The 56516-nt window shown below is 40.6% G+C and carries 65 protein-coding genes and 1 pseudogene (1 of these 66 cut by a window edge); 11 read left to right on the forward strand and 55 right to left on the reverse strand.

Going from position 1 to position 56516, the window contains the following annotated elements:
- Window positions 1–132 precede the first annotated feature (132 nt).
- Window positions 133–324: a cysteine-rich KTR domain-containing protein gene (locus tag DW738_RS03275; RefSeq protein ID WP_001860868.1), complete on the forward strand. Its 192-nt coding sequence runs from the start codon at window positions 133–135 to the stop codon at window positions 322–324.
- 59 nt (window positions 325–383) lie between these two features.
- Here the strand turns inward: DW738_RS03275 and DW738_RS03280 are convergent, their stop codons facing one another.
- On the reverse strand, window positions 384–737 hold the full coding sequence (locus DW738_RS03280; RefSeq protein WP_001227347.1) for a helix-turn-helix transcriptional regulator: 354 nt from the start codon (window positions 735–737) through the stop codon (window positions 384–386).
- 504 nt (window positions 738–1241) lie between these two features.
- Between DW738_RS03280 and DW738_RS03290 the strand changes: the two genes are divergently transcribed.
- Window positions 1242–1664, forward strand: a complete 423-nt coding sequence (locus DW738_RS03290; protein ID WP_000804885.1) for a sigma-70 family RNA polymerase sigma factor — start codon at window positions 1242–1244, stop codon at window positions 1662–1664.
- Window positions 1661–1891 carry a helix-turn-helix domain-containing protein gene (locus DW738_RS03295; protein WP_000857133.1) on the forward strand — a complete coding sequence of 77 codons (231 nt, stop codon included), beginning with the start codon at window positions 1661–1663 and terminating at the stop codon, window positions 1889–1891. The genes DW738_RS03290 and DW738_RS03295 overlap by 4 nt, the downstream gene beginning before the upstream one ends.
- A gap of 225 nt (window positions 1892–2116) precedes the next feature.
- Here DW738_RS03295 and DW738_RS10380 read toward each other — a convergent pair whose 3' ends face one another.
- Window positions 2117–2368 (reverse strand): hypothetical protein, encoded by a 252-nt coding sequence (locus tag DW738_RS10380; protein WP_001845478.1) that lies wholly within the window; start codon window positions 2366–2368, stop codon window positions 2117–2119.
- Here DW738_RS10380 and DW738_RS03305 point away from each other — a divergent pair.
- Together DW738_RS03305 and DW738_RS03310 are read left to right on the forward strand one after the other, a co-directional pair.
- The gene (locus DW738_RS03305; RefSeq protein ID WP_000814511.1) at window positions 2352–2555 is read left to right on the forward strand and encodes an excisionase; all 204 of its coding nucleotides are present in this window, start codon (window positions 2352–2354) and stop codon (window positions 2553–2555) included. The two genes, DW738_RS10380 and DW738_RS03305, sit on opposite strands and share 17 nt — an antisense overlap.
- Before the next feature lie 81 nt (window positions 2556–2636).
- Complete coding sequence (locus DW738_RS03310) at window positions 2637–3854, forward strand: tyrosine-type recombinase/integrase (RefSeq protein ID WP_001291561.1); 1218 nt, start codon at window positions 2637–2639, stop codon at window positions 3852–3854.
- A gap of 540 nt (window positions 3855–4394) precedes the next feature.
- Here the strand turns inward: DW738_RS03310 and DW738_RS03315 are convergent.
- Complete coding sequence (locus DW738_RS03315) at window positions 4395–5594, reverse strand: MFS transporter (RefSeq protein ID WP_123160310.1); 1200 nt, start codon at window positions 5592–5594, stop codon at window positions 4395–4397.
- 118 nt (window positions 5595–5712) lie between these two features.
- A complete protein-coding gene (gene asnS, locus DW738_RS03320; RefSeq protein WP_003014677.1) occupies window positions 5713–7059 on the reverse strand; it encodes an asparagine--tRNA ligase in 1347 nt (448 codons plus the stop codon).
- Window positions 7060–7351: 292 nt separating this feature from the next.
- Between asnS and DW738_RS03325 the strand changes: the two genes are divergently transcribed.
- Window positions 7352–8404, forward strand: a complete 1053-nt coding sequence (locus DW738_RS03325; RefSeq protein WP_123160311.1) for a cell surface protein — start codon at window positions 7352–7354, stop codon at window positions 8402–8404.
- A gap of 193 nt (window positions 8405–8597) precedes the next feature.
- Here DW738_RS03325 and DW738_RS03330 read toward each other — a convergent pair whose 3' ends face one another.
- Window positions 8598–9776 (reverse strand): pyridoxal phosphate-dependent aminotransferase, encoded by a 1179-nt coding sequence (locus DW738_RS03330; protein WP_123160312.1) that lies wholly within the window; start codon window positions 9774–9776, stop codon window positions 8598–8600.
- A gap of 297 nt (window positions 9777–10073) precedes the next feature.
- Here DW738_RS03330 and DW738_RS03335 point away from each other — a divergent pair, with 297 nt between their 5' ends.
- A complete protein-coding gene (locus tag DW738_RS03335) occupies window positions 10074–10520 on the forward strand; it encodes a MarR family transcriptional regulator (RefSeq protein WP_023023420.1) in 447 nt (148 codons plus the stop codon).
- Between the two features lie 556 nt (window positions 10521–11076).
- Here DW738_RS03335 and yaaA read toward each other — a convergent pair.
- Window positions 11077–11805: a peroxide stress protein YaaA gene (yaaA, locus tag DW738_RS03340; RefSeq protein WP_123160313.1), complete on the reverse strand. Its 729-nt coding sequence runs from the start codon at window positions 11803–11805 to the stop codon at window positions 11077–11079.
- 95 nt (window positions 11806–11900) lie between these two features.
- Here yaaA and DW738_RS03345 point away from each other — a divergent pair, with 95 nt between their 5' ends.
- The 4 genes from DW738_RS03345 (at window position 11901) to DW738_RS03360 (ending at window position 15296) form a co-directional block, all read left to right on the forward strand.
- Complete coding sequence (locus tag DW738_RS03345) at window positions 11901–12359, forward strand: DUF1836 domain-containing protein (protein ID WP_181971088.1); 459 nt, start codon at window positions 11901–11903, stop codon at window positions 12357–12359.
- Window positions 12346–12993, forward strand: a complete 648-nt coding sequence (locus DW738_RS03350; RefSeq protein ID WP_117744880.1) for a hemolysin III family protein — start codon at window positions 12346–12348, stop codon at window positions 12991–12993. The genes DW738_RS03345 and DW738_RS03350 overlap by 14 nt, the downstream gene beginning before the upstream one ends.
- A gap of 233 nt (window positions 12994–13226) precedes the next feature.
- Window positions 13227–14495 (forward strand): PLP-dependent aminotransferase family protein, encoded by a 1269-nt coding sequence (locus DW738_RS03355; RefSeq protein ID WP_123160314.1) that lies wholly within the window; start codon window positions 13227–13229, stop codon window positions 14493–14495.
- Between the two features lie 138 nt (window positions 14496–14633).
- Window positions 14634–15296 carry a hypothetical protein gene (locus tag DW738_RS03360; protein ID WP_123160315.1) on the forward strand — a complete coding sequence of 221 codons (663 nt, stop codon included), beginning with the start codon at window positions 14634–14636 and terminating at the stop codon, window positions 15294–15296.
- A gap of 94 nt (window positions 15297–15390) precedes the next feature.
- Here the strand turns inward: DW738_RS03360 and DW738_RS03365 are convergent, their stop codons facing one another.
- From DW738_RS03365 to eutD, 49 genes and pseudogenes are all read right to left on the reverse strand, one after another.
- Complete coding sequence (locus DW738_RS03365) at window positions 15391–16050, reverse strand: MmcQ/YjbR family DNA-binding protein (protein WP_123160316.1); 660 nt, start codon at window positions 16048–16050, stop codon at window positions 15391–15393.
- Window positions 16051–16126: 76 nt separating this feature from the next.
- Window positions 16127–16762, reverse strand: a complete 636-nt coding sequence (locus tag DW738_RS03370; RefSeq protein WP_123160317.1) for a copper homeostasis protein CutC — start codon at window positions 16760–16762, stop codon at window positions 16127–16129.
- Between the two features lie 109 nt (window positions 16763–16871).
- Entirely contained in the window at window positions 16872–17474 is a 603-nt protein-coding gene (locus DW738_RS03375) for a hypothetical protein (RefSeq protein ID WP_123160318.1), read from the reverse strand.
- A 173-nt stretch (window positions 17475–17647) separates the two neighbouring features.
- A pseudogene (locus DW738_RS03380) lies at window positions 17648–17852 on the reverse strand (SDR family oxidoreductase); the annotation flags it as partial.
- A gap of 337 nt (window positions 17853–18189) precedes the next feature.
- Window positions 18190–18771: a flavin reductase family protein gene (locus DW738_RS03385; protein WP_023023437.1), complete on the reverse strand. Its 582-nt coding sequence runs from the start codon at window positions 18769–18771 to the stop codon at window positions 18190–18192.
- A gap of 39 nt (window positions 18772–18810) precedes the next feature.
- On the reverse strand, window positions 18811–19467 hold the full coding sequence (locus DW738_RS03390) for a dipeptide/oligopeptide/nickel ABC transporter ATP-binding protein (RefSeq protein WP_123160319.1): 657 nt from the start codon (window positions 19465–19467) through the stop codon (window positions 18811–18813).
- The gene (locus DW738_RS03395) at window positions 19454–20245 is read right to left on the reverse strand and encodes an ABC transporter ATP-binding protein (RefSeq protein ID WP_123160320.1); all 792 of its coding nucleotides are present in this window, start codon (window positions 20243–20245) and stop codon (window positions 19454–19456) included. Before DW738_RS03395 ends, DW738_RS03390 begins: the two co-directional genes overlap by 14 nt.
- Complete coding sequence (locus DW738_RS03400; protein ID WP_123160321.1) at window positions 20226–21035, reverse strand: ABC transporter permease subunit; 810 nt, start codon at window positions 21033–21035, stop codon at window positions 20226–20228. Before DW738_RS03400 ends, DW738_RS03395 begins: the two co-directional genes overlap by 20 nt.
- Window positions 21032–21970 (reverse strand): ABC transporter permease, encoded by a 939-nt coding sequence (locus tag DW738_RS03405; RefSeq protein ID WP_123160322.1) that lies wholly within the window; start codon window positions 21968–21970, stop codon window positions 21032–21034. The genes DW738_RS03400 and DW738_RS03405 overlap by 4 nt, the downstream gene beginning before the upstream one ends.
- 145 nt (window positions 21971–22115) lie before the next feature.
- Window positions 22116–23729, reverse strand: a complete 1614-nt coding sequence (nikA, locus tag DW738_RS03410; RefSeq protein ID WP_165852121.1) for a nickel ABC transporter substrate-binding protein — start codon at window positions 23727–23729, stop codon at window positions 22116–22118.
- A 10-nt stretch (window positions 23730–23739) separates the two neighbouring features.
- Entirely contained in the window at window positions 23740–24555 is an 816-nt protein-coding gene (locus tag DW738_RS03415) for an ABC transporter permease (protein ID WP_123160323.1), read from the reverse strand.
- Between the two features lie 3 nt (window positions 24556–24558).
- Complete coding sequence (locus DW738_RS03420) at window positions 24559–25545, reverse strand: ABC transporter permease (protein WP_123160324.1); 987 nt, start codon at window positions 25543–25545, stop codon at window positions 24559–24561.
- Entirely contained in the window at window positions 25542–26312 is a 771-nt protein-coding gene (locus tag DW738_RS03425) for a dipeptide/oligopeptide/nickel ABC transporter ATP-binding protein (RefSeq protein WP_123160325.1), read from the reverse strand. Before DW738_RS03425 ends, DW738_RS03420 begins: the two co-directional genes overlap by 4 nt.
- Window positions 26313–26325: 13 nt before the next feature.
- Window positions 26326–27087, reverse strand: a complete 762-nt coding sequence (locus DW738_RS03430; protein WP_123160326.1) for an ABC transporter ATP-binding protein — start codon at window positions 27085–27087, stop codon at window positions 26326–26328.
- A gap of 4 nt (window positions 27088–27091) precedes the next feature.
- Window positions 27092–28627 (reverse strand): ABC transporter substrate-binding protein, encoded by a 1536-nt coding sequence (locus tag DW738_RS03435; RefSeq protein ID WP_123160327.1) that lies wholly within the window; start codon window positions 28625–28627, stop codon window positions 27092–27094.
- Between the two features lie 104 nt (window positions 28628–28731).
- Window positions 28732–29343 carry a histidine phosphatase family protein gene (locus DW738_RS03440; RefSeq protein ID WP_123160328.1) on the reverse strand — a complete coding sequence of 204 codons (612 nt, stop codon included), beginning with the start codon at window positions 29341–29343 and terminating at the stop codon, window positions 28732–28734.
- Window positions 29340–30062, reverse strand: a complete 723-nt coding sequence (gene cobS, locus DW738_RS03445) for an adenosylcobinamide-GDP ribazoletransferase (RefSeq protein WP_123160512.1) — start codon at window positions 30060–30062, stop codon at window positions 29340–29342. Before cobS ends, DW738_RS03440 begins: the two co-directional genes overlap by 4 nt.
- Window positions 30059–30643: a bifunctional adenosylcobinamide kinase/adenosylcobinamide-phosphate guanylyltransferase gene (gene cobU / locus DW738_RS03450; RefSeq protein WP_123160329.1), complete on the reverse strand. Its 585-nt coding sequence runs from the start codon at window positions 30641–30643 to the stop codon at window positions 30059–30061. Before cobU ends, cobS begins: the two co-directional genes overlap by 4 nt.
- A gap of 10 nt (window positions 30644–30653) precedes the next feature.
- Window positions 30654–31937, reverse strand: coding sequence for a glutamate-1-semialdehyde 2,1-aminomutase (gene hemL / locus DW738_RS03455; protein WP_123160330.1), 1284 nt, complete (start codon window positions 31935–31937; stop codon window positions 30654–30656).
- A gap of 8 nt (window positions 31938–31945) precedes the next feature.
- Entirely contained in the window at window positions 31946–32914 is a 969-nt protein-coding gene (hemB, locus tag DW738_RS03460; protein WP_123160331.1) for a porphobilinogen synthase, read from the reverse strand.
- A complete protein-coding gene (locus DW738_RS03465) occupies window positions 32904–33629 on the reverse strand; it encodes a uroporphyrinogen-III synthase (protein WP_123160332.1) in 726 nt (241 codons plus the stop codon). The genes hemB and DW738_RS03465 overlap by 11 nt, the downstream gene beginning before the upstream one ends.
- Window positions 33614–34537, reverse strand: coding sequence for a hydroxymethylbilane synthase (gene hemC, locus DW738_RS03470; protein WP_123160333.1), 924 nt, complete (start codon window positions 34535–34537; stop codon window positions 33614–33616). The genes DW738_RS03465 and hemC overlap by 16 nt, the downstream gene beginning before the upstream one ends.
- A complete protein-coding gene (gene hemA / locus DW738_RS03475; RefSeq protein WP_023023464.1) occupies window positions 34524–35780 on the reverse strand; it encodes a glutamyl-tRNA reductase in 1257 nt (418 codons plus the stop codon). Before hemA ends, hemC begins: the two co-directional genes overlap by 14 nt.
- 16 nt (window positions 35781–35796) lie before the next feature.
- The gene (locus DW738_RS03480; RefSeq protein WP_023023466.1) at window positions 35797–36228 is read right to left on the reverse strand and encodes a bifunctional precorrin-2 dehydrogenase/sirohydrochlorin ferrochelatase; all 432 of its coding nucleotides are present in this window, start codon (window positions 36226–36228) and stop codon (window positions 35797–35799) included.
- A gap of 2 nt (window positions 36229–36230) precedes the next feature.
- Window positions 36231–36815 carry a cob(I)yrinic acid a,c-diamide adenosyltransferase gene (locus DW738_RS03485; protein ID WP_023023468.1) on the reverse strand — a complete coding sequence of 195 codons (585 nt, stop codon included), beginning with the start codon at window positions 36813–36815 and terminating at the stop codon, window positions 36231–36233.
- Window positions 36815–38314, reverse strand: coding sequence for a cobyric acid synthase (locus DW738_RS03490; RefSeq protein WP_123160334.1), 1500 nt, complete (start codon window positions 38312–38314; stop codon window positions 36815–36817). The genes DW738_RS03485 and DW738_RS03490 overlap by 1 nt, the downstream gene beginning before the upstream one ends.
- Window positions 38299–39114 carry an ATP-binding cassette domain-containing protein gene (locus tag DW738_RS03495; RefSeq protein ID WP_123160335.1) on the reverse strand — a complete coding sequence of 272 codons (816 nt, stop codon included), beginning with the start codon at window positions 39112–39114 and terminating at the stop codon, window positions 38299–38301. Before DW738_RS03495 ends, DW738_RS03490 begins: the two co-directional genes overlap by 16 nt.
- 4 nt (window positions 39115–39118) lie before the next feature.
- Window positions 39119–39808 (reverse strand): CbiQ family ECF transporter T component, encoded by a 690-nt coding sequence (locus DW738_RS03500; RefSeq protein ID WP_123160336.1) that lies wholly within the window; start codon window positions 39806–39808, stop codon window positions 39119–39121.
- 34 nt (window positions 39809–39842) lie between these two features.
- A complete protein-coding gene (locus DW738_RS03505; RefSeq protein ID WP_123160337.1) occupies window positions 39843–40127 on the reverse strand; it encodes an energy-coupling factor ABC transporter substrate-binding protein in 285 nt (94 codons plus the stop codon).
- Complete coding sequence (locus DW738_RS03510) at window positions 40124–40852, reverse strand: energy-coupling factor ABC transporter permease (protein WP_023023478.1); 729 nt, start codon at window positions 40850–40852, stop codon at window positions 40124–40126. Before DW738_RS03510 ends, DW738_RS03505 begins: the two co-directional genes overlap by 4 nt.
- 29 nt (window positions 40853–40881) lie before the next feature.
- Complete coding sequence (locus tag DW738_RS03515; RefSeq protein ID WP_123160338.1) at window positions 40882–41586, reverse strand: cobalt-factor II C(20)-methyltransferase; 705 nt, start codon at window positions 41584–41586, stop codon at window positions 40882–40884.
- Window positions 41587–41596: 10 nt separating this feature from the next.
- Window positions 41597–42364: a sirohydrochlorin cobaltochelatase gene (locus tag DW738_RS03520; RefSeq protein WP_123160339.1), complete on the reverse strand. Its 768-nt coding sequence runs from the start codon at window positions 42362–42364 to the stop codon at window positions 41597–41599.
- Entirely contained in the window at window positions 42357–43817 is a 1461-nt protein-coding gene (gene cobA / locus DW738_RS03525) for a uroporphyrinogen-III C-methyltransferase (protein ID WP_123160340.1), read from the reverse strand. Before cobA ends, DW738_RS03520 begins: the two co-directional genes overlap by 8 nt.
- Complete coding sequence (gene cobK, locus DW738_RS03530; protein ID WP_023023486.1) at window positions 43814–44575, reverse strand: precorrin-6A reductase; 762 nt, start codon at window positions 44573–44575, stop codon at window positions 43814–43816. The genes cobA and cobK overlap by 4 nt, the downstream gene beginning before the upstream one ends.
- Window positions 44572–45297: a precorrin-3B C(17)-methyltransferase gene (gene cobJ, locus DW738_RS03535; RefSeq protein WP_123160341.1), complete on the reverse strand. Its 726-nt coding sequence runs from the start codon at window positions 45295–45297 to the stop codon at window positions 44572–44574. Before cobJ ends, cobK begins: the two co-directional genes overlap by 4 nt.
- A gap of 25 nt (window positions 45298–45322) precedes the next feature.
- Entirely contained in the window at window positions 45323–46381 is a 1059-nt protein-coding gene (locus tag DW738_RS03540) for a cobalt-precorrin 5A hydrolase (RefSeq protein WP_003006927.1), read from the reverse strand.
- Window positions 46371–47144 (reverse strand): cobalt-precorrin-4 methyltransferase, encoded by a 774-nt coding sequence (locus DW738_RS03545; protein WP_023023490.1) that lies wholly within the window; start codon window positions 47142–47144, stop codon window positions 46371–46373. Before DW738_RS03545 ends, DW738_RS03540 begins: the two co-directional genes overlap by 11 nt.
- Before the next feature lie 4 nt (window positions 47145–47148).
- Window positions 47149–47712 carry a decarboxylating cobalt-precorrin-6B (C(15))-methyltransferase gene (locus tag DW738_RS03550; protein WP_042507465.1) on the reverse strand — a complete coding sequence of 188 codons (564 nt, stop codon included), beginning with the start codon at window positions 47710–47712 and terminating at the stop codon, window positions 47149–47151.
- A complete protein-coding gene (locus DW738_RS03555; RefSeq protein WP_023023494.1) occupies window positions 47690–48316 on the reverse strand; it encodes a cobalt-precorrin-7 (C(5))-methyltransferase in 627 nt (208 codons plus the stop codon). Before DW738_RS03555 ends, DW738_RS03550 begins: the two co-directional genes overlap by 23 nt.
- Window positions 48307–49431 (reverse strand): cobalt-precorrin-5B (C(1))-methyltransferase CbiD, encoded by a 1125-nt coding sequence (gene cbiD, locus DW738_RS03560; protein WP_123160342.1) that lies wholly within the window; start codon window positions 49429–49431, stop codon window positions 48307–48309. The genes DW738_RS03555 and cbiD overlap by 10 nt, the downstream gene beginning before the upstream one ends.
- A gap of 22 nt (window positions 49432–49453) precedes the next feature.
- Window positions 49454–50131 carry a cobalt-precorrin-8 methylmutase gene (locus DW738_RS03565; RefSeq protein WP_023023498.1) on the reverse strand — a complete coding sequence of 226 codons (678 nt, stop codon included), beginning with the start codon at window positions 50129–50131 and terminating at the stop codon, window positions 49454–49456.
- A gap of 7 nt (window positions 50132–50138) precedes the next feature.
- Window positions 50139–50831, reverse strand: a complete 693-nt coding sequence (locus tag DW738_RS03570; RefSeq protein WP_023023500.1) for a cobalt-precorrin-8 methylmutase — start codon at window positions 50829–50831, stop codon at window positions 50139–50141.
- A 13-nt stretch (window positions 50832–50844) separates the two neighbouring features.
- Window positions 50845–51792 (reverse strand): adenosylcobinamide-phosphate synthase CbiB, encoded by a 948-nt coding sequence (gene cbiB, locus DW738_RS03575; protein WP_123160343.1) that lies wholly within the window; start codon window positions 51790–51792, stop codon window positions 50845–50847.
- Window positions 51789–53150, reverse strand: a complete 1362-nt coding sequence (locus DW738_RS03580) for a cobyrinate a,c-diamide synthase (RefSeq protein WP_123160344.1) — start codon at window positions 53148–53150, stop codon at window positions 51789–51791. The genes cbiB and DW738_RS03580 overlap by 4 nt, the downstream gene beginning before the upstream one ends.
- 233 nt (window positions 53151–53383) lie before the next feature.
- On the reverse strand, window positions 53384–53830 hold the full coding sequence (locus DW738_RS03585) for a cupin domain-containing protein (RefSeq protein ID WP_123160345.1): 447 nt from the start codon (window positions 53828–53830) through the stop codon (window positions 53384–53386).
- 16 nt (window positions 53831–53846) lie between these two features.
- Window positions 53847–54941 (reverse strand): ethanolamine utilization protein EutH, encoded by a 1095-nt coding sequence (locus DW738_RS03590; RefSeq protein WP_009730863.1) that lies wholly within the window; start codon window positions 54939–54941, stop codon window positions 53847–53849.
- Window positions 54942–54957: 16 nt separating this feature from the next.
- Window positions 54958–55236, reverse strand: a complete 279-nt coding sequence (locus DW738_RS03595) for a EutN/CcmL family microcompartment protein (RefSeq protein WP_006596194.1) — start codon at window positions 55234–55236, stop codon at window positions 54958–54960.
- An 11-nt stretch (window positions 55237–55247) separates the two neighbouring features.
- Window positions 55248–55889 carry an ethanolamine utilization protein gene (locus tag DW738_RS03600; protein WP_123160346.1) on the reverse strand — a complete coding sequence of 214 codons (642 nt, stop codon included), beginning with the start codon at window positions 55887–55889 and terminating at the stop codon, window positions 55248–55250.
- A 26-nt stretch (window positions 55890–55915) separates the two neighbouring features.
- On the reverse strand, window positions 55916–56516 hold the 3' portion of the coding sequence (gene eutD / locus DW738_RS03605) for an ethanolamine utilization phosphate acetyltransferase EutD (RefSeq protein WP_023023508.1). It continues 26 nt past the right edge of the window; the window shows 601 of its 627 coding nt (coding positions 27–627); its start codon lies beyond the right edge, outside the window; the stop codon is at window positions 55916–55918.

Here is a 56516-nt window from a genome sequence, read left to right on the forward strand (position 1 = left end):
TCTAAGCTTTTACGAGCAGAGCGACACACTCAGCGGTTCGCTATCTCCGTTCTGTCTGCGTGCTAGCACTTGTCAATCACGGACAGCTATCGCATGGGCGGAAGTAAATGCTAATCTTCGTCGTTTTACTCCTTGACTAGCAAACTTACCGCCTCAACATGTCCTGTATGTGGAAATAAAACACGATTAAAGATAAGGGAAGATACTGAATTAAAAAAATTCCCCCTCTATTGTCCGAAATGCAGACAAGAAAATTTAATTGAAATAAAGCAGTTCAAAGTAACTGTGATTACAGAGCCAGACGCAAAGACGCAGAGCCGATAAAATGAGATTAATACAATCTCATTTTATCGGCTCTTTCCGTTATGTATGGATTCTTTTAATTAGTCTTCGATGTTTCTTGCTTCGTTGATACCGCTGGCTAAAGATTCCATTAAGGATAGTTCTTTGTCTGTAAAGCTATCCATGTATTTCTCTATCTGTAATCGTCGGGTGCTTTTTACCAAGTTATTAGCAGGTAAGAAAAATTCATCAACGGAAACATGAAGTAACGATACAAGGTCATAAAGAACTTGTATGCTGGGGTGTTGCCCTTTATTTTCAATATTAGTTAAGTACCGTGGGTCAATTTCAATCAATGCTCCCACTTGTTCACGAGTTAAACCTCGTTTCAATCGAGCTTCTTTAATGGCTAAACCAAAGGCTCTAAAATCATATTTATCTTCTTTTTTACGCATAGTAGACCACCTCTATACATTTTATTGTTCCTACTGAATTAAAAACAGGTATAGAAAAACGTGTTATATGGTTTATAGGTTTATATTTAATAAAAAGCACTACTAAACGCCAATAAAAAAAACCGTTATATGGTAGTGCTATTTACGCTGTTAAAATATTGTATATTACTTCCAAATGGCGGTTTGTTGGAGGTCAACGTCGCCATGAAGTACATCATATACAATAAATTTCCTTACATTGGGTTCTTGTCAAAAAAAGTCGTCTATCTGCAATAGATAAGTACGTCCACCAATGTGGTTTTATAAATCATATAGATAGAATAACAGAAGCATGTAAACAGAGAAATAAATCTGTTTATATGCTTTTTTGGCTATTCAGAACTTTTTTACAAAGTTTATTTATCAGTAATGCAACAAATCCCCCTTTCACATTGGGACTAAGAGTGAAAGGAGATAAACGAGCAAGGCTCACTTCCTTTCCTAGACAGAAAGGGGGTGAGAAACATGAAACCATCTTCTTTTCAGACCACAATAGAAAATCAGTTTGACTATATCTGTAAACGTGCTATGGAAGACGAGCGAAAGAATTATATGCTTTATCTTTCAAGGATTGCAAAGCGTGAGGTGTCCTTTTCGGATGTTGGCGATTATCTTGTTAGCCAGTTTGCGACAACAGATAACTATTCAACTGACTTTCAGATTTTTACACTCAATGGGTTATCAGTAGGCGTTGAAAATGATTTGTTGAGTGAAGCATTACGTGAGTTGCCAGACAAGAAACGTGAAATTCTACTGCTGTTTTACTTTATGGACATGAGCGATTCAGAAATTGCAGACCTGTTGAAATTGAACCGTTCTACTGTCTATCGGCATAGAACCAGTGGACTAGCCTTAATTAAAAAGTTTATGGAGGAATTTGAAGAATGAAAACACAATATCCTATGATTCCCTTTCCTCTCATTGTAAAGGCAACAGATGGCGATACCGAAGCGATTAACCAGATTCTACATCATTACAGAGGGTACATAACGAAGCGTTCCCTACGACTTATGAAAGATGAATATGGCAATCAAAGTATGGTCGTTGATGAAGTCTTACGTGGAAGAATGGAAACCAGACTGATTACAAAGATTTTGTCATTTGAAATTAAGTAATATCCTCTCTCCTTTCGTGGAAGCGTGCTAAACCATTCCACGCTTCCCGAACAGGGAGGTTTGTTATTCCACCAAAGCATATTGAGCTTTCAATGTGTTTTGATAGGCTAACGAGCCATTGTTCTTTGAAAACTGAATAAAAGTAATCGAATACGTTTCGATAAGAAAAGAGCCAACGGAACTAACCGCCATGACCTATCTTATAAAGATAGCGAGCGATTCATGTTAGTGATCCGAGAAGCAATCTTTAGCAGGATTGCCTGCAACGACATTCTTATCGTGATAATGATACTCCCATACAGTCAATAGTCCGAGCGTGATAAAACCGTCGCAGGCAATGAGTATGGCTACATGAGAACCATGCAGGGGTGGAACTCCCGTGAGCTTTGCTAAAGCTGTTCGATTGCTGGTAAAACAACTTTTATGAAATCCAAATAAGTGATTTGGAAAGGAGGATTTTATGAAGCAGACTGACATTCCTATTTGGGAACGTTATACCCTAACCATTGAAGAAGCGTCAAAATATTTTCGTATTGGCGAAAACAAGCTACGACGCTTGGCAGAGGAAAATAAAAATGCAAATTGGCTGATTATGAATGGCAATCGTATTCAGATTAAACGAAAACAATTTGAAAAAATTATAGATACATTGGACGCAATCTAGCGTCGCCAAAGGGTCTTGTATATGATAAAATAGTATTAAGTCGTATCAAGGCTCTTTCCATAAAGGAAAGGAGCAAATGCCATGTCAGAAAAAAGACGTGACAATAAAGGTCGAATCTTAAAGACTGGAGAGAGCCAACGAAAAGACGGAAGATACTTATACAAATATATAGATTCATTTGGAGAACCGCAATTTGTTTACTCGTGGAAACTTGTGGCTACAGACCGAGTACCAGCAGGAAAGCGTGATTGTATCTCACTTAGAGAGAAAATCGCAGAGTTACAGAAAGACATTCATGATGGTATTGATGTTGTAGGAAAGAAAATGACACTCTGCCAGCTTTACGCAAAACAGAACGCTCAAAGACCAAAGGTTAGAAAAAACACTGAAACTGGACGCAAATATCTTATGGATATTTTGAAGAAAGACAAGTTAGGTGTAAGAAGTATTGACAGTATTAAGCCATCAGACGCTAAAGAATGGGCTATTAGAATGAGTGAAAATGGTTATGCTTATCAAACCATCAATAACTACAAACGTTCTTTAAAGGCTTCATTCTATATTGCTATACAAGATGATTGTGTTCGGAAGAATCCATTTGACTTTCAACTGAAAGCAGTTCTTGATGATGATACTGTCCCTAAGACCGTACTAACAGAAGAACAGGAAGAAAAACTGTTAGCCTTTGCAAAAGCTGATAAAACCTACAGCAAAAATTATGATGAAATTCTGATACTCTTAAAAACAGGTCTTCGTATTTCAGAGTTTGGTGGTTTGACACTTCCAGATTTAGATTTTGAGAATCGTCTTGTCAATATAGACCATCAGCTATTGAGAGATACTGAAATTGGGTACTACATTGAAACACCAAAGACCAAAAGTGGCGAACGTCAAGTTCCTATGGTTGAAGAAGCCTATCAAGCATTTAAGCGAGTGTTAGCGAATCGAAAGAATGATAAGCGTGTTGAGATTGATGGATATAGTGATTTCCTCTTTCTTAATAGAAAGAACTATCCAAAAGTGGCAAGTGATTACAACGGCATGATGAAAGGTCTTGTTAAGAAATACAATAAGTATAACGAGGATAAATTGCCACACATCACTCCACATAGTTTGCGACATACATTCTGTACCAACTATGCAAATGCAGGAATGAATCCAAAGGCATTACAGTACATTATGGGACATGCTAATATAGCCATGACGCTGAACTATTACGCACATGCAACATTCGATTCTGCAATGGCAGAAATGAAACGCTTGAATAAAGAGAAGCAACAGGAGCGTCTTGTTGCTTAGTAGTACAAATGAATTTACTACTTATTTACCACTTCTGACAGCTAAGACATGAGGAAATATGCAAAGAAACGTGAAGTATCTTCCTACAGTAAAAATACTCGAAAGCACATAGAATAAGGCTTTACGAGCATTTAAGAAAATATAAAAAGATAATTAGAAATTTATACTTTGTTTAAAGATAAAAAAAATCTCCCTGCAAAGCAGAGAGAGTGTAAACGTAGACAAGTGCTCATTTATAAAAATCTATTAACTTCAATAAAGATAAATAACTTTATTGGTTAGAGTTATTCAGTCATCTACTGAAACTTTCCGCCGTGAGAAAAGTGCTAGAAACAATATTGTTTCTAGCACTCGGAATTATTGAGACCTCAGGCTCAATAATTAGTCATGGAACTTCATAGAAGTTCGCTGACGTCCGTTCTCGCCTAAGGAAAGTTTCTAAGATGACTTTGTCTTCAATCTTATTCTTCTAAACACATAGAAAATTCGTTTAGTTCTTGTCCCATTTAATCTTGTTTAGACAAATGAAGGTTAGGAATATTATTCCATCTTTGTCCCCTTATTTAAAATATTGCCCATTTTTCCTAGTCCCATCAGTAAGAGAGGGAAAGTGATAAGTGTTATAAGTCCTAGCCCAAGAAAAACAGCTACAAATCCACAAGTATCGATAAACCAACCAGTCAGTGGGAAGATAACGATCATGGATAGACTAAACATCATCGAATTGATACTAAGCATGGTTGCTCGAACACTAGATGGTAAATAGCCTTGTAAATCATTGTAGTAAATGGGTTGATAAACCGCGTATAGGGCATTGGTTAGAAGATAAACACTCAGATAGGCCAATGGAGTCTTCAAACCTACCAAAAACAAGGCCAGACCTGTCAGTGCAACTAAAATTGGAAAGACTTGATTGCTATTCCATTTTTTTCCGATTTGACTAGCCAGATAAACCGCTAGAAGATTTAAGAGACTACCAACAAGCATGATGAGCGATACTTGCCAACTGGCTAGGTCACTTATTTTCTGTTGGTAGTAAAAATAAAACATACACATGATGGTTCCTACCAGCTGAAAGGTGAACATCCAGTAAAACAAGACTGGTTTCTCCTGCCATTCTTGTTTCACTACCACCAATATCCGTTTTAAGGCTAAGTGATTTCTTTCACCACTCTTGCTCTCTGGCTCTTTCATTAGAAAAATCAAGAGAATGGATAGCGATGAAAGGCCAATAGCAATCAAGTAAGTCCAAGCCAATGCTCCGTGAATAAAGAAGCCTGCCACCACTGTCCCTAAAGTTCGGGTGACTTCAGCCACACCAGACAAGAAGCTAGAAATCTGAAGATAATGGTCCTTTTTACCCGCTTCTACAGCTGAATCATATAAGAAAGCCGTACTGGTCCCCGAATCAAAATTGTAGGACCAAGCATTGACCATCATCGCAATCGCATATATCCAAAAATTCCCTTGACCAAACAAAATCAAGATAGAAGACACAATACTAGCCAAGCGTGCCAAATAAAGATTGTTCTTGTAGCTAAACCGATCGGCCAACATACCAGATGGGATCTCACCCAATAGACTTGTCCCATGGAAGATACTTTCTAATAGACCGATTTGAAGTAAGGAAAGACCATTCTGAATGAAAAATAAAATCCAAAAACTAGTGATTCCAAAATAAGATGTGAATTCCAGTCCTGCTAGGAGTGGAATATTGCCTTTGTAAGTTCTTTTAAACATTGTTTTCTCTCTTTCAATATGTAGGATGATTGTTTCTAAAAGACTTACCTAGATTTGCCTACATTTCCTCCACCTCTTTCATTTAAAGTAAAAACGCCAACTGGCGTTTTTATAGTTATTATGGTTTGATACGGTGCAACATACGTGGGAATGGAATAGCTTCACGGATGTGTTTAGTTCCAGCTGCGAAGGTGACCATCCGCTCAATACCAATACCAAATCCACCGTGTGGTACGGTACCGTATTTACGAAGGTCAAGGTAGAATTCGTATTCTGTACGATCCATACCAAGTGATTCCATCTTAGCGACAAGGGCATCGTAGTCTTCCTCACGCATTGAACCACCGATGATTTCTCCGTAACCTTCTGGTGCAAGCAAATCTGCACAAAGCACGCGATCTGGGTTCCCAGGAACTGGTTTCATGTAGAAGGCCTTGATGTCTGCTGGGTAGTTAATCACAAAGGTTGGTACACCAAAGTGGTTTGAAATCCAAGTTTCGTGTGGTGAACCGAAATCATCTCCATGCTCAAGATGTTCGTAGTCAGCATCTTCGTCATTCTCATGCTCTTGCAAGAGATCAATGGCTTCATCGTAAGTAATACGTTTGAACGGCTCAGCAATGTAGCGTTTCAAGAGCTCTGTATCACGCTCCAAGGTTTCCAAGGCTTGAGGAGCACGATCTAGAACACCTTGAAGCAACGCTTTAACATAAGCTTCTTGCAAGTCAAGTGACTCGTCGTGTGTCAAGTATGAATACTCCGCATCCATCATCCAGAACTCTGTCAAGTGACGGCGAGTCTTAGATTTCTCTGCACGGAATACTGGACCAAAGTCAAAGACGCGACCAAGGGCCATAGCTCCAGCTTCAAGGTAAAGCTGACCAGATTGGCTCAAGTATGCTGGTGTACCAAAGTAGTCTGTTTCGAAAAGTTCTGTAGAATCTTCAGCTGCATTTCCTGAAAGGATTGGGCTATCAAATTTCATGAAGCCGTTCTTGTCAAAGAACTCATAAGTTGCATAGATAATAGCGTTACGGATTTGCATAACAGCGACTTGTTTGCGTGAACGCAACCACAAGTGGCGGTTATCCATCAAGAAGTCTGTTCCGTGCTCTTTTGGAGTGATTGGGTAATCTTGAGATTCACCGATGACTTCAATGTCTGTAATATCGAGCTCATAACCAAATTTAGAACGCTCGTCTTCTTTGACAATCCCAGTCACAAAGACAGACGTTTCCTGGCTCAAGCGTTTGATGGTATCAAATTTTTCAAGCCCCACTTCTTCCCCGAATTTTTCGATAAAGTTTGGTTTGAAAGCTACACCTTGGAAGAAGGCAGTCCCGTCACGCAATTGCAAGAAAGCAATTTTCCCTTTTCCTGATTTGTTAGCAACCCAAGCACCGATAGTCACTTCTTGACCGACGTAGTCTTTAACTTCAATGATGGTAATCCGTTTTGTCATAATACATCTTCCTTTTCTCGTTAAACTTGTCCGAAGACATGATCACCTTTCATTTTACCACAAATAAGAGCCGATAGCTATCTCTCACAATCTAAAAATCCGGCTTTTTTTACGAAAACTGACTTTTAATAAAAAAATAAATCAACTTTTTCAAATTCTTGAACCGATTTAAATATTTTATCCTATATTTTGATTTTTCAAAGGAAAATCCTGTCATTTTAAGTCTCAATAGCAGTCATTTTTGACAAGTAAAAAGCTTGCAAGTTATACTATCAGTATGTATAAGGAGGAAAATATGAAAAAGAAAATTCAACTCACCACGGGATTGTGTGCAGCTGTTTTAGCCCTCAGTCTCGCAACAACCACTTTTGCGGATGAGCAGACAGCCCCTGTCACTGCTCCTATCTCTGAACGACAAGATACGGTTGCTCCTGTTTCAGTCATTTCAGAGAGTTCAGCTACTGCAATTACCAATGAAACAATATCCCCACTTCCGAGCGAAGAAACAGCTAGCCTGACGGCTGAGGAATCAACCCCAGCTCCTGCTGAGACTCCAGTGGATCCACGAATCTCTGAAATTCGTGTCATCCATCGTCGTCGGACTCTTAAACCAGACTATTATCCAGTCGCTACTTCAACAGATGTCGTCTACAAAACAGTTGAAGCCCATGCTTTTACTGAATATGACGTCTCTGGGAATGGTCCAGCAACAGTTACAGACGAAAATGGAAAAACATGGTACCGCATAAGATACTTAGATCTAGGTGCTAAAGATGGCTTCCATTACAATAGCGCTCCTGAAAAAGGGACTGCTACAGCACCAGTCATTGAAGTCATTCATCTCTATGACGATATTGATTTGAATCCAGACGTTGTGAAACGAGCTCGTTTTATGGATGAAAATGGACAAGAAATTGCGCCTTCACAAGAAAACAGCGTCGAGCGCAGCCTTGATTTGGCTTATGAAGCTGGTCTTCCAACAGCACCAGCACAAATCCAAGCCAATGGAAAAACATATGTCTACCAATCAGCTGATAAAGGGGAATTGACCTCCCACAAACTTCATGTTTCTAACTTGGTGACAGTGACCTATTTCTATAAAGAAGTCACTACATCTGTTGTTGAAAAACCTGTGACTCCTTCTGTTCCAGAAAAACCTAGTCAAAAACTTCGTCTTCCAAAAGGAAATAAGGGAGTGAAAACACGTGTACCGGTTAGCAAGAATACTCAATCAAAACCTTCTAGTCCAGAAGTGAAAAAGTTCCGCCTTCCAAAAGGGAACAATGGGGCTAAGACCCGTGTACCTGTGAAAAAAGGAAGCACAATTCTTTCTGTTGATTACTTATAAGTCAATAAAGAAGAGAGTGGGACAGAAATCGGTAATTCGTTAGAATTCGATTTCGTCGTCCCACCTCCGCACAGTTGAGTAGGGCTGTAAAAGCTGTGAAATCAGCGTAATAGAGCCCACTCAACCACTGCGTCTTGCTCGACAATCCAAAGACAATTGAGAGGCTAGGACTTTTGTCCCAGCCTCTTTTCTTTTAATTTTCCATAAATTGATGCAAGCGGCGAACAGCTTCCTTTAGAGTCTCCAGGTCAGTAGCATAGCTAAGTCGGACATTCTCTGGTGCTCCAAATCCAGCTCCTGTAATAAGGGCAACCCCTACTTCTTCCAGAATAGCAGTTGCAAACTCTGTCACATCTGAATAGCCCTTCATCTCCATGGCTTTTGTGACATTAGGGAAGAGATAGAAGGCTCCCTGGGGCTTGATCACATCAAAGCCAGGAACTTCACACAGGAGAGGATATATAGTATTCAAGCGCTCCTCAAAGGCTTGACGCATGACTTCTACTGAGTCTTGCGGACCAGTTAGAGCTTCAATTGTTGCGTACTGTGAAACAGCTGTCAGGTTCGAAGTTGTCTGACCAGTCAATTTACTCATGGCTGCGATAATCTCTGGGTCTCCAATCGCATAGCCAACCCGCCAACCAGTCATGGCATAGGCTTTAGAAACTCCATTAATCACAATCGTTTGTTTGCGGATAGCTTCGGATAAGCTTGAGATTGGAACGAACTCATTCCCGTTATAAACCAGGCGACCATAGATATCATCTGCAAGGATAAGAATATCATGCTCTACAGCCCAATTTCCAATCGCTAAGAGTTCTTCTTTGCTATAAATCATTCCAGTCGGATTAGATGGTGAGTTCAAAACCAAGACCTTAGTCTTTTCTGTTCTAGCCTCTTCTAATTGCTCCACTGTGACTTTAAAGTTATTGGCTTGAGTTCCTTTAACATAAACAGGAACACCTTCTGCCATCAGAACTTGGTCCCCGTAACTAACCCAGTAGGGGGTCGGAATGAGCACTTCATCGCCAGGATCGACCACAGCCATAAAGAAGGTATAAAGTGAGAACTTAGCACCTGTCGCGAAGGTAACTTGGTTTGGAGCTACTGAATATCCATAGTAGCGTTCGAAATAGGTATTGACAGCAGCCTTTAATGCAGGTAAACCAGAAGCAACCGTATAAAAGGAAGCACGCCCATCTCGAATGGCTTCGACTGCAGCATTTTGAATATTCTCAGGAGTGTGAAAATCAGGCTGGCCCAAGGTTAGAAAGAGGATATCTTTTCCTTCTGCCTTTAATTTTTTCGCTTTGGCATCACTTGCTAGGGTGACACTTTCTTCCATCTTTAATACACGATCAGAAATTTTCATACCTTACCTACTTTCTATCTGGGACCAGCTACAGACGAACCAATTTAGACTAAGATTCTACCAAAACTGGCAACAACACCTATATTATACACCATCTATCTGACTTGGAGCAAGATTTTACTAAGGATTGCCCAGAAACTTTACCCCTTCTTACTATTCGATAAGTAAATAATTTGAGATTAAAGTTAACAGACCGATTTCTTCTGTTCATAATTCCCTTACCTTGTCACCCACCTGTAATCTATTTGATATTAAGGCTTAATAGCGTCTAATACTATTTATTGCTAAAATGATACTATGAAGAATTTAGAGAAACTATTTGAAGAAGCCCAAACAGAATTAAAAACCATGATTGTCTTTCACAAGGCAGAACGGACTTTTCGTGCAGCAGAGTCCCATGTCTTTAAGGATCATCAGTTGACCCCTACTCAGTTTTCCGTTTTGGAAACCTTGTACAGTAAGGGGGATCTCCGTATCCAAAACCTGATTGACAGTATTTTAGCTACCTCTGGAAATATGACCGTCGTGATTCGAAATATGGTGCGTGATGGATGGATCAAGCGCGAAACCGATCCAGACGACCGTCGTGCCTGTATTGTTTCTTTGACAGAAAAGGGCCGTAAAAAAATTATCGAAGTTCTTCCTGATCATATCCGAAATGTTCAAAAAGTCATGAGTGTCTTTAGCGAAGAAGAGCACAAACAACTACAAACTCTTCTGAAGAAGTTAAAGGGCTCCCACTAAATTCTATCCATTCCTTCAGCTGTGTTCATCGCCAACTTCCTTTAGTAGCGAGCTAGGAACACAGCTTTTTGATTCTCAAAAACAAAATGTACTAGTTACTGTTGACTAGTACATGAGATTAGAGGTAAGGTCCTCTTAAAAACTTTCCTTAGGTGAGTTCGGACACCAGCGAACTTCTTCAAAGTTCCATGACTAAAACAAGATACAAAGGGCGTCTGCGGGAAAGTCAAAATAGGAAGTTTGACGCAGAATCTTTAGATTCTAGGAAGACTTATCTTTTTGACACAATCCGCAGCCCGTGTTCAATTTGTATTGAGCCTCTTCGCTCTTTAATTTCTTGGCTCAGGCTATAACAGTTACCCAAACTGTTTTACTCTCAATAATTCCGGGTGCCTGAAACATAATTGTTTCAGGCACTTTTCTCACGGCGGAAAGTTTTAGCTATGACTAAACAACTTAAATAAGTTCGTTTATTTAAATCATATAGCTATATTATGTAAAAAATAGTTTGAACACATTTTTAGGTACTAGCCAACAATGACTAGTACCTTCTATTTTACTCATATTTCACAAAGACTAATTGTTTTTCAGTCGATAACTCAGACTGGTATGCAAAGCCATTAAAGGTTAGCTGCTTCAAGTCTTCAACTGTCGTGACCTGCTTCTCGAGTAAAGCTGTCACAAAAGCCCCACGCGCTTTCTTAGATATGGTCGAATGAACCTTTAACTGACCGTTCTTTTCTTCAAGGAATTTAAAGGTCACCATCCGATCTTGAATCTCTTTAGAAAAGACTGTCTCAAACTCACTAGAAAGTAAAGAAATAATGAGGTCTTCATCCTGAAGGGCTTGATCATAGCTGGCCTTCCAAAAAGCCTTTAAGGATTTCCCCTGAACCTTGAGCTTCATTAGAAAGTCCAAACGATGGGGAGCAATCGTAGCAAGGGCTGGAATCACCCCATAAAGAGCTGAGGTGATCAAGAGGTGTTCTTTTACGTAAGCTTCTTCTGCTTCTGTCCAGTCTGTCCGGCGGATATTCCGATACATGAGGCCGTCGAAGAGCCTCAAAGCAGGGTAGGTCGAAGCCGATCCAGACAGGAGCGCCTGAATCCGTTGCTCCTCTTCGCTTGCTCGCTCTTCTGAAATCTTATAGAGAGAGGCTAACTCTTCTAGAGATAATGCAGCTAAGGCATGAATAACCTCTTGAGTTTCACTCGATACAGGATTCCCAGATCTTTGAGGGGTATCCAGATTCATTTCTTTTGCGGTTGGAATTAATAGTTTCATAGGGTTATTGTACCATATTTCATTTTCACTTGACATAAAATCGCCTTCATGCTATCATCTAGTTATCGAAACTAGATATTAAAGAGGTAATAACTATTTTGTTTAACTACAACTATCCTAAGTGGGAGGAAATTCCTGAGATTGACCTCTATCTGGACCAAGTCCTCCTCTATGTAAATAAAGTCTGTTCGCCTTTTATTACCGAAACAGACAAGGGCTTGACAGCCTCCATGGTTAATAACTATGTCAAACACGGCTACTTGCCAAAACCAGATAAGAAGAAATACAAAAGACAACAGGTCGCACGCCTCATTGCTATTACGACCTTAAAAACGGTCTTTTCCATCCAGGAGATTGCAGCAACTTTGAATCTCTTGCAGAAGCAAGCCGATTCCGCAGAGCTCTATAATTGTTTTGTAGACTTCCTACATGAGGAAAAAGAACCTTTAGCGCCTATTATCGAATCTGCCTGTCGTACTGTTCTGCTCTACCAAGAAACCCTATCCTATATCCATGTTCGTTCAGAGGAGGAAAATGAAAGTGAATTATGCTAGTAAATTAAGTAAGCGCCTGTCTTTTGGAGAGGAAGTCGCAAATAGTGTCACCCATGCAGTCGGTGCCGTTTTGATGCTCTTTCTTCTACCAACTTCTGCCATCTATAGTTATGAAACACACGGAACCCTATCAGCTGTCGGGACTTCTATTTTTGTGATCAGTCTCTTTCTCATGTTTCTCTCATCGACCATCTACCATGCTATGGCCTATGACTCACCTCAGAAGTATGTCCTTCGAATCATCGATCATTCCATGATTTATATTGCCATTGCGGGAAGCTACACACCCGTCGTCCTTTCTCTCATGAACAACTGGTTGGGATATGCCATTATACTGATTCAATGGGGGACGACTATTTTTGGGATACTCTACAAGATTTTTGCTAAGAAGGTGAATGAAAAATTCAGCCTGGCCCTCTATTTGATTATGGGTTGGTTGGTGATTTTCATCATCCCTCAGATCATCAGCCAAACAAGCCCAACTTTCTGGGGCTTAATGCTGATGGGGGGCCTATGCTACACAGTTGGAGCTGGATTTTACGCCAAAAAGAAACCTTATTTCCACATGATTTGGCACCTCTTCATCTTAGCAGCTTCTGCTCTCCAATATATCGCGATTGTGTATGTTATGTAAAAGACTGGGACTCCAAAAAATGGGAATCTAAGAATATTGACCTACATTTTTATTTAATACAATTCAAGTGATGCTGAAAAAGTTAAAATGAATGACTAGTAGCTTGATTTAAATAGATGGTGAAACTTTATCATCGATCAGGGACTCTCAAAATGGGAGTCTCTTTTATTATTCTTTACTTGCAATTTTAACCCCAATTGACTACAATAAAGAAAAATTGTACGGGGACAGTTATGACAACCAAATACCAAAAGATTTTTACAACATTGAAAAACCAGATTGACCAAGGAATCCTAAAAACTGGAGACCGCCTACCTTCCGTTCGCCAACTGGCCAGTCAGTATGCCTGCAGTAAGGACACTGTCCAGCGTGCCTTGCTCGAGCTCAGCTATAAAAACTACATCTATGCCAAACCCCAAAGTGGCTATTATGTCTTGGAGGAAGAGTCTGGAAAGCATACCGACTTGCCTCTACGCCTCAAGGAAGATCGCTTCCAGGCCTTTGAAGACTTTCGGACTTGTATCAATGAAACCTTGGTAGGTCGTGACAATTACCTCTTCAATTATTATGAAAAGCAAGAAGGCTTAGTCGACCTCCGTCAGTCTATTGCCTCCCTTCTTCAAGAAGAGTCTATTTACATCCAAGAGCAACAAATCATTATTACCTCAGGAACCCAGCAGGCCCTCTACCTATTAAGCCAAGTTGCCTTTCCCAACCAAAAAGAAGAAATTTTAGTAGAGCAACCAACCTATTACCGCATCAACAAGTTAATTCAGGACCAAGACTTACCTTATCAGACCATTAACCGCTTGCCTCAAGGAATTGACTTTGACCAACTGGAAGCCATCTTCAAAACTGGCAAGATCAAGTTTTTCTATACCATTCCTCGTCACCATTACCCGCTAGGACATAGTTATAGCAAGCAAGAGAAGGAACAGATATTAGCCTTAGCAGACCTCTATGATGTCTACATTGTCGAGGACGATTACCTGGGGGATTATGATCCATATTTCTCTCCTAGCTTTCATTACCTGGATGCATCTGACCGAGTCATCTACATCAAGTCTTTTTCTACCAGCCTCTTTTCTGCCCTTCGGATCACTTCTATGGTCCTGCCACAAGCTCTCCTTGCTCCTGTCTTAAAACTAAAAGGAACACTTGACTACGAAAGTAACTTGGTCATGCAGAAGGCCTTAAGCCTCTATATTGATAATGGCATGTTTGCCAAAAACAAAAAACTCCTTCACCAACAGCAAGCCATCCAAAAAGAGCAGGCTACTTCACTACTCCATCAGCAATCACTCCCCATCCCATCTTGGACTGTCATTGGAGGAGTCTTGCTAGATTTGAGACAAGTTCCTTCAGTCGCACGACTAAAGCATAGCGGTCTCCCTCTTCACTTCTTTGAATCAGCCTATATCCAAACTTGTCCCTATGCCTTTGCCCGTATTGATCAGGACAAACTGGAAGATGTATTGGTAAAGATCCAAGCTTATCTGTGATGCATTCTCAGCCGATTATCTCATGATTTATTTTTATATATAAAACTATGTTACAAAAATATTTCATTTATTACAAAAAACTTGACATCTGTAACAATAGGAGTATAATCTAAGTCAGAAAGATATAGAGGTGATCTTATGAAACGATCTATTATTCGTTGGACTGCAGCCTCTCTTGCGGCTGCATCACTTGGACTTGCTTTGGGAGGATGTGGCACAAAAACAAAAACTACTGCTTCATCCGAAAAAGCTTCTAGCTCAAAAGTTGAGAAAAAACCAAAAGCTAGTTTAAACAAGAAAACGACAGTTTCTTCTTCTCAGACAAAAGAAGGGGTCGATTCTTCAAATCAGGCAAGTAGTACACCCGCTTCATCTGAAGCAAGTAAGGCGGGAGATACCGCTTCAACTAATCAAACTGTCGTTCCTGCAGATCTTGTCGGTACTTGGGTAGGCTCTAGTCCTCAAGCAGATAGCATCAAAATGACTGTTGAAGCCAATGGTGATATCACAACTGTTGTGAGCTTTAAAAATGATAGTGAACCAACCCGCACAGCTACCTATACTTCAAAAGCTATTCAAGCATCTGGGAATGTTTATTACTGGGATTCAGAAGGACTAAATGGTGCAGATGCACTACTTCCCGGTATTACCGGTTTAGGAGTTGCAAATTTCCGTTTCAAACCAGGATTTATCCTAGAGGAAGGACATTATACTCCAATAGCCTTCACTACTGATATCAACACAGATTTTGACTACAATAATTATAGAGATTTCCATTTCTCATTGACCAAAGAACAATAGGATAGGAAATTCTTAACGATAAAAGAGGCTAGGACTTCTGTCCTAGCCTCTTTATATTTTTCATTCACTTTTACTTATGAGTTGGGTTAACCCCTTACTTCTTGGTCAAGGCCCAACTCTTCCCTACAAGCTCAAAGAGTAGTTCGTCCTCTACTCGTCCATCCAAGGGGATGCTGATCCAGTACTTCTTGTTCATATGATAGGCTGGATAGAAATGAGGCTCTTCTAAGAGTTGGCTGACATGATCCAACTTAAGATTTAAGACCTCAATCTTGCCTTCTTGCCTAGCATCTAGCTTGGACCAGTCTATCTTCATTAAGACACCAAACCATTTGAGATCTTTTTGATGACGAAAGACACCCGAGTCTGGTGAGCGGTCCCAGAGGTATTCAATGGGCCGGTCATATTTCTGGCTGATCCAATCCACCAAGCGCTTGGTCTGAGGGTATAGAAAGTCTTTGACAGCAAAACAGGAGCTTCTGATGTCTTCTAAGACTTGCTGGCAAGCTTCTCTAACTTGACCCACATATTGACCTACCATCTGGTCCATATGCAATTGCACATAGTCATCACCTGTCTCTTGATCCACCAACCAAAAATGCACTTGCTTACCTTGGACAGTCACATAGAGCTTGAAATCTCCATCTAGGATTAGTTGTTGATAGTGAAACTTCTCTCCCTGCTTTGAAAATCCATAAGCCAGGGCTTTTTCTTTATCTATACTATATTTCTCAAAATAATCTGGTAAAAACACTGGTCTACTCCTTTTCCTCCAGTATACCAAAAAGAAGCAAAAAATGAGCTGAGAATGGTTCTCAACTCATATGGATTTAAAAGACAACGCGAGTTCCATGAACCTGATCCACCCCCGGAACATCAAGGAAAAGCTGTCGATTCTCCAAAGAGATACCACCACCTGCCAAGATTTCCAACTGGCCATCCGCTAGGTCTGCATACTCTTCATACCGTTTCAAACGTTGGTCTAAGTCGGTATCTGGACTTCCCGCTCTCGTTAATAGTCGCGTCACGCCCTCTTTCTTCATCCATTCAATCGTCGACGCTTGATCTTCTAAAGGGATCTGGTCAAATGCCATATGCATGGTCAACTCGAAGCCTTGACTGGCTTCGATGAAACCCAGCATGGCGGCTTTATCCAGCTGATTGTCTGCCGTTAAGACTCCAACAGCCAAGCCATCAACACCCAAGTCACGAGCAACTTTCCAATCTTCTAACATGATGTCTAGCTCTTGCTTAGAATAAACGAAGTCTCCTCCTCGTGGACGGATCATGACGATAACCTTGGCCTGATACTCTTTAGCAATTCGAACAGCTTCTTTAATCACAGCATAGCTTGGAGTCGTACCTCCAACCGCTAAGTTATCACATAATTCTACACGACCCGCTCCTGCTTGAAAAGCCTTCTCTAACAGAGTTATGTTCTCTGCACAAAATTCATATAGTGGCATCCTAAATCTCCCTGTATTTGAAATCGGTTTCTTGTTCTACCTTACTCTTTTTTCGAGGCTTTGTCAATTAGAAAAACCATCGGCCTCATCAGAAACCAATGGTTGATTCTTAATAAGAAATTGGAACAATAATTTGTAGAAGCATGTTCCCTTTTTCGACCTTGGCAGAATGGATTTGGTAGCCACTTGTTGGCAAGGTCAGTTGAATGTGATTCCCTGTCATAGTAGCTCCTGTTCCCTCTTGGTTAACTTTTTCTGCAATCTTTGAAGCAACCAAGCTACGTGGAATCGGCAGATGACCTAGTCGAGTCCGTTCGAGGTTCAAGGTTAATTGCTGATCGGTTATACTCACTGAAAAATCCATACTCACCATGGTTTCAACCGGTCCTAATTCAATTGGAACTTGAACATTGACATATTCTCCATTCATAGAGACCGCTGTACTGAGGAGGGTTTCATCCGTCATTTCCCCTGCCATGGATTTAATTACTTGGCGCAATTGAGGAGAATTGAGCTGAAGCTCTGTTTGTAGGCCAGAAGCAGTCACATCTGCTGTAGAGAGGCCCTCTTGAGCCAGATCTACCAGCGAGGTATTCACTGTCACATTTTTAAATTGCTCTTGAGTCGAAACCTTTGCCGGTATCAAGAAAACTGCTAAGACTATCACTGAGAGGAAAATCAGTCCAATGAGTCGTTTAATCCATTTCCACATATGGTCACCTCTTTTCAATTTTATAAATAAGAGAAATCTTCTCTTCAATATCGGTCCATTCTTTTTCAAAATATGACTTCTATTCTACCCTAATTTCTAAAAAAAAGCGACTCGAAGGAGCATGATCTAAATAAGAAAAGAGGCTGGACAAGGTCCCAACCTCTTGCTTTATCTTAATGGAATTGCATTCCACCATCCACGATGATGGTTTGTCCTGTAATGTAGTTTGAATCAGGACCAGCAAGGAAGCTAACCGCTGCAGCGACATCTTCTGGTTCAGAAAGACGTTTCAAAGTGATATCTTTCGCGAAGGTTTGCATACCCCATTCATCGTCTTTGCCTGCATTCTTACCAACTTCGTGAGCAACATTGAATTAAATAAGATAACTGCTGAATAACTGGTAGTTTTTTTGACAAAATTCCTCGTGTATATATACTTTGAGGATTATTTCGTGCTACACTAATCATAAGAAAATCAAACAATAAGCTGATCAGAATAATGAAAGAATTCACGGATCAATTGAATAACTTACCTAAGCCAGTTCAATATGTAATTGCTATCATTATTTTCTTTTTAGCTTTCTACCTAACCTATAGCTTGTTCTAAGAAATGGAAAGTAACAATACTCATTAAAACAGCACCCTGGATTTATCCAGAGTGCTATTTTATGTTCCAATTGCAATCAGAATAATTACATACTATAGTCATTAATAACTAACTATCTCTTTCTTCATTTTCTCTGATTTTCTTGATGATGCTTCCCATCTGAACACCACCATCTTTATAGTTTCTATAATAACGGCCAGCGCCATCTCCAATATAGCTGATCGGTGAGAAAGTATCGCTCTTGAAGCTACCATCTTCGTCAATCAAGTCTTCTTCTACTTCACGACGGGTTACTCGAGCGATAATATTGGTCAATGCTCCGCATTCTACAAATTCAACAACTTGGCATTCAATGGAAACTGGACAAGCCGTCACCATTGGGGCGTCTACTGTCTCCCCAATTGTATAATCTAGACCTGTAAGAGCAAACTTGTCCTTTCGGCTATTAAAACCAGCAATTTCAACCTCTGTTAAGAGCTCTTCGGTAGGGATATTCACGGTGAAGGAACCGTGTTTTTTAATTTCTGTGACGGCATTCCCTTTCGTTCTCATAGCGACCACCATCATACTTCCCAGAGTATAGGCTGAGCTAGAGGTCGAAATATTATAGCCATGTACCTCATCCTTGTATCCTAAGAAAAATACAGGAAATCCAAAATATAATTTACGTGTTTCGAATGTTTGTTTCACACATTTCTCCTTTTTATTGCTTCTTGTTTCCTTGGAAGATCAGGTCGCTTCTGCTACATCCTGAAGTTCGCGGGTAAATTGACCATTTTCTAAGATCAGGGTGCGATCACAAATGGCCCGGCACAATTGCTCATCATGTGCGATGAAGATAAAGGTATTCTGATACTTACCATGAATCTTATAAAGCAATTGTAAAATCTGAACCTGGGTTTTGGGATCTAAACCACTGAGGGATTCATCAAAAATAATGATATCTGGGTTTAGGAGCAAGGTTCTGGCAATACAAACTCTCTGTTGCTGGCCACCACTTAATTCTCTTGCTCTTTTTTCTAGTACTTCTGATGGTAGACCGACCTCTTTTAAAACAGTGTGGACCTGATCCATCGGAAAATCCTTGGGAAGAGCTTCTAACAAGATTTCTTGAACACTAAATCGTGGATTCACTGCGTGAAAAGAATCTTGGAAAACAACTAAGATGCGAACGCCATCCTCTTTGATGGAATAGGTTTTACCATCTAAGAGAACCTGGCCTTGAGTTGGCTTTTCAATTCCTAAGATGACTCTTGCCAGGGTGGACTTGCCACTCCCACTTTCTCCCATAATTCCGACAATTTCACCTTTTTTTATGGATAGATTACAATGGTCTAATACAGTTTTTCCTTGATAGTTGACCGTAATATCTTTACATTCCAGCATTATTTCTGATCACCTGCTTCAAATCTTGTTCTAAGAATAATTCCTTGGTATAGCTTTCTTTTGGAGCTGTCAAAAGATCCTCAGTTTTGCCAAATTCAACTACCTTCCCCTTCTCCATGACCAACATATTGCCTCCGAGTTCCTTCGCCAAATAATAGTCATGGGTAACAGTAATAACCGTCTTGTGCTGAGCCAGTAAGTCTTTGATCAAACTAAGAATCATCTCACGGTTCACACGATCGACTGCTGAGGTTGGTTCGTCGAGTATAATCGTTTCTGGATCTAGACATAAGATAATGCCTAACATAATCCGTTGGAGCATACCTCCACTCAGTTCAAAGGAATATTGATGGAGAACCGCTTCCGGATTTGCGATCCGAACCTTTTCTAAAATGTCAAGAGCTTTCTTGTGGCATTCACTTTTGGAAAGAGTTGAATGACTTTTTATGGTTTCATAGAAATGCGTCCAAATCGTTTGAAAGGGATTAAACATAGACATGGGATTTTGAACCAAGTAGGCGATCTTCTGCCCTCTAAAGGCGTTCCAGTCTTTGTCTGAAAAAGAATCGAGATGGAGATCTCCATAATGAATCGATCCGGTCTGTTTCATGTTCCGAGGAATAATCCCTATTAAAGCCTTGGTTAAGAGCGTTTTTCCTGATCCACTTTCTCCCACCACTAATAGGGATTCTCCTAAGGGATGGGTGAAAGAAACCCGATCTAGACGAGACTCCTCCTGATCTACAAGAGAAAGATCTTTAATGATGAATGATGCCATTCTTCTCTCCTTTCTCTTCGATATATTCACCAAATAGGTTAAAAGAAATAACGGTTAAAAAGATAGCTAAGCCAGGTGCGATCATCATCCAAGGTGCAACTCGGAAATATGCACGCGCATCATGGAGCATTAAACCCCACTCCGAAACATTTGGTTGGACACCAATTCCTAAGAAAGAAAATCCAGAAATCATCAGAATGATATTCCCGATGTTCATGAGAAGAATCACCAGTACTGGCTTGTAGATAAAAGGCAAAATATGCTTTTTGAGGATATGAAATGAGCCCATTCCCATGATCTGAGCACTAATCACATAGGGCTCTTGCTTGGTAGAAATAACCAGATTTGTCACAATCCTTGCATAGTAGATCCATTCGATTATGACAATGGCAATAATCATATTGCTCATCCCTTGTCCTAGGATTCCAACGGTAGCTAGGGAGAGAAGAAAACTTGGGAAGGCCATCAAGACATTGGTAAACCAAAGAAAAGCTCCTTCCATTTTTCCCTGATACCACCCTACAACCAAGCCTACGATAAAGCCGATAACGACTTCCAAGATGCTAATCGCAACAGCTAAGAATAAGGAATAGCGTGCCCCGTACAAGAGTCTAGAGAAAACATCCCTTCCCAATTGGTCTGTTCCTAAAAGATGTTGAGAACTCGGACTTAGGAGCTTATTGGAAACATCCACATACTGAGGATCATAAGGCGCTATAAAGGAGGCAAACAAAGCAAGAAAAAGCAAGAGACCTAATATGAAAATAGAAAACATCACACTTTTTTTCACGAACTATCTCCTCTCTTCCTTACTCGTGGGTCTATCCAGTGGTTGACAGCTTGCATCACACCGTTGTTCAATAAGAATAGCAAGCCAAATAACATCATACATCCCTGAATTAAGGGAGTATCGATCGATCGAATCGCCTCTACAAACAAACTCCCTAATCCATTCCAAGCGAAGACTTCTTCAACAATCAAGGAACCGGTCATTAAATAAACAAAGGTTAGACTTAAGCCAGTCGCAATGGAGGGCAAAGCATTTCGAAGAATATGATTGGGTAAAAGATAGCGTAGTTTAACCCCTCTCATGCGCGCATTCTCAACATGAGGACTTTCAAGCTGGGTCGATACGGCTTTTCGCACCAAGGCAATATATTGGCCAATCAGTGAAAAGCTTAAAGTGATGCTTGGTAAGACGATGCTTAAAGGTTCATTTTTACCCGATACAGGCAATAAGCCTAATTTCACAGAAAAAATAAAAATCAACATGTACCCTAACCAAAAGGCAGGCATGGATACTGAGCTAAAAGCAAGGAACCGAATACATTTGTCAAAGAAGGAATTGGTCTTCAAACCACTGATAACCCCAATGGGAATAGAAACGACAATAATCAGAATAAAGGATGTCACTCCTAAATAAAAAGTAGACAGGAAGCGACTAGCAATTAAACTGACAACTGATTCCTTCAGTAAATAAGAGGTCCCAAAATCCAAGTGAAGGACCTTAACAAACCAAGAAAAATACTGTTCAATCCAGGATTTATCCAAGCCCAAATAGCTTCTAGCATTTTCAAGAGCTGCAGGGGTGATCGGCAAATGCCGGATTCGAAGATAATTTTCTGCTGGATCCTGCGATGTAAATTTGGTCAGGATAAAGGTGATAATGGAGATAACAAGTAAACCACTTATAAAACTAATAATTTTTTTAAAAATAGCTTTCATATCATATAAACTTAGATCCTAAAAACAATGTGACCCGGTTTAAAAGATCCACAAAAGATCCTTTAAACCGGAAGTCCCCTAACAAAGTGAAAGGAGGATCACTTTAAATGAGGCCACATTGTTTCCTTCAGTCAAGATCTTTTACTTATTTGTTCACTTTTTCAATGTAGCGAACTGGAAGGGCATTTTCTTCTGGAGCGAAACGAACATTTTTCAACTCACCTGTACGATAAACAGAGACAACTGATTGGTAAGTCAATGGGATATACACCGCTTCTTCATGGAGCAAGGTCAAAGCTTTCTTATAGCCAGCATCTACTTTTTCTTCATTAGCTTCTGTTAAGGTTTGTTTGATGGTTTCATCCAATTCTTTCTTGATTGGAAGTGCTTCAAGGGAAACATTTTCTGGGTGACCATGAGCAGACTCAGCTGTCAAAGCTGTCATCCAAGCGTGAGGATCCCATGGTGCTCCCCAAGAGAAGGTGAGCATCATATCAAAGTTTCCTGTTTTCGCATTTTCCCAATAATCATCTTCTTCCATAGCTGTCAATTTGACTTCGACACCAATTTTCTTCAATTCGCCTTGGAAATATTCAGCTAGGTCTTTATCAGTTGCTTTGGTAGAAATGTAAGGGAAATTCAATTCCATCTTCTTGCCATCTTTTTCACGGATGCCATCAGAACCCATCTTCCAACCAGCAGCATCCAACATTTTTTCTGCTTCTTTCTTATCAAATTTATATGGTGTTAAGCCAGCATCTGAGTGAGGAGTTGATTTAGAGAAGATGGTGTCAGCAGGAGTTTCTGTCCCCATGAACAATTTCTCTGCAATTTCTTTTTTGTTAATCGCGTGGTTAATAGCCTTCCGAACATTCTTATCTTTGAAGATATCTTGTTTGGCATTCAAAAGTAACAAACGAGAAGACATTGGTTGCGAAACATCCGTTGTATATTTCTTATCTTTCTTGTATTGAGCGAAGGTATTTAAACCAATCACACCATTTCCATACAGCAAATCTACTTTACCAGATTCAAATTCTAGTGCGCGTGTTTGAGCATCAGGAATAATCTTGATGGTCACTTCTTTCAGTTTTGGTTTTTCACCCCAGTAGTTTTCGTTACGTGCGAAGGTAATGTATTCGTTCGATTTCTTTTCTTTGACCACCCATTGACCAGTACCGATTGAAGATTTCAACTTGTTTTTGGTCGTATCATCACCATCTGGGAAGCTGGCATCTGCGATGAAACGAATTGGACGAATCATAGAAAGATCGTAAAGTGTGGCACTGTAAGGTTCTTTCAGGGTAATTTCAAAAGTGTGATCATCGACAACTTTGTAGCTATCCAAGACATTGGTAAAGTTAAACCATTCATGATTTCCTTTGTTTTCTTTTGAGAAGATCGTATCGAAATTCCGCTTTACATTGGCTGCGTTGAAATCAGAGCCATCTGAGAATTTCGCTTTTCTCAAATTGAAGGTATAGGTTTTCCCATCTTCACTTACTTTCCAGCTCTCTGCTAAGGCTGGCTCAATTTTCCCATTGTCTCCGTAACGAACAAGCCCTTCATAAACCAAATCTTGAATAACAAATTGATCTGGATTATACACGTGAGGATTGACATCTCCGAAGTCTTCTCCCCATGCAAGGGTGATCTTATCTTTTTCAGCACTACTATCTGCAGACTTGCCATTCTGCTGGCAGGCAGCTAAACACAAAACTGCTAAACTAGTAACAGCTAATTTCCAAAATTTCTTCATTATAAAAACCTCATGATTGATTATTTTTATTGACACTAGTATGTAAGGCATCTCCAAATTTTGTAACCAATAAAATGATCCCGATTAAGAAGATGCACGGGAAAGCGACGATCCAGGGAGCTTCCTGGATATAGGTTCGACCATCATTCATCATGGCTCCCCATTCTGGAGACGGAGGCTGCGCGCCTAGTCCAACAAAACTCAGGCCAGCAATCTCCATGATGATGGTTGAGACATTAAAGGTCATGGTGGTGACAATTTGTGGAAAGAGACTAGGAACATAGTAATTTTTGACGGTCTTCCAAAAGCTATTTCCATACATTTTTGCTGACTGAACATAGAATTCATTTTTTAAACGCAGGGTCAGCGACCGCATGATATAGGCATACCTGGTCCAAGCCGTTAGGCCAATGGCTATGACCGTTTGTTGCAAGCCCACTCCTAACAGGCTCACAATAGCAATCACTAAGACGATGGATGGCAAGGACTGAAAAGCCGTAATGAACAAGAAAATAGCACGATCCAACTTCCCACCGATCAAGGCACTGGTCACACCAATAAAAGAACCAACTAGGGTGACAAAGAGAAGAATCCCAACTGCAGGTACAATGGTTTGTACCCCACCACTCAGAGTTCGAGCAAATACAGAGCGGCCCACGGCATCTGTACCAAACCATTCTTGACTATTGGGTGCTTGGAGGGCATTTCCTAAATGGACCTTGGTGATGCTGTCTCCTAAAAAGAAGGGAGACAGACAAGAAATCAAGAGGAGCAAGAGAAGGCATCCAGCCAAGAGATAGAGGTTGCGGTTTCTAGATTTTCCCATAGCTTAACCTCCATATCTTTTAGGACTGGCCTGTTTCTTAAAAACAAGGGATTGACTTTGTTGCGAATGACGGGCCTTCGGGTTTAGCAACGTGATCAAGGCCTGCGTGGTGAAATTGACGATCAATACCCCAAGTGTAATCACTAACACAGCACCTTGGACCAGAGGATAATCCCGATTGACGACTACCGCAATCAGCATTTTTCCAATTCCTGGCCAAGAGAATAAATACTCTATAATAGCAACACCTCCTAACAGCGAACCAAGTGACAAACTCACCAAGGTCAATATAAACGGAAGCGTATTATACAAGACATCCTTCAAAAGAATGCGACCTTCTGGTATGCCACGTCCTCTGGCGCCTTCGACTGCTGGCGACTGCAATTCTTCTATGATAGCTGTTCTCAATTGAGGAATATAGCGTGAAGACAGACCCAGCGCCATGGTAGAAATCGGTAAAATTAAGCCCCATTCATTTGCGGTTGACTGAATAGGAAACCAGCCAAGCTTGACTGAAAAAACAATCATCAAAAGAATTCCAATGACAAAATTTGGAATGGCATTTAAAAATGCGCAAACTGTCACTAGGAAACGATCAAATCGACTTCCCATATGGTAGGCACCATAAAAGGAGAGGGGAAGGGAAAGACCAAGCGTCACTACCAGAATATAAAGCGCCAGATAGAGTGTATTTGGAAAATAAAAGACCAATTGATCCCACACTGGAGCTCCTGAGCGAAAGGTGATTCCAAAATTACCATGAAGGATGTTTCCTAACCATCTCAGATATTGAACAATAAAACTATCGTTTAAGCCCATCTCAGCTCGTTTTACTTCTAGTAGTTCTTTGGTATAAGGAATTCCTTGCGCATTTAAGATACTTTCTGCAGGGTCCCCTTTGGCTAGATACACTAACAAGAAAGAAAGAAAGCTAACACAGAGCAGGATCAAAACCATTTGAAACAGTAATTTGATGAAATATCTTGTCATGGCTCCCTCCCTTCTTCCTGATAAGGTTTCAGCAACAGTTTGGTGTAGTCCGACTGAGGATTTCGCAAAACGTTTGACATTACCCCTTTCTCTTGAATTTTTCCATCTTTTAGTACCATGATTTCATTACAAAATTGGCTGACCAGCGCAATATCATGTGAAATAAAGAGAAAAGATGTTTGGGAGCTTTTCTGTATCTCTTGTAGGAGGTCCATCACTCCCTCTTGGACAGTCACGTCTAAGGCACTGGTGATCTCATCACAAATTAATAAGTCAGGTTGGACCAAGAGAGCCCTGGCAATGGCCATCCGTTGACATTCTCCACCACTTAATTGGTGGGGAAATTGCTGGGCCAGTACCGGATCCAAGCCAACCCTTTCCAGGAGTTGGTGAATCTTCTCTTCCATCTCCTTCTTATTCATACAAATTTTAAAATTCTGGCAAACCTCTTCTAAACTTGCTTGCAAGGTCCTTTTAGGATGAAAAGCTTCTTGAGGCTGTTGAGAGATGTACTGGACCTTTTTGTAAAACTCAAGGTCTGTAAAACTTGTCAGCGATTGCCCCAGAAACTGAATACTCCCCTCTTGCACATCCAAGAGTCGACTCAGAATCTTGGCAATGGTGCTTTTACCAGAACCAGATTCTCCGACCAAACCAAGCCGATGACCCTTATTTAGAGTAAAGGACACATCAAAAACACCAGCCTGATGATGAAGTGGATCTTGATAATGATGAGTAAGATTTTTACATTCGAGTAAATAGGTCATTTGATGACTCCTGCTACAATTTTAGTTTGGGAATAGCCCTTAGTAATTTCTGGGTGTAGGGATCTTGCGGATCGTGGAAAATTTGGTCGCGACTTCCTTCTTCCACAATCTTCCCCTCCTTCATCACCAAGATCCTATCTGCCAAATTTTTGGCGACACTCATATCATGAGTGACAAATAAGAGGCTGGATTCTTCGGTCCTTAGCAATTCGATCAAGGTTTGAATAAACGATTCCTTAGAGAGAACATCAAGGGCACTAGTCGGCTCATCTGCCAAGAGCAATTTAGGATGAGTGGCTAAGGCTAAAGCAATGGCCACTCGTTGCATCATACCTCCACTAAGTTCAAAAGGATACTTTGATGGAACCTGTGCTGGATCTAAGCCAACCATCTGGAGGCATTCCTCTAAAGATCTCATCTTTTCTACTTGAGAGCGATGACTCTTGACGAGATCCTTGTAATGATCTTTGATTTTACGGTTGTTGTTAAAACCGAGACTGGACTGCTGGGTCACCCAGGCCAGTTCTGTTCCTACAAAGGGATACGAGACCCGTTTTTTCTGTGGGCGAATGGCCTGATCCGCATAAGAGATACTTCCATCATTAAAGACTAAATTATTCAAGGGAAGACCCAAAAGTAGTTTTAAAATCGTTGTTTTGCCACTGCCACTTTCTCCGACGATTCCGACTGCTTCACCTGCTGAAACAGTTAGAGAAAGGTGATCTAAAATAACCTTGGTCGGGGAAGAAACCGTGACATTCGTCAGTTGCAACATAGGTTTAATCCTTCGAGAGTTTATTGGTGACATGATAATAATCAGTTGGATGAGACTCTAAATGAGAAATGGATTTGTCCATGACGATGGCAACTTTATAGAATCCAATGATCGTATATCCATGATCCTTATCCACAATGGCTTGAATATCTTTACTTAATTGGATCCGTTTTTTCTGATCTGTTTCGGTCGCAAGGGCTTCAATTTTCTTATCTGCTTCCGCATTGCTATAATGACCGATATTTCCCACTCCACCGGTTTTAACAGCTGAGTTAAAGTAAGCGTATGGATCGCCAATCGGAGCAGCGACTACAGCATAAGGGGTGAAGGCATAATTTTTCTCCGTTGCAACGGCACTCACTTCCACCTTACGAATCTTCGCTTCAATGCCAACTTCTTTTAATTGTTGTTGAGAAGCTTCAATGGCTAACGGCATTTCTGGTAAACGAGTAAAGGAGAGCAATTCAATCGTGACTTTCTTTCCATCTTTTTCACGGTAGCCATCTCCATCGGTATCCTTATAGCCGGCCTCATCCAACAATTTCTTAGCTTTTTCTACATTGAACTCATGAACACTTTTATCCAAAGCAAAGTCGGAGCTGGAAGGGAGCGGTCCTGTAGCTGGAACTGCAGCTCCTTTAAAGAGAGATTCTGTATAAGTTTTCTTATCGACCAAGGTATCCAAAGCTTGACGGAATGAATCATCAGCTACATATGGGTCTTCAAAGTTGTAGACATAACCTAAGTAACGGCCACCTTCTTTTTCAGAAATTTTATACTGACTGTCCTTTTTAAAGGTTACTAAATTTGCATATGGAAGTCCATAAACAGCATCGACTTCTTTGGATTGAAGGGCAGCTGAAATTGCCGTTGGATCAGAGAAATATTTAATCTGAACCTGTGCCACCTTGGCTTTACCCCCCCAATAGTTTGAATAAGCCTCTAATGTAGCGCCTGCTTCTGGCGTATATGTCTTAATGAGAAATGGTCCTGTCCCTACTGGAGCTTTATCTGAGGCGGCCTTTCCATCCACATCTACAATAACAGAATAAGGTTCTGCTAATAGATTCTTCATAATTGGCTGTTCTAATTTTGTTTTGATTGTGACGGTTTGACCGTCAGATTGGATACTCTCTATTCCGAGGTCATCCGCCGCGCGCTTACTCTTCTCAATCAGTCGTTTTAAAGAAGCCTCCACCTTCGCACCGGTCATCTTTTCCCCATTTTGGAAAGTGACATCATTTCGAAGGGTGATTTTCCACTCTAATTGAGAAGTTTGTTCGATTTTTTCAGCTAGCCAGGGTTGAGGGACTAACTGATCATCCATTTTAAATAAGGTTTCTCCAACTCCGTAACGAACAGTAAACCAACCATTATATTCATCTGCCGGATCAATATTGGCTGGGAATTGGGTATAACCAATTGTCACCGTTTGAGCATTTTTAGCTGCTTCTGGTGATGAGGGTTGATTCGTTTTTGCACAACCAAGAAGAGCGACGCTCACTAAAGCTGTTCCTAAAAGTAATTTCCATTTTTTCATTTGTATCTTCATCCTTTTAATATAGTTTAATTGGCAAGAAAATAAAACGAAGAGATGACCTATCCCAATAACTGTCTTACTTTCTATATCATTTTGTGTTCTGATCACTTGTCCTGTGATTGATTCAAGTCATCTTCTTGTTTGATGAGTCTTTCTTCCCAAGGATCATTGTCCTCTAATAGCAAGGCCGTTCCTTGTGGAATATCGATCGACCAGAAATCAGCTTCCATATTAACTAAAAACTGGTAAATCAGGCGTAAGACTCCTAAGTGCCCTACAATTACGATTTCAGGGTCCGCTCTTTCGCGAATCTCCTTGACAATCGACCAGACCCGTTCTTTAAATTTTTCAAAGGGTTCAGCCTTAGACGGCGTCACCTCAAAGGGGCTTTCCAGCCATTCTTCCCAAACCAAGGGAAAGGCCGCTTGAATTTCGTTGGCTGTCCTTCCCTCCCATAAGCCGAAATCTCTTTCGTTCAAGGCTTTGTAAGCCGTGGGATTCTGATCTGGGAAAATGATGGCCGCTGTTTCTTGCGTTCTTTTGAGCTGACTAGTATAAACCCGCGAAATGCTTTTTCCTTTCATCAATTGATGAAGGAGGGCAGCTTGTTCTTTTCCCGTCTCATTGATTGAGACATCCGCTTTTCCATAGAAAAACCGTTTTTTATTAAAGTCTGTTTCTCCATGGCGAATCAGGTACCACTTTTTTACTGTCATATGATCATTCCTATCAAAAATAATATCTGAGCTACTTCTACTGATGCTCCTAAGGTATCCCCTGTCTCCCCGTCAATTTTTTGATAAACGAACCAGCGAAAGGCAAGAGTACCAAGAATGACCAAGCTATAAGCAAGGAGCCCTTTTAGCCAAAAACCAGCAATAAGAACGGCCAGGGGGACAATCTGAGCTAAGAGGATCGAACTGGTCTTGGTACCAGAAAAGAAATTTCCAGAGCCACCAGATTCTCTTGCATAGCGCATCTTGTAAAGCTGAATGGTCAACCCAACCTTCCCAATCATCGATAAAGAAGCGACAATCAGCCACTTGGGCTGAGGAAGATAAGGCCCCATCGCGATCATCAATCCGTAATAGAAAATTAAGGCCAAGACACCGTTGCTACCGATACGGCTGTCTTTCATGATTTCCAACATCCGTTCCTTGGAACGAGAAGAGAATAAGCCATCTGCTGTATCAGCAAGGCCATCTAAATGGAAGCCACCCGTTAAAAGTACATCAAAGAACAAGGTCAAAATCCAAGCAATGGTGTCAGGAAGTACCAAAGAGGTCAAAACAAAAAATAAGGAGGAAATGAGCCCTAATAAGAGACCAAAGAGAGTTAAAATCGGAACTCCTTTTCGAACATAGGAGAGATCAACTGCTTTTGGAATCACAATCCGACTAAAAAATTGTGTATAGATAATCAGTGCTGAAATCATTTTAACTGCTGTGCCAGTCCACAAATGACTAAGTAGACTTCACTTGCCTCCTTTGCAATCAATTGATTGACCCGCCCTTGAAGATCTCTAAAGTAACGTCCTAGACGAGTATCTGGAACGATACCGAGACCAACTTCATTGGTGACAATCCAAAAAGTAGCTTGGCGTTTCTTCATGGCCGAAAGTATCTGAGACCACTCGGCTTCCATGGCTTCCAAAATACGGGCCTGTTCGGCTTTACTTAAAAACTGCTCGTCCGATAGGTAGCCTTTATCGGGATACCACTCATTGACCAAATCAAAGAGCCGATTGGTGGTTAACATGGTCGCACAGTCCAATAAATAATCCCCATGATGGTCTTGTTCAATCCAGGTAGCTAAGTCCCGGTATTGCTCGAGCGTATCCCAGCTTTGTGGTCGTCTTTCTTGATGGAGCTTGACCCGCTCCTGCCATTCTGGATCCTCTTTCATCACGAGACCAGTGGCTATGTAACAAACCCCATCCTTCTGCAAGAGTTTGGATTCAGCAAAAGAGGATTTGCCACTACGAGCACCGCCCGTGACTAAAACAATCTTCCCCATAATCTTCCTTTCATGACAACTGACTAAAGGCTTTGTCAAAAGCAGCTAAAGTACGATCCAAATCTTCAAAGGAATGGGCACTTGATAAGAAGTTGCTTTCATACTGAGATGGAGCAATATAGACACCTTCTTCTAAAAGCAAGCTATGAAGCTTGGCAAAAAGTTGGTGATCTGCTTGTTTGGAATCCTCAAAATTCAAAACTGGTTTTTCTGAGAAGAAAAATCCAAACATGGTTCCAACAGAGACCACTTGGAGGGCTAGTCCATGTTTTTCTGCCAATTGACGGATCCCCTGACAGAGATAGTCTGTTTTTTCAACCGTTTGATCAAAGACTTCCTTGGTTAATAGTCGCAAGTTTTCATAGCCTGCTGCCATGGCGATTGGATTCCCTGATAGAGTTCCAGCTTGATAAATATCGCCCAGTGGAGCAATTTGATTCATGTATTGCGCTTTCCCACCAAAAGCAGCAACTGGGAAACCACCACCGATGACTTTTCCTAGACAGATCAAATCTGGATCGACTTGGTACAAGCCCACTGCCCCTTGGTAATGAGCCCGAAAACCAGTCATGACTTCATCCATGATGAAGAGAGAACCACTTTCTGTCGTAAGACGGCGAATCTCCTCAATAAATTCTTTGTGACCTGGAATTAAGCCCATATTTCCGGCAACAGCTTCTACGATGACACAGGCAATTTCTGCACCGTGTTCTTCAAAGCAGGTCTGCAGAGCTTTCACATCATTATAAGGGAGGGCAATGGTTTCACGCGCCACCTCAGGTATCACACCTGCTGAATCTGCAATGCCAAAGCTTGCTACACCAGATCCAGCTTGAACCAAGAAAGAATCACTATGACCATGGTAGCAACCAATAAATTTCACTACCTTTGGTCGTTTGGTAATCCCACGCGCTAAACGAATGGCACTCATAGTTGCCTCTGTTCCTGAATTGACCATGCGGATTCTCTCTAAGAAAGGCAAGCGTTCTTTAATCAGTTTGCCTAATTTGATTTCACGTGGACTTGGAGCACCGTAACTGGTTCCTTCCCATAAAGCTTCTTGCACTTCCTCAAGCACTTCTTTCCGAGCATGTCCTAAAATCAAAGGTCCCCAGGAGAGCACGTAATCCACAAATTGATTGCCATCCACATCATAGAGGAAAGCTCCGTGAGAATGGTCAATGAAAAGAGGATTGCCACCTACTGCCTTAAACGCTCGTACAGGGCTATTTACTCCACCTGGAAAAATGGATTCTGCTTCCTTGAAGTAATCATTTGATTGTGTTCTTTTCATCTTTCATCCTAGCCTTTCAAATATCCTGCTACATCTTTAGCAAAATAGGTAATAATCAAATCCGCTCCTGCCCGCTTCATGCCGATGAGACTTTCCATCACAATGGCGCGCTCATCAATCCAACCTTGGGCAGCAGCAGCCTTCACCATACTGTATTCCCCACTGACATTATAGGCTACTAGAGGAAGATCGCTTTGATTTCTTAAATCTCTCAAAACGTCTAAGAAGGCCAGAGCTGGTTTCACCATGAGGAAATCCGCTCCTTCTTCTTCATCGCTTTGAGCTTCCCGGAGAGCTTCTAAACGGTTTGCTGGATCCATCTGGTAAGTCTTTCTATCGCCGAAAGCAGGAGCACTTTCACCGGCATCCCGAAATGGTCCATAAAAACTAGAGGCAAATTTCACCGAATAAGACATAATCGGTACCATGTCAAAGCCAGACTTGTCCAAGCCTTCACGAATCGACGCGACGTAGCCATCCATAGCGTTGGAAGGAGCGATAATGTCTGCTCCGGCTTCTGCTTGGCTAATAGCTACTTGGACTAAGCGGTCCAAAGAAAGGTCATTCACAACCGTTTCACCATCTAGGATGCCACAATGTCCATGACTAGTAAATTCACAGAGACAGGTATCTGCAATTAGAATGAGGTCCGGGTAATGTTGCTTAATCAAGCGAAGGGCTTTTTGAACGATCCCGTCTGGGCTAGAGGCCTGTGAACCAACTTCGTCTTTTTCTGCTGGGATTCCAAATAGAATAACGGCTTTAATCCCAAGTTGCACACAAGATTCCACCTCTTCTAAAAGATCCGTTAAAGCAAATTGAAAGACACCTGGCATGGAAGCCACTTCTTCTTTTTTCTCTAGATTTTCTTTTACAAAAAGCGGTTGAATAAAGTCATTGACGCTTAAAGTCGTTTCTCTAACCAAATCTCTCATAAGAGAATTTTTTCTAAGTCTACGATGTCTTTTAAAATTCATGATCTTGTATCTCCTTTATGATTACCTCTACCAATTGTAGCATGGAGGGACTAGAAGGCATATAGTTGACAGAGACGCCACAATCTAAAACAGCTTTTGCTGTGGTCTCTCCAATGACCCCAATTTGGTGATGCTTTGGCAAAGAAAGCCCCTCTTGATAAAAAACATCCCAGGCCGACGGACTGGCAAAAGTCCATACACATTTTTCCTCTAAGGACAAGATGTCTCTTATTTTAGCGACTCCCTCTTGATTGGCAACCGTTTGATAAAGAGGCCAAGCATATACGTCGTGTCCCAACTCCTCTAACATCTTTGGATAGGTCGGATTGGCCAAATCACTATGAGGGAAGAGAATGTTCTGCTGGTCCTCATAGTGACTAGCCCACTCCTTGATAAAATCCACTCCATACTGACTACTGGACTCAAAGGTGACATCTAGTTGATGCTCTCTTAATAACTTACTGGTCTGACTTCCGATCGAGGCAATCTTTAAATCGGGCCTCAAATAGGGAAGAAATAATTGAACGGTATTGGCACTTGTAAAAAAGACCCAATCAGCTTTGACCAGTTTTTCTTCAAAAATGAGTGGAAGGGGATTACCTTGTGTGCAAATGAGTGGCGCATGCAACCATCTGACTTGGTTCTGATCCAGTAACGTTTGTAATTCGACAGAGGGTTCTTGTTCTCTTGTAAAAATAATTAAGCTTCCCACCATTTGTCTGTTAAGGCTCCTTTTTCCATTAATTGCTCCAAAGCCAGTTTGGGAAGATCGCTCCCATCCTCAGAAGTGAGAGATACATACAGGCAACGATCCTTACCATCTGCCAACATGGTCTTCAACTGGTATTGCCCCTCGATATATTGAGCATGAGCTCCTACCGGGAAGGTACAATCCGCATTCATCAAACTTAGGAAGCTTCTTTCCAATTGGATGCAGTTTTCTACTTCCTGATCATGAATCGCAGCCAATAGATTTAGGACTTCCTCATCATCTTCCCGGCATTCGACTGCTAGAGCCCCTTGTGAAACAGCAGGAATAAATGTATGAGGATCTAAAAATTCTATATTGAGAGAAGGTGACTGATCCAAATACCCAATCCGTTTTAAGCCCGCAGCAGCTAGCACGATGGCATCGCATTCGCCTTCTTGTAACTTGCGGATTCTCGAATCAATATTTCCACGTAAAGGTTTGAATTGGAGATCACTTCTTAAACTCTGAAGTTGAACCTGACGTCGAATACTACTGGTTCCTACAACTGCCCCTTGGGGAAGAGTTTCAAGCGTCATGCCTTCCTCTCTATAAATCAGACAGTCTCTAACATCTTCTCGCTCGGGAATGGCCCCAATGGTACATCCGTTCACAAGGATAGAAGGAACATCTTTTAAACTATGGATAGCAATATCAATGTCTTTATTTAAGAGCGCCTGCTCAATTTCTTTGACGAAGACCCCTTTCCCACCAATGGTTTGCAGAGATACATGAACCAACCGATCTCCTTGAGTTTTATAAGGAACCAACTCAAACTCAACATCAGGATGGCATTCTTTTAAGCGCTGGACCACCATTTTGGTCTGGGTCATGGCCAACTGACTTTTTCTCGTTCCGACTTTAATCCTTCTCATGGTTTACTCCCTTTCCACTATGAAGATCGAAAATTTTAGCAATTAAGGCAATATCATATTCAGAATTTTCACCCACAGACATTTCTTTTAATTGCAACAAAGGCTCCTTCAAGATCTGATTGATAATACTCTTCATATGCTTGGAAATCTGCTTCTTTTCTCGTTCTGTCAAATCTGGAAGTTTACGTAATAAACTTTCCATGGCCGATTCCTGAGCCTGAATCGCTTTTTCTCGAATCTCTTGAATCAGGGGAATAATGCCTAACTGCTGTTTCCACTCTTCAAAACTCACCAGTTCACTAGAGATCTCTGCTTCGATATTCTTAGCAATCTCATTTCTTTCCTCAAAAAAGGCTTGCAATTCACTGGTAATATTTTCGATATTGTAAATGGTGATGGCCGAATTTGGGTGACAGGTCCGTGGTAAACACAAGTCGAAAACAATCGCTCCTGCTTTTACCATATGTGGATAGAGAATATATCCTTCAGACTTGATAGCAGTGAAAATAATATCCGCATCCTTCACGGCTTCTTCTAACTGATCCCAAGAATAAGCCTGAATACGTTCTTCTGTTAAATAAGGGTTGGCCTTGGAAAGGGTACGGTTAACCAAGCGGATAGACTGAAAGGGACGTTGTAAAACATACTTGGTCACTAATTGGCCGATTTCCCCTAATCCGATGACTACGATTTTTGTATTCTCATAATCAAGGTCTTCCTTATCCAACATTTGTAAAGAGGTCAAACCGATGGACATGGGCCGGGCATTGATCCGGTAGACATCGTGCATTCTTTTCGCAAAGGTCACTGCTTGTCTAAAAGCTTGGTTGAGGACGATTCCTGTCGTTCCAGTTTCTTGCGCGCTCAAAAAGGCCTGCTTTAATTGACCGAGAACTTGCGTTTCACCCACAATCTTGGAATCCAAGCCAATGGATACTCTAAATAAATGTTCTAATGCCTCATTGCCTTCTTTAAACGTAAGATAAGGCTCTAGTTCTTCGATGTCAATCTGAAACCAATCTGCTAAAAAATGCTTGGAATAATAGCGACCAGTATGCAGTTGGTCAACAACCAGATACAACTCTGTCCGGTTACAGGTTGAAAGGATGACATCTTCCAGAATACTTTTTTCCGCTTTTAATTTGAGTAGAGCTTCTTTTTTCTCTTCATCAGAAAAATGAACCCGCTCTAAAATGGATAATGGTGCTACACGATGAGTAACACCAACATACAATAAATACATTCTGTCCGCTCCGTTCTTACAATTGATCTAAAAGTTGTTCTATCTTTTTTCTGACTTCTTTTGAGCGCGATGGAGATAAGCCGTTTGTAGAGATCATGACGGAAAGTTCCTTATTTGAAGCAATAGCCACATTATAAAAATCTGAATTTTTCTTATCACCAGTATTATTGACGAACTGACTAGGATGTGCCTCTTCCATCACTTTTTTATTGACTTCCTGGTTATCTGTGCAGGCAAATACCAGTTTTGCTCCTTGCAAATCCCCTGTTTGGTAGCTTCTTTGAATCCATTTAACCTGCGCCTTGGGAATTGCACCATTGATTTCAGGACTAATCACAGTAACCTTCGCCCCTTCTGACAATAAAGTCTTAATCTTGCGGGCTGCTACTTTTCCCCCACCAATAATGACGACTGGTTTATTTTGGATATTCATCATGACGGGATACATGACTATTCTCCCTCTTTTCTTTCTCTAAAAATCTTAGCACTTCGTTTATAGACTGTATCTTTGACTTCTAAGCGATGGTTGACCAAGCGAGCAATGACAAAGAAGTAATCTGACAGGCGATTGATATAGATCAAGCCGACTTCATTGACCATTTCATCCGCTTCAATGACAGCAACCATTTTTCGCTCCAATCGACGGGTCATGGTACGAGCTACATGACAGAGACTGGCGATCCGATGGCCACCAGGAATAATGAAGCGATCAATCTTTTCCGGAATGTGCATATAAGCATCCATTTTTTCTTCTAGGAAGGTAATATCTGACTCCTGTTGTTTGTAAGGTCTCAATTCTCTAGGAGTAGCAAGATCACTTCCACAGTCAAATAAATGTTGCTGAATTTCTTCACATTCTTCCCTGATATCATCTAATTCTTTGTATTCCTTCATTTCAGATACCAGGTAGCCAACTTGAGAGCACAATTCGTCCATGGTTCCATATGCTTCCACACGAATATGTGTTTTAGACACACGATCCCCACCATATAGTCGGGTAAACCCTTTATCCCCATACTTTGTGTAAATTCTCATTAAAGCTCTTCTCCGTTCATAATCTGGTAAATCTTATTCATATCGACTGCATCACGAATAACTGCTGCCAGTTTATCATATTGCAAATCCTTAAATTCTTTGAGATCGATCGCCTGGTCCGTGATGGGTTCCAAGCCCTTTTCCATGCGGATTTGGTTCAAATAATCGCGCGTCCATTGAGAATTATCAAAGACCCCGTGAAGATAGGTTCCTTGGATTCGTTTATCGGGTGAAACGGCACCATCATACCGACTAGTCTCTTCGCCATTCTGAAGGACAATGCGAGAGAAAGGCGATACCTGATCAGAAATTTCAGTTTCACCCATATGGATTTCGTAACCTTCTAAGAGTTGACCCTCATGTTCTGCTTGAACCTGAGTGGTTCGTTTAGTTCCTTGCATCTGGGTTTCAACATCAAGAAGTCCTAAGCCTTCAATTTCATCCAATTCTGATTCAACATGGCTTGGATCCGAAATTTTCTTGCCTAAGAGTTGGAAGCCTCCACAAATTCCAAAAATGCGAATGCCTTCATCAGCGCACTTACGGATTTCATCAACAATCCCTGAATCTTGGAGAACTTGCATATCTTCGATGGTATTTTTACTTCCAGGTAGAATCAAGAGATCCGGATTTCCAATAGCATCCCCTGGCATGACATAACGAACCGAAACGTCCGGTTGAATTTCTAAACTATGAAAATCTGTGAAGTTGGAAATGCGTTTCAGGGTGATAATGGCCACATCCAGATCTTTTTCATGATTAAAGCTGCGGCCTTTACTTCCTAAAGCTACACTATCCTCACTATCAATATCGATATCTGCATAAGGGACCACTCCTAGGACAGGCACGTGAGTCAGCTCTTCGATCATATCAATTCCGGATTGAAGGAGGGCGACATCTCCCCTAAATTTATTGATCAGAACCCCTTTGATCCGTTTGCGGTCTTCATCTGGCATCAATTCGATTGTACCATAAATAGAGGCAAATACTCCTCCTTTGTCAATATCCGCAACTAAGATGACCGGAGCATCAACCAGACGCGCCATCCCCATATTGACGATATCGCGTTCATTTAGGTTGATTTCAGCTGGACTACCCGCTCCTTCCAAGATAATAGCATCATACTCCTGGTCTAATTCTTGGTAGACCTCTTTGATTTTAGGCAGTAACTCTTGCTTAAATTCATGGTAATCCACTGCATCCATATCTTTTAGGATTTTCCCCATAAAAACCACTTGAGATTTGCGGTCCGAAGTAGGCTTGAGTAAGACCGGATTCATACGGACATCTGGATCAATGCCTGCTGCTTCTGCTTGGACTACCTGTGCTCGCCCCATCTCAAATCCATTTTTGGTGATAAAGGAGTTCAAGGCCATATTTTGAGATTTAAAGGGAACGACCGTGTAGCCATCTTGCTTTAAAATACGGCACAAGCCTGCTGCAATTAAACTTTTACCAGCATCTGAAGCTGTGCCCTGAATCATTAACGATTTTGCCATACATATCCTTCTTTCAACTGCTCAAATAGGATCTTTTCATTTTCAACTAGGGGCGTCTGGATGGCCTGATGGAGTTTGACAATCCATGGAACAGAAAGTCCAGCATCCAATAACAAGTTTTCTTCCTGGAACACTTCATATTTTGTTCCTTGGGTCATGATCTTGCCTTTTTTGATAAGGTAGGCATAGTCACAACAGTCATACATGAGATCCATGTCGTGGCTGGTAACAATAATGCTGGTTCCATTAGAAACAAGTCTTTTCATAATCATAGCCATTTGGTCCCGCCCTTTAGGATCCAGCCCAGCGGTTGGCTCATCTAATAATAGAAATCGTGGTTTAAGAGCTAACATTCCCGCAATGGCTACTTTTTTCTTTTGGCCGTAACTCAAGTATTGCACAGGTCGGTCCTGCAATTCCTCGATGTCCATCAGTTCAATTGCTTCTTGAACCCGTTTCTCACACTCCTCTTTAGAGTACCCTAAATTCTCTAGCGCCATCCCAATATCATCTTTGGCAATAGTATAAAACAATTGTTGCTCCGGATTTTGAAAGACCATATTGACTTCTTGTCGATAGGCAAACAAGGCTTTCTTCTTATCTTGAATCACCTGATTATCCAAACTCACACTGCCTTCTTGGGGCTTGAGAAGCTTGGTCATGACCTTCATCAGGGTAGATTTCCCGGAACCATTGGTTCCAATAATCCCGGTGATCTTTCCCTCCATGAATTCCATATTCACTTGGTCCACAGCTTTCAAATCATCAAATAAAACCGTAATATTCTCTAATTTTAACATATTTTTATTCCTCTTCATCGATTTCTTTTGCTTGAGCAAATTTCAAGGTTAAGACATCATTTAACCGCTGATTATCCGCCAATAATTTGACAAACAAGGTATTGGCTAATCTTCCCCACGCAAGATAGGTCTTTTTCTTATTTACAAATGAAAATTTTAAATCTAAGGTATCGCGAATGGTTATAAATTCGATTAAGACTAAAAAGATAAAGCGATACATGAGAACGATTAATTCCATTAGGATATCAGGTAAATGAAGACGTTTAAACAACTTCATCATTTGATTAAATGGAATGGTTAATGCAAAAAAATAGGTTGAAATTAAAGAACAGTATATTCTCATCACAATCGGAAGCACTTGTTTTGCCGAAGCCTGGAAAATACCAAAATAGCCATGGCTCCCTACAGGGAAGGCCATTAAGAACTGCTGACTATTTTCTCCATAGCTGAAAACAAAGGTTGCCATACTCAATAAGATAAAAATAGAGGGGTAACGAAACCAGCCTAGGTATTTTAAAACTGGAACTTTGGCAATATAGCAAGTCAAAGGTACCATCGCAACCATTAACAAGATTTGTAAAGGAAGGAAACCAGAGAATGAGATAACCATCAATAAAACATATAAAATAAATTTATGCACCACTGGAACTGCCGTCCAACGGTTGTTATAAGCATAGCGATCAATCACAAACATAGTTTCCTCCCCTACAAATACTTAATACAATGACTTATTTATCTTGGTGTTTTTTCCCTCGATGGTAACCGATCACATAAAAGATAATGCCCGCACCGATACTACCTTGAAGGGTAAAAAGCAAACTTTCAACTTCTGAGCCTGGTGGTTCAAACAATGGTGAGAACCATGGTTCATAATCTTTCTGAATGGTTGAGATGGCATTTTCTGCAGCATCATCTGTACCACTATATTCAACTCCCTTAGGCGCAAATAAGAAAGCACCAAGGATAATCAAAACAATAGCTACTAGTAACAAAAGATTCTTGTGTTTTTTCATAGGAATAATCCCTCTCTTTCTGTCGCATTTTCAGAAATCAAGTTATAGAAGATAACTGTAAGTAGTCCTTCTACAATGGCAATTGGAATTTGCGTAATCAGAAAGACTCCCAAGAACTTAATGGTTGAACCAACAAATCCAGTAGTTGGATCTGGGAAGACCAATCCAAGTTGAAGCGAAGTTGTTGCGTATGTTGCTAAGTCAGCAATGGTCGCACACAAGAAGAGGGATACTGGCTTAGACAATTTCAAGGAACGGCTAAATTTATAAACTGCAAACCCAACAAAAGGACCAACAACTGCCATTGAAAAGGCATTAGCACCTAGGGTTGTCAATCCACCATGAGCAAGAAGCAAAGCTTGGAAGAGCAAACAAATCGTTCCTAATACACTAATAACAGATGGCCCAAACATAGCTGTTCCCAAACCAACACCTGTTGGGTGAGAGCTAGATCCTGTTACTGAAGGGATCTTCAACGAAGATAAGATAAAGATAAAGGCACCGGACAAGGCCAACATGGTTTTTGAATTTGGATCTTTTGAAATAATCTTCTTAATTTTGACCAAACCAAAAATGAAGAATGGTAAAAATAGCAAGAACCAGACAATACACCATACTAAAGGTAGATACCCTTCCATAATATGCATGGCAGCAACCGGTTGAGGTCTAAAAATAATCAGCAAAGCTAGGATAGCAATCGCTAGCATTTTATTATTACGTTTCATAATAGAACTCCTTTATTTATTATATTTTATTAGCCTAACGGATTTTTCTTAACCAATAGGGTTGTAAAATAATCCAATTTGTCTTCGACTGTTAAGTCCGAGACTCCGTACATAATCCTTTGCTTTTCAGTAGAAGCATGACTCACTAAAAAAGTTTTTTCAATCAGATCGTACTTCTCCAACAAGGGAAGAATCACATCCAAATGATTGGCCACTTTCATAATCACAACTGTATCATGAATCGCTAGTGCTTGGTCAATCTTCTCAGTATCCGCTGTAGCTGGCACAACTGCAAAGGACTCCTCATCCATTGTTAAAGGTTGCCCTAGGACAGAAGCCATACTACCAAATGAGGTAATGCCGGGAATTGTTTGCGAATCGATGTTATCCCCAATTAATCTCAAGAGATAACTATAGGTACTATAGACCATCGGATCTCCTAATGTGATAAAGCCAACATTCTTCCCAGCTTTTACATCTTCTACAATTTCAGCAGCAATTTGTTCCCATTGAGGTTCTTTCTTTTCTAACGAACGAACCATTGGAAAGTGGCGCTGTTTAATTTCTAGATGATCACTGACATAAGGACTTGCAATCGTCAATGCCACACTCTTGGAACCACGCTTGGCTTCAGGAGTGTACAAAATATCCAATGTTTGCAGAATATTTTTGGCTTTAACGGTTACGAGCTCACTGTCACCTGGACCAATACCAATACCGTAAAATGTTGCCATTTTTGACCTCCTATTGAATAATCTTTTCTAGGTGTTGAACATAGAGTCCTTGAACACTTGGGTATTCACCAAGTCCAATCAAGTGCGTCTCTACTTGGTATCCTTTTTCTGTAAAGAAGTGTTTCCATGAACCTTCTTCATCCGAACACAAATCATTAGTAGCATGATCACCAGCCACTAACATAAAGGGAGCAAGGTGAACTTTTTTAACGCCTTTAGCTTCTAGACGTTTTTCAAGTAACTCTACTGGAGGGTAAGACTCGACACAGCCGATATAGACAGCTTCATCCGTCAGCATATGATCCAAAGCAGCATAGGCAGTAAAGGCATAATGCTGACTACCATGCCCCATAAGGATGGTTGCTTCATCTGCATTATTATTATTGTATTCTTTTACAAGGATATTTGCAACATTTTCATAATCTTCTTCACTGAAAAGAAGAGGTTTCCCGATTTTTAGAAGTTCAAAATCTTCTTTAAACTGGTTGGCTTGGTGCACCACTTTTTCATACTCACTTCCTAAGATAATGTGGAGTGGTTGAATATAAACTTCTTTGACACCATCCTTTTTTAATTGTTCCAATAATTGGTTCACAGTTGGAACTGTGATGCCTTCGTTTTCTTTAATGCGCTTAATGACAACATTAGAAGTGAAGGCACGGTGGACTTGAAAATCTGGGAAGCGCTCTTGAATGGTTTCTTCACAGGCTTGAATGGTTTTCTGCCGTGTTTCAGGATAGGTGGTTCCGAAACTGACAACAATAATGGCTTTACTCATTTTCACTTTCCCTTCTAAAAAAAGTTTGGCAAGCTTCACAGACCGATTTTAAGGTTCTTTCTTCTGTTTCAATCAACTGATGATAGCCAGCTTTTTCCAATACAGATCTGGTATTGTCTCCCATAATGACAATCGGTTTCTCTTTCCAATTCTCTTGGGTTTTCTCCGCCATCAAAACAAAGTGGTAAGCTGCAGCAGAGTTTGGCAAACAGATCAACTGGATATCCTCTGCATGGTATGCGAAAGATTCACTTTCAAAGGCCACAGAATGAGTAGTGTGGATTGGGAAGCTCAAAACCTCTGATACTGCTTTTTCCTTAATATCAGAAGTTAGAATGATCCAGTTTCCTTCTTGCTCCCTCATCCGTTTCACAAAATTCTCTTCTGCAACATCATTGATTTGATCATAGAGGCGAATTCCTGCTTCTTTAATGGTCCTGATGGTATGATGCCCACTTGCTACAATCTTCAAATGACTGAGACTCCGAATATCCAGGTCTTCTTGTTGCAAATAGGCAACAAAGAAGTTCCAAGAACTTGGGTCTGTCACTACTAAACCATCGATGCTAGAAAGTTGAGGAAGTTGCAATTCTTTTGCAAGCAATTTACTTGGTGACTGAAAAGCATACACTGTCGCCCCAGCATCCTTTAACAATTTCGGAAGCTTAGCATTAGGAGTTTCTTGCACCAAAAGGCTTCGACCGAACAAAGGCAATTTTTCATGGTAGTTCAGTTCCTCACGGAAAGCAACAACGTCCCCAATCACAATCAAACTTGGTGCTTTCATCTGGTGTTTTTCAGCCAGTTCAATAATGGTCTCTAATTTGCCATCAATGGAACGTTGTTGAGGGTGAGTAGCCCATTCGATAATCGCAACTGGAGTTTCCTTATCGTAACCACGAACCATCAATTCCTCACAAATGGTCTGCAAGTTTTTCATTCCCATAAGGAAGACTAGCGTCCCTTTTAAGTGGGAAATCGCATCCCAATTCAGTGCTTCACTGGCATCTTGTAGATGGCCAGTAAAGACATGAAAGCTAGTCGCGATATTTCTAAAGGTCATGGGAATTCCTGCATAGGCTAGTCCTGCTATAGCAGAGGTAATTCCTGGTACTACTTCAAAGGGAATCCCTTCTTGGATAAGAGTTTGAGCTTCTTCTCCTCCTCGACCAAAGATATAGGGATCGCCACTTTTTAGGCGAACAACTTTTTTCCCTTCTTTGGCTTTTGCAACCAAAACTTCTTCAATTTTTTCTTGAGAAACACATGGTTGATTAGGAATCTTGCCAACATAGATCTTTTCACAGTTGGCTTTTGTATAGGTCAGAAGCATAGGATTGACTAAGCGGTCATAGATGAGAACATCTGCCTCTTCTAGTCTCCGTGCTCCTTTGATAGAGATTAATTCTTCATCGCCTGGACCTGCACCTACTAAACTAACAAAGCCTCTCATCCATTCACCTCTTTCTTTAAATGGGTTTCCAATTCCTCAATAGTTGATACTACTTTAGGATAGTTGACAATTGGTCGTGAAATAATCACACAATCCATTCCAAGTTCTTGACAGCCTTCGATTTTTTCCCGAATCCCACCAATACTTCCACTTTCTTTGGAAACAAATACTTCCGCTTTGGAGCGAGCCAGCAATTGCTTGTTACACTCTTTAGAGAAAGGAGCCTTGATCGCATCGATTTGATCCGGAACAAGTCCCAACTCTTCACATCCTTTTAGAACTTCTGAAGTCGGAAGAACACGAACCACAATACGCGACTCTGGTAAACCATGAACAAATAATGGCAAGGTTTTGCTTCCAGTTCCTAAATAGACTGTTTTATACTGTTTCTCTTTGATGTATTCAATGGCTTCTTCTGTTGAATGGACAACGGTAGCACCAGATAAGTCGAGGGTAGCTTGTCTTTCAAAGCGCACATAGGGAATCCCCGCCTGATTAGCTGCTTTCATCGCTTCTTGAGAGACAATATCCGCAAAGGGATGGGAAGCATCAATTATTTCATCAACGTCATTCTCTTTGATGAAAGCAACCATTTGGTCAGCTGTCATTCTTCCTTGGACCACGTTCTGCCCAAATTTAGAAGCTAAATGGCGGCCATAATCCGACACAACAGAGGTAGTCACCGGGATATTCTGTTGCGAGAGGAATTCAAGAATCTCTGTACTTTCAGCTGTTCCACCGAAAAGTAGTTTCATCATAGTGTATATCCTCGAGGTGTGATCATGCGTCCATTTTTCACATAAGTCTCTTTGTTTCCAACAATGACAATTGTAGTCATGTCTACAAGAGTTTCATCCAAGTCTTCAATCGTAGTAAGCACAATTTGTTCTTCCTTACGTCCGATATCCTTCCCAATTCCGACAATCGTATCTTTCGATTTGTATTGAGACATAATTTCAAGCGCTCTTGCTAAGTGCTCTGGACGACCTTTACTTCTTGGATTGTACAGACAAACAACAAAGTCACCTTGTGCTGCTGCATGAAGACGTTTTTCAATCATTTCCCATGGAGTCATCAAGTCACTAAGTGAAATATGACAGAAGTCGTTCATGAGAGGTGCTCCCATCACTGCAGCTGCTCCAAGGCTTGCTGTAATTCCTGGTACTACTTTCACTTCAAGCGTATCGTTTTCTTCTAATAACTCGAGGATCAAACCAGCCATCCCATAGACACCGGCATCCCCACTCGAAACAACCCCAACATTTTTTCCAGTTTCGTGAGCTAGATCAATGGCTTTTTGACAGCGTTCAATTTCATGACGCATCCCAGTCGCAACCATTTCTTTATCTTTTACAAGATCTTTGATCAAACGCATGTAGGTAGAATACCCTACAATAATTTCACAATCTTTGATTGCTTGCAATGCCTCTTGAGACATCAATTCTTCTTTACCTGGGCCAAGTCCAATAACGTATAACATATTTATTTCTCCTTGTTTTTAATATTTAATAATTGTTAACTAATTTACCAAGTGCAAATGTTGCACCATTTTGTGCGAACCGTTGGGTTAGCACATTTCCTTTACTTGCAAGATCAGCGCTAGCAAGCGCCACACTTCCAACCCCAACAGTCTTCTTGACAAATTCTGATTGCGGATATTTATCCGCCACCACTAGCAGTTCCTCCTTGGAGTAGGTTTGGAAAGGACAGTCAAGGTGTTGGGCTAATTCTAGTATCGCCTGTTCATTTTTTTTGACATCAATACTAGCAATTTTTGCGATTTCTGAACCGGAGATTCCCTCTTGTTCACAAAATGCATGAAAAGATTCCATAAATGTGGAAGGTGGAAGATCCTTCTTTGCCCCAACTCCTAAAACATAGGGTTTTGGATGAATCAGGGCGACCACTTCTTCGTCAACCTCAACTGCTTGAGAGGTCAACCAAATAAATGGGCTCTTATTAGCAAGGACTTCCTGAATCTGATTTTCTTCAATTACTGTTAAACCTCTCAGGTCAGATACCCAAGGCTTTTCTTGATAAAAATAGACACAGTCCTTATTCGCTAGATAAGAATTAAATACTTTTACTAAGTGGCGCAATTCTTCCCGCCACCCATTTACTTCTTTAGCAATATTATCTAGCGCTACAACATTTTGTGTATCTGTTGCGGTCGTGATTACTGGATTTGAATCTAATAATTCAGCAATTTTAAGTGTAACCTGATTGGCCCCACCTAAGTGACCACTTAACAAACTAATCACATGATTGGCTTTTTCATCCATAACGATCACAGCAGGGTCAGTTGTTTTATCTTTAATAACTGGGGCAATGCCTCTGACAACCGCACCAATCGCCATGATACAAATTAAGACATCGACCTCTTGGAATACCGTCCGAAGTCCTTCAATGACACGCCCTTCAATCGGTACCGTTCGTGAGTCAGCGATTTTCACAGTGGTATAGACCGGACAATCAATCCCAAGTTTTTCCTTGAGCTCTAGTCCTAGATTTTTTGCATTGTTGGTAACCGCCACAATGGCATAACGAGGGGAATCATTTAGCATGCGAACTCAATCCTTTACGGAATTCATGGTGAAAATCTTTGTGATAGAGCTTAGAGTAGTAAAACTCTTCACCCAAGAAATCTCCAACTAAAATCAAGGCAGTTTTTCTAATTTTAGCTTCTTTGACCTTCTCAGCAATGGTCTCCAATGTCCCAAAGACTTTGCGTTCATCTGGCCAAGTTGCCTTATAAATCACAGCGACAGGGGTTTCTTTTGGATAGCCACCCTCGACCAATTCAGCCACCACTTTTTCAATACCCTGTACAGATAAGAAAATGGCCATCGAGGTTCTGTGTTGAGCATAACTTCGGAGTGATTCCCGGTCAGGAACAGGGGTCCGTCCAGCCATACGAGTGATAATCACACTCTGAGAAACTTCAGGGACTGTATATTCTGTTCCGATACTTGAGGCAGCTCCTAGGAAAGAGCTCACTCCAGGAATACAGTCAAATTCAATTCCTCTCTTCTTCATCTCTTCTGTTTGCTCACGAATGGAACCATAGATAGAGAAATCTCCTGTTTGTAAGCGAACGACATCTTTTCCAGCTTTAACTGCTTCCTCCATGACATCGATAATTTCCATCAAATGCATAGACGCGCTATCATGAATCTCAGCACCTTCCTTACAATATTGAAGGAGATCAGGATTCACGAGTGAACCCGCATAAATGACCACGTCCGCTTGGGATAATTTTCGATAACCTTTTAGGGTAATGAGTTCCACATCACCAGGTCCTGCACCTACAAAATGTACAATTGACATACCTTTATTTCCTTTCTGGTTTTACCGCTGAAACAATAATCGTTGGGTTTTGCTGTTTGAAATAATGCCCTTTTCCTAAGGCAGACCATCTGCTCGCTTGGATGGATACGACGTCTAAGTCTTGCCATTCCAGCTCTTCAGCAAGTTGAATTGCTTCCATTGCATTTTCCAAGAGGATAAAGTTTAAAACAAAGCGGCCACCTGGAACTAACAGATCTTCACACCACTCAAAGATTTCTGCCATGTTGCCACCGGTTCCACCGACAAAAATAGCATCAAATTGGCCTTCAAGCTCAACAGGAGCTTTGCCCTTTATCAGAGTAATATTCTGACACCCAAAGTATTCAATATTCTCCTGTGTCAAGGCAACAGCGTCCTCATTTTGTTCAATGGCAACGACTTCCAAATTTGGAAAGGAAACGGCTGCTTGAATCGTTACACTGCCCGTACCAGAGCCAACATCCAACATTCTCTTAGCCTTATGTAAGTCTAATTTATCAATACTGATTGCTCTGACTTCTTCTTTGGTCATGGGAACCTTTGCTCTAATAAATGCCGAATCCTTCATTTAGTATTACCACCACATTCATTTCATATTGACGATCGATTACTTGATCTTCTGCTAAAATTTCAATTTTTTCATCTTCATAGCTAAGATTTTCACCAATGACTAAGACTTTTTTCAATCCCCGTTTCATCGCTTCTTGGGCTATTTCATAGGGACCAATTTTCTTATCCGTCACCATAAATACCTTGGGTAGAGAAAGCAAGAAATCAAAATCAGGAATTTTTGCATGACTACTTGTTAAGTAGGCATCATTCATAGGGAGAAAGACTTTGCTTGCGAGGTACTGGAATGAAGAAATTCCTGGTTGAACCACCACGCGCCCTTTAAATTTCTCAGACAACCATTTTCCCAAACCATAGATCAGGGGATCGCCTGATGCTAGATAGAGGATGGTTGAATCTTCTGGATAAGACTCTATTAGTTGAGCTAACTCAGCCAGTTTCTTTGGTGGTACAATCCCTTTTTCTTGATAGGCAGCTGGAAGGATTTCTAAATGTCGCTCACTTCCAAGAATATAATCTGCCTTCTTATATATTTCTTCACTTCCTAAAAGTCCATAGGAAGGGGCTCCTGGCCCTATTCCAATTACATAGATCACGTCCATTCCTCCGCTATTTCTTCTAATGTTTGAGTTGAAGCTAGATAGCCAGCTTCTGTCCCAAAGGTTACTACATCAATACTGACTTCCGGCTTCCGATTTCGCAGCAACCGCTCCGATCGGAATTTCATCTTGTCCACTAGCACTTGATAAACTTCTTCGTAGTGATACTCTTCAATGAAGGTCCCAGCCGCATCTGTTGTAATGCACTGATCCACTTTCTCAAGAAGTTCAACTGGAGCACCCAACAAGGCGAGATTGGCCATAATGATTTCCATTCGCGCATCTGAGTCTTTACTATGAGTTGAGAAAATCCCACCAGCTACCTTGACAAATTTACCCATATGGCCAACCATCAGGACCCGAGTAAAGCCGATCCGCTGGACTTCTTTTAGGACATGACCAACAAAGTTACTCATATTCACAATTCGATGAGGTGGAATCCCCAGCACATTGGTCGCAAAGTCCTCGCCGTAATTTCCGGGAGCTAACACAACCGATCGATAGCCTTGATTGTACAGCATGGTTAATTCAATCGTAATGGACGCCTTCCAACTCTCTTCTGACATGGGATTAACAATTCCTGTCGTCCCCAAAATGGAGATCCCTCCTACAATTCCTAAGCGTGAATTATAGGTCAACTTGGCTGTTTCTTCTCCACCCGGTACCGAAATTATAATTTTTGCACCGCAGTTTGGACCAAGTAATTGTCGGGCTGTTTTTTCAATCATTGCCCGAGGAGTTGGGTTGATCGCTGCCATTCCAACATCACATTTCAGTCCTTTTTGTGTGACGCGCCCCACACCTTCTCCTCCATCGATCTCAATGTCGTTTGAATCCGGCAAGAGAGTCACTGTCGAATAAATCAGGAGTCCGTGCGTCGCATCTGCATCATCACCACCATCCTTTTCGACAGCGGCACTGGCAGTAAGTTCACCAAAAGAAGGATCTTTGATATCCATTGTTACTTCGACACCATTCGCCGTAGAAACTGTAACTTTTTCTTCGATATCTTGATTCAAAATCATACTAATCGCTGCAGCTGTCGCAGCGGTCGCACAGGTTCCAGTAGTGAAACCTTTTCTTAGTTTTTTTCCATTGACATATGCGTAATCATCCATATAGTTCCATTTCCTTCACTACTTAATTATTTGGGACTACGAAGCGTTGGTAATCATCCATTTCTTTTTTGTACTGGTACAGAATAGCATTTACTACTGCTGCTGCAATCGTACTTCCACCCTTACTTCCCAATGCAACAATAGAAGGAATTTGGCTTTCATGGAGTTTTTGTTTTGATTCAGCCGCACCGACAAAGCCAACCGGAACACCAATAACAGCATCAGGGACTAATGTTCCTTCTTCTACCATATCCAAGACTTTAAAGATAGAAGTTGGGGCGTTTCCGAATACAAACAACTTAGGACCCAACTCATTGGCTGCATGTTCTACCGCTGCCATGGAACGAGTGATCCCTTTTGCCTTAGCTTCTTCAAAAATCGCTGGTTCATTGACCAAGCATCTGTAGGCCACCCCTAGTTCATCCAAGATTCTTTTATTAAATCCACCTAGAACCATGGTCGTATCTGTAAAAATGGTCCCCTTATTTTTGATAACATCCAAAATATGGTCGATGGCATCATTTGAAAATTTGATATTGTAGAGGTAATCGAAATCCGCACTCGCAAAAACAACGCGTTTCCAAACCGCTTCATGAAATGGATTATCAAAAACAATATCTGGGTGTTCTTGATCAATAATTTCTTGAATCTTTTTAAAACTAGCTTCTTCAATCTGATTTGATACTTTTATATAATTCATAAATACCCTATCCTTTTTTATCATTTAAAGCTGTTGAATAACGAACATAGTCTTCTGTTACGATTGTTTGCATTTGATAGATAATCGCATTAATAATGGCCACGACAAGGGTGCTTCCCCCTTTACGTCCTTCATTGACCATGGCAGGCAAGTCGGTCTCTAATAAAGCTTCCTTAGACTCTATGACATTAATAAATCCAACAGGTACACCGATAATCGCATCTACCTCAACTTTTTTCTCTTTGATCAAATCAAGGAGATGGAACAAAGCAGTCGGAGCTCCACCAAAAGCAAATACTTTAGGTCCTTCGATCTCTGTTGCTTTTTCAACAGCAGCCATTGCTCGAGTAATGTTTTTTTCCTTAGCAAGTTGGATGACATCTTCATCATTAATGAGGCAACGGTAGGAAACACCCATTTGGTCCAATACGCGTTTATTGATCCCATTTAAAGAAATGCTGGAATCAACAATGATGGTCCCTTTATTCTGAATCACGTCAACAATTCGCTCATTGACATGATTGATAAATTTCATGGTATAGAGATAGTCAAAATCACCTGTGGTATGAATGGCGCGTTTAATAATAGCCTCTTCCATGTCTTCATGAAATTCATAGCCAGGATGATCCTGATCGATCACCGATTGAATGATCTGAAAACTTTTTTCCTCAATTGAGGAAGGGTTTTTAATATAGGACATACATACTCCTCTTTTAATAAATTACAAGAATAAAATAAATAATTGACAAAACGAAAGTTGAAACTGTCGTCGTCATATAAAGCATAGAAATGGAGGTTAAAATATCCTCTGATTCTACATTTCTAACTGGGTCTCCAATGGTTGGTTTGGAAATCAACTCGCCATGATAAACATGAGCTCCCCCTAGTTGAATCCCTAAGGCGCCTGCAACAACCGATTCAGGGAAAGCACTATTTGGACTTGCATGTTGGTAGCGATCTCTCCAGCCAATTTTTAAGGCATTCCTGAAATCCAATTGCAAAATTCTAGCACTGGCTAACATAAAGAACCAGGTTAAACGAGCAGGGATGAGATTGACCAAATCATCCATCTTAGCTGAAACAAAGCCAATCTTACGATATTTAGCTGTTTTATAGCCCACCATTGAATCTAGCGTATTAATAGCCTTGTAGCCCATTGCTAAAACTGGTCCACCAAGAAATAGGCATAATAAGGGACCGATTACGCCATCACTAGCATTTTCTGCTACCGTTTCGATGGTCGCATTACAAATTTCAGGAATGGAAAGATGATTTGTTTCTCTCCCCACAATCATGCCAACCTGATATCTAGCCTGTTCAATGGAACCAGACTGAACCGCTTTGTAGACCTTAAGAGCTTCAAAAGCAAGAGAACGAGTTGCCAAACAAGTGTAAGCCAGATAAATCCAAGCGACCCAATAGAGAATAGGGTGAAGTTGACTAGCGCCCCACAAAATTCCATAAGTAATGGAAACTGTTAAAGTAACCGTGGAGAACCACAGAAGGATTCCAAACAGAAAAGGAAATTTTGATTTTAGGTTCTCTAGTTTCAAACAAGCATAAATAAAATTTCCAATCAGCTTAACGGGGTGGGGCCAAGAATAAGGATCTCCAATTAACCAATCCAGAAGAAGAGCGATAAAAATTGCAACAACTATCATTTCTTAGACTCCAAGATAAAATGAATCCAATTCATAAGGAGTTGTTCCTTTTGATAAAAATGAACATGGAGGTAACTTGCAAAAGTTTTCCCTTTCTGATAGCCCCCCGTCCAATTGGAAACTACTTCTCCGTCTCTTTCTTTTCTGATGTCTAAAACTGTTTTTTCAGAAGTATTGAAGATGGAATGGTGGAACTCATGACCTCGAACTTCCGTACCGGACGGACCAAATAAAGATTCTTCATTGGTAGTTGCAAAACAGTAACCAAACCGTCTTAGGCCATTGGTCATCACACTAGTGCCATCAAATATCCCAACCATTTCATAGGACTGATCCTCGATCTCAAGATTTTTCCCAAGGTACATCAAGCCTCCACATTCAGCATAGATAGGGATTCCTTTTTGATGAGCTTCTAAAACTGATTCTCTAAAGGAGCGATTGTCAGACAATTCTTTTGCAAACAACTCCGGATAACCCCCACCAAAATAATAGGCATCGGCTTCCGGTAACCGTTCATCTTTTAAGGGACTAAATGGAAGGAGCTCGACATTAGCACTTCTCAACAAATCCAGATTGTCTTCGTAATAAAAATGAAAGGCATCATCAAGTGCATATGCAATGGTTAATGGGGTAGAATTCTCAAGTTTGAATGGAGAAGAAAGTTCAATTGATTCTCTATCAACTTTCTCCAATAGGCGATCGAACTGAATTGTTTTTTTAGCTTGCTCTCCAAGAATAGCAAACTTTTCTTCTAGATCCTCCATTTCTACATCAGGAATCAATCCCAAGTGTCTGGAAGGAAGTTCAACTTGAACATTTTTTGGAAAATAACCCAGGACTTCTATATCAGTGTAGCGCTCAATCGCCCCCTTAATCAGCTGATAATGGGTTTCCGAAGCCACACGATTGACAATGACACCAACAATATTTACCGATGGATCAAATGAAGAAAAACCATGCACAATTGCTGCGGCTGAAGTCGAGGTTGATTTCCCATCAATAATTAAAACAACAGGTAGATTCAGCTGTTTGGCAACAGATGCAGAAGAGGCACAATCTTTATCTGTTCCTAATCCATCATAGAGTCCCATCACCCCTTCTACCACTGCGACATCGGAATTTTGATGCCAACGATAATAAGACCACTTCAGATAATCCGTATCAGGAATTAAAAAATTATCTAGATTACGAGATGAGTTCTTCGTAATACGACTATGGTAAGAAGTATCAATATAATCAGGGCCAATTTTATACGGCTGAACATTGTACCCCATATCTGTTAAAGCTCTTAATACAGCCAGTGTTACGGTAGTTTTTCCAACACCACTAGATACACCAGCTAACATAAACTGCTTCATCCTAAAAACCCCTATCTCTTGGAAAAAATAGAGCTACAAAAAATACACTATTTTTTGTAGCTCCGTTGCTTTATTAAATTACTAAGCACCTCGTTGTGCTCTCTTCATTCTTAAACACTAAAGATGTTTTTATTTTAATATAAATTATAGCATTTGTCAATGAAAAATTGAAAACGCAATCAAAAAGAGCACACATATGGTGCTCCTTATAAACTATTGTATATAAAAGTTCATTATCCTTGCCAATCTGCTGGATAAGTCACATAAATAAAGCGCGCTTTATCTTTAACAGAGAATTGAATATCGCTTCCCTTTGGAATAAAGATGATTTCACCTGGACCAGCACTCATCACTTCATCACCAGAGATAACATCCAAACGACCTTCGATCACATAATCAACTTCATCATAATCTAAATGCCAAGGGAATGTTGTCTTATCCATTGTCATCAAGCCTAAGCCAAGTCGAGGGCTTTCTTCAAGAGTCAAAAGATCACGTGTATAGACTTGATGTTCAGAATTTCCTGTGTCCAAACGATCTTCAGGACGAACATCTAAGCTTGGTAGTGAAATAGAAGCTACACCAGCTTTACTAACACGTTTAGCAGAACCTTTACCTGCCAATTCTTCTAGAAGAATTTTGCGAACCAAAGATTCAATATCTGTACGATTATAATCCATTTACCAATACCTCCGATTAGGCTTCTTTCTTAGTCAAGAAGTAGGCAAGTAATACGGCAGTAACCCCACCAACAAACTTACCAATCATCATTGGAACAATCATTTTAGGAGCTTGTCCAGCGGTAAATCCTAAGTGGTCCCCAATCACGAATGAAGCAGATACAGCAAAGGCGATATTCAAGATTTTACCACGTTTATCCATATCTTTTAACATTTGGAACATAGCAATGTTGTTTGCCAAAGAAGCAACCAAACCAGCAGCTCCAACTTCGTTCATTCCCAATGATTTACCGATTGCTGAAAGCGGTTTGTTGGCTACTTTGGTAAAGACAGCAACTAAACCAAAAGCACCAGCCAAGGTTACAGCGATTGAACCAACAACAACAAATGCTTCTTGAAGAGTTTCTGCACCTTTTGGATAAAGCTCAAGCAACCATTTATTACCAGTCAAGAGTTGAGCAGCACCGAATGCCAAACCTAAAGTTGCGATCACAACAATGATTTGACCAAAGATTTCAAAACCTTTGATCATGCCATTTGGAATAAGAAGCAATCCTAGGAAAATAAGGGCAGATACAATGACAATAGGGATCAAGTTGATTAACAAAGTACCAAATGACAAACCTGGAACAAGCAATCCACCAACAAAACATCCGACAGGAACAGTTACCAAACCGTACAAAATACCACGAGCCAAGAAAGGACGATCTGATTTTTCGATAATACCTAAGGCAACAGGGATCGTGAACACGATCGTTGGTCCCATCATAGAACCTAAAACGTAGGCAGCAAAATCACCAACAGCTTTATCTTGTGCTAAGCTCAAGGCTAAAGGTGCTCCACCCATATCATTCGCGATAAATGTGGTTGCAAAAATCGAAGGATCCGCACCAACCAAACCATAAAGAGGAACAATGATAGGTTTTAATAAATCAGCTAACAATGGAGCTACAACCATAATCCCAGCCATAGAAAGCGCTAGCGCTCCCATAGCCATAATTCCTTCTTCAAACTGCTCACTAAGGCCCAATTTCCCGCCGATACATTTATCAATTGCACCAACAAGCATAAAGAGAACCATAATGTAAATGATAATTTCATTTATACTCATAAATTCTTCCCTACTTTCAATAATCATCCAGTTGATATTCAACTTTATCTATGATCCCAACAATGACCATATCTACTGGAACATCCTGTCTATTCAAACTCACTCGAGCTGAACTTCCTGTAGTAACCAATACTTGATCACCTTCACCAGCACCAATACAGTCTGCAGCAATCACTAAAGCAGGATCTGTTTGATGGTCATTCAGTTGTCGCTCGACCACTAAAAACTTTAATCCATTAAGTTTTTCATCTTTTCTTGTAGCCCACAGACTCCCTTTCACTTTCCCAACAAACATCTCGTTGCTCCTTATTCTTCAATATTAATATTGTGACGTTTTAAATAATCTTTCGCAAGCGCTGTCACAATCATTCCTTTTTTCAGACGAATGCTATCATTATCAGATAGATTCATTTCAATTAATTTTTTTTCAGTTAGCAAGCCAACCTTCTCAACTTTTTTAGGTGTTGAGGTATTTTTTGACTCATCCTGGACAGGCTTATGATTTTCTCCACCAGTACTTTCTTCAAGGATGGATACCAATTCTTCTTTTTTGTAGAATTGAACACCATATCTGATCAGTTTTTCGTACTGTTCTTGAAGATCTTGGAACAATAGTGCTTTAGAGGTCTGTTTAAATTGATGGAAATCAAATGATTCATTTAGAACCAAAACCTTCTTTCCTTTTAAAAGACTCTTAATCACCACTGCCTCTTCTTCTGTAAGTGGACACAAAGAAGCTATCCGAAGCATCGCATCAAAACCAATTGATTCTACTAGAATGATGTCAGCACTACTTGAATTTTTTACAACTTGATAGCCTTCTCTCTCCAAGATATCCGGAGTATCAAATGCCCCGATCACAAATACAGAAGACTTGTATGATTCAACCTGTAATTTATCCATTAAACGGTCTGTTATCAAATCTACGATTTTGTCTAGATTTTCCATTTTTGACCTACCTCCAACAAGCACTACTAGTCTTTAATAATACGACCACGAATTCCTTTGCTAAAACCACAAGCATTGGCTTCATCGTAATCAATATGCATATAGGTTGCAAATTTTGGGCTGACCCGAATCACAACATCATCAAAAATTAAAGGTCTTGCCCCTTCAACTTTTACTTTTACAATATCATGATTTTTCACGCCCAATTTTTCAGCATCTTCAGGTGTCATATGAACATGGCGTTTAGCAACAATCAAGCCTTTGTCCAAAGAGACAGACTTATCACCATTTACTAAGACAATACCTGGAGTACCTTCGATATCACCACTTTCGCGAATAGGAGCTTTAACACCTAATTGCAAGCAGTCTGTAAGTGATACTTCAACTTGTGATTCTTTTCTAACAGGACCTAAAATAACTACATTATGATAGGCTCCTTTTGGTCCCACTACCGTTAATCGTTCCTTTGAAGCATACTGACCAGGTTGAGATAAGTCTTTCGCCTTTGTCAATTCGTATCCTGTTCCAAACAGTGCATCTAATTCCTTACGACTTAAATGGACATGTCTACCACTAGCTTCTACTTCAAACGAACCATCAAGTTCATTTTGAATCCTATCAATAACT

Origin of the sequence: Streptococcus sp. AM28-20, from assembly GCF_003603595.1 — a bacterium.
Classification (GTDB): Bacteria; Bacillota; Bacilli; order Lactobacillales; family Streptococcaceae; genus Streptococcus; species Streptococcus ilei.

Excerpts from the sequence above, each read along its gene's own strand:
- DW738_RS03280 (WP_001227347.1), bottom strand. The coding sequence starts at position 737 with ATGCGTAAAAAAGAAGATAAATATGATTTTAGAGCCTTTGGTTTAGCC.
- DW738_RS03290 (WP_000804885.1), top strand. The coding sequence starts at position 1,242 with ATGAAACCATCTTCTTTTCAGACCACAATAGAAAATCAGTTTGACTAT.
- DW738_RS03295 (WP_000857133.1), top strand. The coding sequence starts at position 1,661 with ATGAAAACACAATATCCTATGATTCCCTTTCCTCTCATTGTAAAGGCA.
- DW738_RS03305 (WP_000814511.1), top strand. The coding sequence starts at position 2,352 with ATGAAGCAGACTGACATTCCTATTTGGGAACGTTATACCCTAACCATT.
- DW738_RS10380 (WP_001845478.1), bottom strand. The coding sequence starts at position 2,368 with ATGTCAGTCTGCTTCATAAAATCCTCCTTTCCAAATCACTTATTTGGA.
- DW738_RS03310 (WP_001291561.1), top strand. The coding sequence starts at position 2,637 with ATGTCAGAAAAAAGACGTGACAATAAAGGTCGAATCTTAAAGACTGGA.
- DW738_RS03315 (WP_123160310.1), bottom strand. The coding sequence starts at position 5,594 with ATGTTTAAAAGAACTTACAAAGGCAATATTCCACTCCTAGCAGGACTG.
- DW738_RS03325 (WP_123160311.1), top strand. The coding sequence starts at position 7,352 with ATGAAAAAGAAAATTCAACTCACCACGGGATTGTGTGCAGCTGTTTTA.
- DW738_RS03330 (WP_123160312.1), bottom strand. The coding sequence starts at position 9,776 with ATGAAAATTTCTGATCGTGTATTAAAGATGGAAGAAAGTGTCACCCTA.
- DW738_RS03335 (WP_023023420.1), top strand. The coding sequence starts at position 10,074 with ATGAAGAATTTAGAGAAACTATTTGAAGAAGCCCAAACAGAATTAAAA.
- yaaA (WP_123160313.1), bottom strand. The coding sequence starts at position 11,805 with ATGAAACTATTAATTCCAACCGCAAAAGAAATGAATCTGGATACCCCT.
- DW738_RS03355 (WP_123160314.1), top strand. The coding sequence starts at position 13,227 with ATGACAACCAAATACCAAAAGATTTTTACAACATTGAAAAACCAGATT.
- DW738_RS03360 (WP_123160315.1), top strand. The coding sequence starts at position 14,634 with ATGAAACGATCTATTATTCGTTGGACTGCAGCCTCTCTTGCGGCTGCA.
- DW738_RS03370 (WP_123160317.1), bottom strand. The coding sequence starts at position 16,762 with ATGCCACTATATGAATTTTGTGCAGAGAACATAACTCTGTTAGAGAAG.
- DW738_RS03375 (WP_123160318.1), bottom strand. The coding sequence starts at position 17,474 with ATGTGGAAATGGATTAAACGACTCATTGGACTGATTTTCCTCTCAGTG.
- DW738_RS03390 (WP_123160319.1), bottom strand. The coding sequence starts at position 19,467 with ATGCTGGAATGTAAAGATATTACGGTCAACTATCAAGGAAAAACTGTA.
- DW738_RS03395 (WP_123160320.1), bottom strand. The coding sequence starts at position 20,245 with ATGGCATCATTCATCATTAAAGATCTTTCTCTTGTAGATCAGGAGGAG.
- DW738_RS03405 (WP_123160322.1), bottom strand. The coding sequence starts at position 21,970 with ATGAAAGCTATTTTTAAAAAAATTATTAGTTTTATAAGTGGTTTACTT.
- nikA (WP_165852121.1), bottom strand. The coding sequence starts at position 23,729 with ATGAAGAAATTTTGGAAATTAGCTGTTACTAGTTTAGCAGTTTTGTGT.
- DW738_RS03415 (WP_123160323.1), bottom strand. The coding sequence starts at position 24,555 with ATGGGAAAATCTAGAAACCGCAACCTCTATCTCTTGGCTGGATGCCTT.
- DW738_RS03420 (WP_123160324.1), bottom strand. The coding sequence starts at position 25,545 with ATGACAAGATATTTCATCAAATTACTGTTTCAAATGGTTTTGATCCTG.
- DW738_RS03425 (WP_123160325.1), bottom strand. The coding sequence starts at position 26,312 with ATGACCTATTTACTCGAATGTAAAAATCTTACTCATCATTATCAAGAT.
- DW738_RS03430 (WP_123160326.1), bottom strand. The coding sequence starts at position 27,087 with ATGTTGCAACTGACGAATGTCACGGTTTCTTCCCCGACCAAGGTTATT.
- DW738_RS03435 (WP_123160327.1), bottom strand. The coding sequence starts at position 28,627 with ATGAAAAAATGGAAATTACTTTTAGGAACAGCTTTAGTGAGCGTCGCT.
- DW738_RS03440 (WP_123160328.1), bottom strand. The coding sequence starts at position 29,343 with ATGACAGTAAAAAAGTGGTACCTGATTCGCCATGGAGAAACAGACTTT.
- cobS (WP_123160512.1), bottom strand. The coding sequence starts at position 30,062 with ATGATTTCAGCACTGATTATCTATACACAATTTTTTAGTCGGATTGTG.
- cobU (WP_123160329.1), bottom strand. The coding sequence starts at position 30,643 with ATGGGGAAGATTGTTTTAGTCACGGGCGGTGCTCGTAGTGGCAAATCC.
- hemL (WP_123160330.1), bottom strand. The coding sequence starts at position 31,937 with ATGAAAAGAACACAATCAAATGATTACTTCAAGGAAGCAGAATCCATT.
- hemB (WP_123160331.1), bottom strand. The coding sequence starts at position 32,914 with ATGAATTTTAAAAGACATCGTAGACTTAGAAAAAATTCTCTTATGAGA.
- DW738_RS03465 (WP_123160332.1), bottom strand. The coding sequence starts at position 33,629 with ATGGTGGGAAGCTTAATTATTTTTACAAGAGAACAAGAACCCTCTGTC.
- hemC (WP_123160333.1), bottom strand. The coding sequence starts at position 34,537 with ATGAGAAGGATTAAAGTCGGAACGAGAAAAAGTCAGTTGGCCATGACC.
- hemA (WP_023023464.1), bottom strand. The coding sequence starts at position 35,780 with ATGTATTTATTGTATGTTGGTGTTACTCATCGTGTAGCACCATTATCC.
- DW738_RS03480 (WP_023023466.1), bottom strand. The coding sequence starts at position 36,228 with ATGTATCCCGTCATGATGAATATCCAAAATAAACCAGTCGTCATTATT.
- DW738_RS03485 (WP_023023468.1), bottom strand. The coding sequence starts at position 36,815 with ATGAGAATTTACACAAAGTATGGGGATAAAGGGTTTACCCGACTATAT.
- DW738_RS03490 (WP_123160334.1), bottom strand. The coding sequence starts at position 38,314 with ATGGCAAAATCGTTAATGATTCAGGGCACAGCTTCAGATGCTGGTAAA.
- DW738_RS03495 (WP_123160335.1), bottom strand. The coding sequence starts at position 39,114 with ATGTTAAAATTAGAGAATATTACGGTTTTATTTGATGATTTGAAAGCT.
- DW738_RS03500 (WP_123160336.1), bottom strand. The coding sequence starts at position 39,808 with ATGTTTGTGATTGATCGCTATGCTTATAACAACCGTTGGACGGCAGTT.
- DW738_RS03505 (WP_123160337.1), bottom strand. The coding sequence starts at position 40,127 with ATGAAAAAACACAAGAATCTTTTGTTACTAGTAGCTATTGTTTTGATT.
- DW738_RS03510 (WP_023023478.1), bottom strand. The coding sequence starts at position 40,852 with ATGAAACGTAATAATAAAATGCTAGCGATTGCTATCCTAGCTTTGCTG.
- DW738_RS03515 (WP_123160338.1), bottom strand. The coding sequence starts at position 41,586 with ATGGCAACATTTTACGGTATTGGTATTGGTCCAGGTGACAGTGAGCTC.
- DW738_RS03520 (WP_123160339.1), bottom strand. The coding sequence starts at position 42,364 with ATGAGTAAAGCCATTATTGTTGTCAGTTTCGGAACCACCTATCCTGAA.
- cobA (WP_123160340.1), bottom strand. The coding sequence starts at position 43,817 with ATGAGAGGCTTTGTTAGTTTAGTAGGTGCAGGTCCAGGCGATGAAGAA.
- cobK (WP_023023486.1), bottom strand. The coding sequence starts at position 44,575 with ATGATGAAACTACTTTTCGGTGGAACAGCTGAAAGTACAGAGATTCTT.
- cobJ (WP_123160341.1), bottom strand. The coding sequence starts at position 45,297 with ATGTTATACGTTATTGGACTTGGCCCAGGTAAAGAAGAATTGATGTCT.
- DW738_RS03540 (WP_003006927.1), bottom strand. The coding sequence starts at position 46,381 with ATGCTAAATGATTCCCCTCGTTATGCCATTGTGGCGGTTACCAACAAT.
- DW738_RS03545 (WP_023023490.1), bottom strand. The coding sequence starts at position 47,144 with ATGTCAATTGTACATTTTGTAGGTGCAGGACCTGGTGATGTGGAACTC.
- DW738_RS03550 (WP_042507465.1), bottom strand. The coding sequence starts at position 47,712 with ATGAAGGATTCGGCATTTATTAGAGCAAAGGTTCCCATGACCAAAGAA.
- DW738_RS03555 (WP_023023494.1), bottom strand. The coding sequence starts at position 48,316 with ATGGACGTGATCTATGTAATTGGAATAGGGCCAGGAGCCCCTTCCTAT.
- cbiD (WP_123160342.1), bottom strand. The coding sequence starts at position 49,431 with ATGGATGATTACGCATATGTCAATGGAAAAAAACTAAGAAAAGGTTTC.
- DW738_RS03565 (WP_023023498.1), bottom strand. The coding sequence starts at position 50,131 with ATGAATTATATAAAAGTATCAAATCAGATTGAAGAAGCTAGTTTTAAA.
- DW738_RS03570 (WP_023023500.1), bottom strand. The coding sequence starts at position 50,831 with ATGTCCTATATTAAAAACCCTTCCTCAATTGAGGAAAAAAGTTTTCAG.
- cbiB (WP_123160343.1), bottom strand. The coding sequence starts at position 51,792 with ATGATAGTTGTTGCAATTTTTATCGCTCTTCTTCTGGATTGGTTAATT.
- DW738_RS03580 (WP_123160344.1), bottom strand. The coding sequence starts at position 53,150 with ATGAAGCAGTTTATGTTAGCTGGTGTATCTAGTGGTGTTGGAAAAACT.
- DW738_RS03585 (WP_123160345.1), bottom strand. The coding sequence starts at position 53,830 with ATGGATTATAATCGTACAGATATTGAATCTTTGGTTCGCAAAATTCTT.
- DW738_RS03590 (WP_009730863.1), bottom strand. The coding sequence starts at position 54,941 with ATGAGTATAAATGAAATTATCATTTACATTATGGTTCTCTTTATGCTT.
- DW738_RS03595 (WP_006596194.1), bottom strand. The coding sequence starts at position 55,236 with ATGTTTGTTGGGAAAGTGAAAGGGAGTCTGTGGGCTACAAGAAAAGAT.
- DW738_RS03600 (WP_123160346.1), bottom strand. The coding sequence starts at position 55,889 with ATGGAAAATCTAGACAAAATCGTAGATTTGATAACAGACCGTTTAATG.